This window comes from Clostridium sp. BJN0001, from assembly GCF_022869825.1.
GTDB lineage: Bacteria > Bacillota > Clostridia > Clostridiales > Clostridiaceae > Clostridium.
The window spans coordinates 1,339,818-1,397,488 of record NZ_CP094971.1; the positions used below are offsets into that span (position 1 = coordinate 1,339,818).

47 protein-coding genes and 1 other annotated feature (2 of these 48 cut by a window edge) are annotated in these 57,671 nt (G+C 27.4%); of the genes, 22 read left to right on the top strand and 25 right to left on the bottom strand.

What is annotated here, in order from left to right; genetic code table 11:
• Positions 1-1,459 carry the 5' portion of a biosynthetic-type acetolactate synthase large subunit gene (gene ilvB / locus MTX53_RS06425; RefSeq protein WP_244835429.1) on the bottom strand. It extends 224 nt beyond the left edge of the window, so 1,459 of the gene's 1,683 nt are visible here — the first part of the coding sequence; the start codon lies at positions 1,457-1,459; its stop codon lies off the left edge, out of view.
• A 41-nt stretch (positions 1,460-1,500) separates the two neighbouring features.
• Positions 1,501-1,731: a binding site (T-box leader), on the bottom strand.
• Between the two features lie 313 nt (positions 1,732-2,044).
• On the opposite strand from ilvB, the gene leuA reads away from it, so the two are divergent.
• From leuA to MTX53_RS06440, 3 genes are all read left to right on the top strand, one after another.
• Positions 2,045-3,712: a 2-isopropylmalate synthase gene (leuA, locus tag MTX53_RS06430; RefSeq protein ID WP_244835430.1), complete on the top strand. Its 1,668-nt coding sequence runs from the start codon at positions 2,045-2,047 to the stop codon at positions 3,710-3,712.
• Positions 3,713-3,849: 137 nt separating this feature from the next.
• Positions 3,850-4,908: a histidinol-phosphate transaminase gene (hisC, locus tag MTX53_RS06435; RefSeq protein ID WP_244835431.1), complete on the top strand. Its 1,059-nt coding sequence runs from the start codon at positions 3,850-3,852 to the stop codon at positions 4,906-4,908.
• 16 nt (positions 4,909-4,924) lie between these two features.
• Entirely contained in the window at positions 4,925-6,409 is a 1,485-nt protein-coding gene (locus MTX53_RS06440; protein ID WP_244832893.1) for a leucine-rich repeat domain-containing protein, read from the top strand.
• 75 nt (positions 6,410-6,484) lie between these two features.
• On the opposite strand, the gene MTX53_RS06445 is transcribed toward MTX53_RS06440, so the two are convergent.
• On the bottom strand, positions 6,485-7,624 hold the full coding sequence (locus tag MTX53_RS06445) for a DEAD/DEAH box helicase (protein WP_244832894.1): 1,140 nt from the start codon (positions 7,622-7,624) through the stop codon (positions 6,485-6,487).
• Between the two features lie 145 nt (positions 7,625-7,769).
• Between MTX53_RS06445 and MTX53_RS06450 the strand changes: the two genes are divergently transcribed.
• The 7 genes from MTX53_RS06450 to MTX53_RS06480 all read left to right on the top strand — a co-directional run bounded on the left by MTX53_RS06450 (position 7,770) and on the right by MTX53_RS06480 (position 15,844).
• Complete coding sequence (locus tag MTX53_RS06450; RefSeq protein ID WP_244832896.1) at positions 7,770-8,639, top strand: methionyl aminopeptidase; 870 nt, start codon at positions 7,770-7,772, stop codon at positions 8,637-8,639.
• Between the two features lie 123 nt (positions 8,640-8,762).
• Positions 8,763-9,254 (top strand): J domain-containing protein, encoded by a 492-nt coding sequence (locus MTX53_RS06455; protein WP_244832898.1) that lies wholly within the window; start codon positions 8,763-8,765, stop codon positions 9,252-9,254.
• A gap of 122 nt (positions 9,255-9,376) precedes the next feature.
• Entirely contained in the window at positions 9,377-10,042 is a 666-nt protein-coding gene (gene sigI, locus MTX53_RS06460; RefSeq protein ID WP_244832900.1) for an RNA polymerase sigma factor SigI, read from the top strand.
• 9 nt (positions 10,043-10,051) lie between these two features.
• Positions 10,052-11,170, top strand: a complete 1,119-nt coding sequence (locus MTX53_RS06465) for an anti-sigma factor domain-containing protein (RefSeq protein WP_244832901.1) — start codon at positions 10,052-10,054, stop codon at positions 11,168-11,170.
• Between the two features lie 145 nt (positions 11,171-11,315).
• Positions 11,316-13,103 carry a bifunctional homocysteine S-methyltransferase/methylenetetrahydrofolate reductase gene (locus MTX53_RS06470; protein ID WP_244832902.1) on the top strand — a complete coding sequence of 596 codons (1,788 nt, stop codon included), beginning with the start codon at positions 11,316-11,318 and terminating at the stop codon, positions 13,101-13,103.
• Between the two features lie 20 nt (positions 13,104-13,123).
• Positions 13,124-13,669: a histidine phosphatase family protein gene (locus MTX53_RS06475; protein ID WP_244832903.1), complete on the top strand. Its 546-nt coding sequence runs from the start codon at positions 13,124-13,126 to the stop codon at positions 13,667-13,669.
• 120 nt (positions 13,670-13,789) lie between these two features.
• On the top strand, positions 13,790-15,844 hold the full coding sequence (locus MTX53_RS06480; protein WP_244832904.1) for an amylo-alpha-1,6-glucosidase: 2,055 nt from the start codon (positions 13,790-13,792) through the stop codon (positions 15,842-15,844).
• A gap of 68 nt (positions 15,845-15,912) precedes the next feature.
• On the opposite strand, the gene MTX53_RS06485 is transcribed toward MTX53_RS06480, so the two are convergent.
• Positions 15,913-16,599, bottom strand: a complete 687-nt coding sequence (locus MTX53_RS06485) for a hypothetical protein (RefSeq protein ID WP_244832905.1) — start codon at positions 16,597-16,599, stop codon at positions 15,913-15,915.
• Positions 16,600-16,722: 123 nt separating this feature from the next.
• Between MTX53_RS06485 and MTX53_RS06490 the strand changes: the two genes are divergently transcribed.
• From MTX53_RS06490 to miaB, 7 genes are all read left to right on the top strand, one after another.
• On the top strand, positions 16,723-17,940 hold the full coding sequence (locus MTX53_RS06490) for an NAD(P)/FAD-dependent oxidoreductase (RefSeq protein WP_244832906.1): 1,218 nt from the start codon (positions 16,723-16,725) through the stop codon (positions 17,938-17,940).
• Positions 17,941-18,018: 78 nt separating this feature from the next.
• Positions 18,019-18,678: a (d)CMP kinase gene (cmk, locus tag MTX53_RS06495; protein ID WP_244832907.1), complete on the top strand. Its 660-nt coding sequence runs from the start codon at positions 18,019-18,021 to the stop codon at positions 18,676-18,678.
• Positions 18,679-18,712: 34 nt separating this feature from the next.
• Positions 18,713-20,650 carry a bifunctional 4-hydroxy-3-methylbut-2-enyl diphosphate reductase/30S ribosomal protein S1 gene (locus tag MTX53_RS06500; protein ID WP_244835473.1) on the top strand — a complete coding sequence of 646 codons (1,938 nt, stop codon included), beginning with the start codon at positions 18,713-18,715 and terminating at the stop codon, positions 20,648-20,650.
• A gap of 94 nt (positions 20,651-20,744) precedes the next feature.
• Positions 20,745-21,602 carry a GNAT family N-acetyltransferase gene (locus MTX53_RS06505; RefSeq protein WP_244832908.1) on the top strand — a complete coding sequence of 286 codons (858 nt, stop codon included), beginning with the start codon at positions 20,745-20,747 and terminating at the stop codon, positions 21,600-21,602.
• Positions 21,603-21,698: 96 nt separating this feature from the next.
• The gene (trpD, locus tag MTX53_RS06510; protein WP_244832909.1) at positions 21,699-22,706 is read left to right on the top strand and encodes an anthranilate phosphoribosyltransferase; all 1,008 of its coding nucleotides are present in this window, start codon (positions 21,699-21,701) and stop codon (positions 22,704-22,706) included.
• 90 nt (positions 22,707-22,796) lie between these two features.
• A complete protein-coding gene (locus MTX53_RS06515) occupies positions 22,797-23,369 on the top strand; it encodes a uracil-DNA glycosylase (RefSeq protein WP_244832910.1) in 573 nt (190 codons plus the stop codon).
• Positions 23,370-23,433: 64 nt separating this feature from the next.
• Positions 23,434-24,804 carry a tRNA (N6-isopentenyl adenosine(37)-C2)-methylthiotransferase MiaB gene (miaB, locus tag MTX53_RS06520; RefSeq protein WP_244832911.1) on the top strand — a complete coding sequence of 457 codons (1,371 nt, stop codon included), beginning with the start codon at positions 23,434-23,436 and terminating at the stop codon, positions 24,802-24,804.
• Between the two features lie 78 nt (positions 24,805-24,882).
• On the opposite strand, the gene ybaK is transcribed toward miaB, so the two are convergent.
• A complete protein-coding gene (ybaK, locus tag MTX53_RS06525) occupies positions 24,883-25,362 on the bottom strand; it encodes a Cys-tRNA(Pro) deacylase (RefSeq protein ID WP_244832912.1) in 480 nt (159 codons plus the stop codon).
• A 302-nt stretch (positions 25,363-25,664) separates the two neighbouring features.
• On the opposite strand from ybaK, the gene MTX53_RS06530 reads away from it, so the two are divergent.
• Positions 25,665-26,654: a tyrosine recombinase XerC gene (locus MTX53_RS06530; RefSeq protein ID WP_244832913.1), complete on the top strand. Its 990-nt coding sequence runs from the start codon at positions 25,665-25,667 to the stop codon at positions 26,652-26,654.
• Positions 26,655-26,697: 43 nt separating this feature from the next.
• Here the strand turns inward: MTX53_RS06530 and MTX53_RS06535 are convergent, their stop codons facing one another.
• Both MTX53_RS06535 and MTX53_RS06540 read right to left on the bottom strand, forming a co-directional pair.
• Positions 26,698-27,222, bottom strand: coding sequence for a YtxH domain-containing protein (locus MTX53_RS06535; protein WP_244832914.1), 525 nt, complete (start codon positions 27,220-27,222; stop codon positions 26,698-26,700).
• 96 nt (positions 27,223-27,318) lie between these two features.
• The gene (locus tag MTX53_RS06540) at positions 27,319-27,741 is read right to left on the bottom strand and encodes a hypothetical protein (RefSeq protein WP_244832915.1); all 423 of its coding nucleotides are present in this window, start codon (positions 27,739-27,741) and stop codon (positions 27,319-27,321) included.
• A gap of 138 nt (positions 27,742-27,879) precedes the next feature.
• Between MTX53_RS06540 and lexA the strand changes: the two genes are divergently transcribed.
• A complete protein-coding gene (gene lexA, locus MTX53_RS06545; protein WP_244832916.1) occupies positions 27,880-28,485 on the top strand; it encodes a transcriptional repressor LexA in 606 nt (201 codons plus the stop codon).
• Between the two features lie 65 nt (positions 28,486-28,550).
• On the opposite strand, the gene MTX53_RS06550 is transcribed toward lexA, so the two are convergent.
• The 6 genes from MTX53_RS06550 to MTX53_RS06575 all read right to left on the bottom strand — a co-directional run bounded on the left by MTX53_RS06550 (position 28,551) and on the right by MTX53_RS06575 (position 40,645).
• Positions 28,551-29,846: a methionine gamma-lyase family protein gene (locus tag MTX53_RS06550; RefSeq protein ID WP_244832917.1), complete on the bottom strand. Its 1,296-nt coding sequence runs from the start codon at positions 29,844-29,846 to the stop codon at positions 28,551-28,553.
• Positions 29,847-30,785 carry a tRNA (adenosine(37)-N6)-dimethylallyltransferase MiaA gene (miaA, locus tag MTX53_RS06555; RefSeq protein WP_244832918.1) on the bottom strand — a complete coding sequence of 313 codons (939 nt, stop codon included), beginning with the start codon at positions 30,783-30,785 and terminating at the stop codon, positions 29,847-29,849.
• 28 nt (positions 30,786-30,813) lie between these two features.
• Positions 30,814-32,670: a DNA mismatch repair endonuclease MutL gene (gene mutL, locus MTX53_RS06560; protein ID WP_244832919.1), complete on the bottom strand. Its 1,857-nt coding sequence runs from the start codon at positions 32,668-32,670 to the stop codon at positions 30,814-30,816.
• A gap of 22 nt (positions 32,671-32,692) precedes the next feature.
• Positions 32,693-35,311, bottom strand: a complete 2,619-nt coding sequence (gene mutS / locus MTX53_RS06565) for a DNA mismatch repair protein MutS (protein ID WP_244832920.1) — start codon at positions 35,309-35,311, stop codon at positions 32,693-32,695.
• Between the two features lie 152 nt (positions 35,312-35,463).
• Entirely contained in the window at positions 35,464-38,721 is a 3,258-nt protein-coding gene (locus MTX53_RS06570; RefSeq protein ID WP_244832921.1) for an SNF2 helicase associated domain-containing protein, read from the bottom strand.
• Entirely contained in the window at positions 38,714-40,645 is a 1,932-nt protein-coding gene (locus MTX53_RS06575; RefSeq protein ID WP_244832923.1) for an ABC-F family ATP-binding cassette domain-containing protein, read from the bottom strand. Before MTX53_RS06575 ends, MTX53_RS06570 begins: the two co-directional genes overlap by 8 nt.
• A gap of 126 nt (positions 40,646-40,771) precedes the next feature.
• On the opposite strand from MTX53_RS06575, the gene MTX53_RS06580 reads away from it, so the two are divergent.
• Positions 40,772-41,368, top strand: coding sequence for an HD domain-containing protein (locus MTX53_RS06580; protein WP_244832925.1), 597 nt, complete (start codon positions 40,772-40,774; stop codon positions 41,366-41,368).
• Here MTX53_RS06580 and MTX53_RS06585 read toward each other — a convergent pair.
• Positions 41,361-41,924: a GNAT family N-acetyltransferase gene (locus MTX53_RS06585; protein WP_244832927.1), complete on the bottom strand. Its 564-nt coding sequence runs from the start codon at positions 41,922-41,924 to the stop codon at positions 41,361-41,363. The genes MTX53_RS06580 and MTX53_RS06585 overlap by 8 nt on opposite strands.
• A 192-nt stretch (positions 41,925-42,116) precedes the next feature.
• Here MTX53_RS06585 and fba point away from each other — a divergent pair, with 192 nt between their 5' ends.
• Positions 42,117-42,983, top strand: coding sequence for a class II fructose-1,6-bisphosphate aldolase (fba, locus tag MTX53_RS06590; RefSeq protein WP_244832928.1), 867 nt, complete (start codon positions 42,117-42,119; stop codon positions 42,981-42,983).
• Positions 42,984-43,036: 53 nt separating this feature from the next.
• Here fba and MTX53_RS06595 read toward each other — a convergent pair whose 3' ends face one another.
• The 8 genes from MTX53_RS06595 to MTX53_RS06630 all read right to left on the bottom strand — a co-directional run bounded on the left by MTX53_RS06595 (position 43,037) and on the right by MTX53_RS06630 (position 51,669).
• A complete protein-coding gene (locus tag MTX53_RS06595) occupies positions 43,037-44,224 on the bottom strand; it encodes a class I SAM-dependent rRNA methyltransferase (RefSeq protein WP_244832929.1) in 1,188 nt (395 codons plus the stop codon).
• 68 nt (positions 44,225-44,292) lie between these two features.
• Positions 44,293-44,934: a phosphoribosylanthranilate isomerase gene (locus tag MTX53_RS06600; protein WP_244832930.1), complete on the bottom strand. Its 642-nt coding sequence runs from the start codon at positions 44,932-44,934 to the stop codon at positions 44,293-44,295.
• Positions 44,931-45,728, bottom strand: a complete 798-nt coding sequence (gene trpC, locus MTX53_RS06605; protein WP_244832931.1) for an indole-3-glycerol phosphate synthase TrpC — start codon at positions 45,726-45,728, stop codon at positions 44,931-44,933. Before trpC ends, MTX53_RS06600 begins: the two co-directional genes overlap by 4 nt.
• Positions 45,729-45,750: 22 nt before the next feature.
• Positions 45,751-46,332 carry an aminodeoxychorismate/anthranilate synthase component II gene (locus MTX53_RS06610; RefSeq protein WP_244832932.1) on the bottom strand — a complete coding sequence of 194 codons (582 nt, stop codon included), beginning with the start codon at positions 46,330-46,332 and terminating at the stop codon, positions 45,751-45,753.
• Positions 46,329-47,720: an anthranilate synthase component I gene (gene trpE / locus MTX53_RS06615; RefSeq protein ID WP_244832933.1), complete on the bottom strand. Its 1,392-nt coding sequence runs from the start codon at positions 47,718-47,720 to the stop codon at positions 46,329-46,331. The genes MTX53_RS06610 and trpE overlap by 4 nt, the downstream gene beginning before the upstream one ends.
• 392 nt (positions 47,721-48,112) lie before the next feature.
• Positions 48,113-48,439: an SCP2 sterol-binding domain-containing protein gene (locus MTX53_RS06620; protein WP_244832934.1), complete on the bottom strand. Its 327-nt coding sequence runs from the start codon at positions 48,437-48,439 to the stop codon at positions 48,113-48,115.
• A 36-nt stretch (positions 48,440-48,475) separates the two neighbouring features.
• On the bottom strand, positions 48,476-51,013 hold the full coding sequence (locus MTX53_RS06625) for an AAA family ATPase (protein ID WP_244832935.1): 2,538 nt from the start codon (positions 51,011-51,013) through the stop codon (positions 48,476-48,478).
• A 26-nt stretch (positions 51,014-51,039) separates the two neighbouring features.
• Entirely contained in the window at positions 51,040-51,669 is a 630-nt protein-coding gene (locus MTX53_RS06630) for a histidine phosphatase family protein (RefSeq protein ID WP_244832936.1), read from the bottom strand.
• A 165-nt stretch (positions 51,670-51,834) separates the two neighbouring features.
• Between MTX53_RS06630 and MTX53_RS06635 the strand changes: the two genes are divergently transcribed.
• Positions 51,835-53,004, top strand: a complete 1,170-nt coding sequence (locus MTX53_RS06635; RefSeq protein ID WP_244832937.1) for an aminotransferase class I/II-fold pyridoxal phosphate-dependent enzyme — start codon at positions 51,835-51,837, stop codon at positions 53,002-53,004.
• 84 nt (positions 53,005-53,088) lie between these two features.
• Here the strand turns inward: MTX53_RS06635 and MTX53_RS06640 are convergent, their stop codons facing one another.
• The 4 genes from MTX53_RS06640 to MTX53_RS06655 form a co-directional block, all read right to left on the bottom strand.
• On the bottom strand, positions 53,089-55,002 hold the full coding sequence (locus MTX53_RS06640; RefSeq protein WP_244832938.1) for a PTS fructose transporter subunit IIABC: 1,914 nt from the start codon (positions 55,000-55,002) through the stop codon (positions 53,089-53,091).
• 114 nt (positions 55,003-55,116) lie between these two features.
• Positions 55,117-56,022, bottom strand: a complete 906-nt coding sequence (pfkB, locus tag MTX53_RS06645) for a 1-phosphofructokinase (protein WP_244832939.1) — start codon at positions 56,020-56,022, stop codon at positions 55,117-55,119.
• 1 nt (position 56,023) lies between these two features.
• Positions 56,024-56,767, bottom strand: coding sequence for a DeoR/GlpR family DNA-binding transcription regulator (locus MTX53_RS06650; protein ID WP_244832940.1), 744 nt, complete (start codon positions 56,765-56,767; stop codon positions 56,024-56,026).
• Positions 56,768-57,276: 509 nt separating this feature from the next.
• Positions 57,277-57,671, bottom strand: partial view of a [FeFe] hydrogenase, group A gene (locus MTX53_RS06655; protein WP_244832941.1) — the final stretch only. Its footprint extends 1,195 nt past the window's final position; 395 of the gene's 1,590 nt are visible here — the last part of the coding sequence; the start codon falls outside the window, past its right edge; its stop codon occupies positions 57,277-57,279.

Sequence of the window (57,671 nt, forward strand, 5' to 3'; positions counted from 1 at the left end):
AAGAAGCAATAAAGTGTTTTTTAAAGAATAAATCCTGCTGCTGATGAACTAGACCTAGTCTGTGATTATTAAAAATTATTACTTTTACATCAAGATCTAATTCACTTAATGTTGCAAGTTCTTGAATATTCATTAAAATTGATCCATCTCCAGAAAAACAGATAACTTTTTTATTTTTATCTTCAATTGCAGCCCCAATTGCAGCTGGGAGACCAAATCCCATTGTTCCAAGACCTCCAGACGATAAAAAAGTATTAGGCTCTTTAAAAAGATATCTTTGAGCAACCCACATCTGATGTTGTCCTACGTCTGTTGTAATTACTGTATTTGAAGGCACATTTTCTGAAACATATGAAATTATATTTGATGGATGAAAAATACTTTCAAATTTTTTAAGAGGATAATTCTTTTTATAGCTGTTTATCCTTAAAATCCAGTCTTCTCGTTTCTGCTTTTTTATAAGAGGAAGAATATTATTTAAAAACTCATGTACATCACATGATATAGAAACATTACACTTTCTTACTTTGTCAATTTCTGCAGGATCTATGTCCACTTGAATAATCGAAGCTTTTGGACAGAATTTTTTTATATTTCCTGTTGCTCTGTCGTCAAATCTTACTCCAAGTGCAATAATAAGATCTGATTCAAAAAGAAGATAATTAGTATAAGGCGCACCATGCATTCCAAGCATACCTAAATATAAAGTATTATCAGCTGGGAAAGCTCCAAGTCCCATAAGACTCAATGATACAGGAATATTTCCTTTATTTGAAACTTCATAAAGCTTCTTAGAGGAATTAGATGATATAATACCGCCTCCTGCATATATAATTGGTCTTTTTGAATTGTTTATAAGATCCGCTATATAATTTAAAGTATAATTTTCTATTGCAGAAACTTGTTGTTCATTTTCTGATATATAGGTTTTAGAAAATTCTTTTATATCTATATCTATAATTTCAGTTTGAATATTTTTGGGAATATCAATAACTACAGGACCTTTTCTACCTTCCATTGCAATCTTAAAGGCATTATTCACTGCAGGAATTAATTCGCTTATATCTCTAATTAAAAAATTATGCTTTGTAATTGGAATTGTAAGCCCATACGTATCTACTTCTTGAAAAGCATCCGTTCCGATTGCAGATAAAGGAACTTGACCTGTTATTGCAATAAGTGGTATAGAATCAAGCTTTGCATCTGCTATTGCTGTAATAAGATTTGTTGCCCCAGGTCCTGATGTTGCAAAGCATACTCCTGGAATTTTAGAAGTTCTTGAAATACCTTGAGCTATAAATGCAGCTCCTTGTTCACTTCGTGCAAGAATATGAGTTATACTGCTTTTGTATAATGCATCATATAGTGGAAGATTAAATCCACCTGGTATTCCTGAAATAAATTTTATATTATGCATTTCTAGTAGTTTAATTACAATTTCTGCCCCACTAAATTTCAAAATAATCACCCCTTTAAATAATAAAAAAACGCCCTAAAACAAAATAGGACGAAAGCTCGCGGTACCACCTAAATTTATATCTTGCGATATACACTCATGTAATAAAAATTACTATCTCTTTAACGGAAGATGACCGTTTAATTCTACTCTCATAAAAGATTTCTTTTAAAAGCTCCTTGGCTAGATTCGAAATTTATATCATGAAAATTTGCAGCATACATTTTCTCTCTAAGCTTCAATAAATTTCTACTTCTCCACATCATTGCAAATTATTAAATTATTATTATTATATTTAAAAATTTAAAAAATATCAATACTTTATAATATTTTTTTTAAAATTAATTAAAAAACAAATATATAAATAATAGTTTACAAAATGAAGTTTGTGTGGTAAGATACATTTAAAATTTAAAAAATTTAGTTTTAGAGGTGGTTTTTGTGGGGTTAAGAAAATAATTGACAAAATAAAAATATTTATTATTAAAATTTATGGGGACTTAAGTATACTAAGATTATGTAACTCATAGTGTACTAATTAATAACAAATTTTAATTCTAATAAATATTTATTTTGGGGGCAGAAAAAATGTTAAATTATAAAAAATATAAAAGATTCAAAACTATTAATTTCAAGGAAAGAACTTGGCCAAATAATGAAATTACTAAAGCACCAATATGGTGTAGTGTCGATTTAAGAGATGGTAATCAAGCTTTGATAAATCCTATGACAGTTGACGAAAAAATGGAATTCTTTAATTTACTTGTAAAACTTGGTTTTAAAGAGATAGAAATTGGATTTCCATCAGCTTCACAGATTGAATATGATTTTCTAAGAAAACTTATAGATGAGAAGAGAGTTCCATCTGATGTTACTCTTCAGGTATTAACTCAAGCTAGACCTCATCTTATAAAGAAAACATTTGAATCTCTTAAAGGTCTTGATAAAGCTATTGTTCATATATACAATTCAACATCAGTTCTTCAAAGAGACGTTGTTTTTAATATGAGTAAAGATGAAATCAAAAATATGGCAGTAGAGGGAACAAAACTCGTAAAGGAATATTCTAAAGATTTTAAGGGCAAAATTTCACTTGAATATTCACCAGAGAGTTTTACAGGAACAGAAGTAGATTATGCTCTTGAAGTATGTGAAGCAGTTCTTGATACGTGGGAAGCATCTAAAAATAAAAAGGTTATTATAAACCTTCCTGCAACAGTAGAAATGGATACTCCAAATGTATTTGCAGACCAAATAGAGTGGATGAGTACTCATTTTAAAGACAGAGAAAGTGTTATTTTAAGTGTTCATCCTCATAATGATAGAGGTACAGGAGTTGCCGATTCAGAACTTGCGCTTTTAGCAGGTGCAGATAGAGTTGAAGGTACACTTTTTGGTAATGGTGAAAGAACTGGTAATGTTGATTTATTAACTATTGCATATAATATGTTCTCACATGGTGTAAATCCTATGCTTAATCTTGAAAATATTAATGAAATAATTAATGTTTATGAAAGATGTGTAAAAATTCCTGTTCATGTTCGTCATCCTTATGCTGGGAACCTTGTATTTACAGCATTTTCAGGTTCTCATCAAGATGCTATAAATAAAGGAATGAGAAAATATGAGGAAAGACATGGAAACTACTGGGAAGTACCTTATCTTCCCATAGATCCAAGAGATTTAGGCCGTGAGTATGAAGCTCTTGTAAGAATTAATTCTCAATCAGGAAAAGGTGGAATATCATTTGTTATGGATCATTGCTATGGATATAAACTTCCAAAAGTTATGCAAGGAGAATTTGCAAAAGTTATTCAACAAAAATCAGAAAAAGAAGGAGAAATATCTCCTGATGAAATTATGGATACATTTAAAGATGAATATTTAGATATAACTAAACCATTTAAACTTGTAAGTGTAAGTTTTGCTGATTTAGATACAAATTCTGATGAAGACAGTACATTAGTTAATGGAGTTATAGAAGCAAATGGAAATGAAGAAATAATTAAAGCTGTTGGAAATGGTCCTATAGATGCATTTAAGAAAGCTATAGGAAAAAGTGTAATGATTGATACAAAGATTATAGATTATACAGAGCATGCATTAAGTACAGGTTCAGAAGCAAAAGCTGCTTCATATGTTTATATGCAGAGAAATGATAATAATGAAAAAACATATGGTGTAGGAGTTGATAGTAATATTACAAAAGCTTCAATAAAAGCTATAATGAGTGCAATTAATAGATTATATAAATAGTAAATAAAAAAAAGTGTCCAGAAAGTTTATTTTGGGCGCTTTTTTAATTTTTTTGTAATATAATAAAGATTATAATTCTAAAAAAATTGTTGTATAATAAGTAATGCAATATAATTAATTTAGGGGGGCGATTTTAAATGAGTAAATTCTGGAATGAAGAAATTAATAGTATTAAGCCATATGTTGCAGGTGAACAGCCTAAAGACAAAAATTATGTTAAGCTAAATACAAATGAAAATCCTTATCCACCATCATGTAAAGTTCTTGAGGCTATGAAAAATGCATTAGATGCTGATCTTAGGCTTTATCCTGATCCAACATGCAGAAATCTTATTGGTGCTATATCAAAACAATATAACATAAATAAAGATGAAGTATTTGTCGGAAATGGATCTGATGAAATATTATCATTTGCTTTTAAGACATTTTTTTCAAAAAGTAAAAAACTTCTTTTTCCCGACATTAGCTATTCATTTTATCCTGTTTATGCAGAATTTTATAATTTAGATTATGAAAAGATAGAATTAGACGAAAATTTTGAACTTGATGTTAATAAGTTTAAAAGAAAAAATTCTAACGTTATTTTTCCAAATCCAAATGCACCAACAGGAAAATATGTAGAGCGAGAAAAAATCATAAGTCTTTTAGAAAATAATAAAGATGGTGTTGTAGTAGTTGACGAAGCATATATTGATTTTGGTGGTAAGTCTATGAGTGAATTCATACACAAATATAAGAATTTATTAGTTATAATGACTTTTTCAAAATCAAGATCTCTTGCAGGCTTAAGAGTTGGGTTTGCTCTTGGCGATAAAGAACTTATTGAGGGGTTAAACAGAGTTAAAAATTCAATAAATTCTTATACATTAGATAGAATTGCTTTAAAAGGTGCAGAAGAAGCAATAAATGATTCTAACTATTATAAAAATTTATCACTTAAAATTCAAAATACACGTAATAAGTATACTGAAAGTTTAAGAGAACTAGGATTTACTGTTATAGAGTCGAAATCAAACTTTATCTTTGCAAAATATAAAGAAATGGAAGGAGAGTATCTTTACAAAAAACTTAAAGAAAATGGTGTACTTGTAAGGCACTTTAACGATAAAAGAATAACAGATTATCTTAGAATAACAATTGGAACAGATGAAGAAATGGATATTCTTTTAGCAAAGTTAAAATTCATAATAAATTGAGAGAGGATCTAATTAAATGTTTATAAAAAATCATAAACTAGCGGTTATTATTTTTGCATTTACCATATTTTTATCTGTACCGCATATAGTTTATGCTTCAGCTAAAGTTGATGGACAAGCTGAAACAGAAGAAGAAAATTTCAAGGCAGAAGATAACTGGCTTACTGAAGAAGTTGGTAGACAGCTAAATAAAAGATATGATGAATTAACAAAAGATGATTTCTTAAAAATCACAAAAATCGATTTAAAAAATGAAAGATTAAAATCACATATTCCTGAAGATACAATAGGATTACTTCAAAATCTACAGTATCTTAATTTAAACTATACAAAACTCGATGGAGACATTCCAGACGAACTTGGTAAGCTTCCAAATTTGAAATATCTTGATCTTGGTGATAATAATTTCAGTGAAATTACTGAAAATATAGAAAAGAAAACTATTGATAATTTCTATACATATTGTGATATAGATGGAAATGGTTTTAGATTAAATGAAGGTTTTCATTATTTAAAAGGTAAGCTTTGTTATTATAATCATGCAGGAAACAGAGTAACTGGAGATTATAAAATAAATGGACAAACTTATCAATTTGATGAAGATGGTTTTGTAAAAAATGGCTGGGAAAAAGATGATAATGAATCATTTTTGTATTACGATAATGGCGAAATGGAAAAGAACAAATGGATGTTTATAAATGGAAAGTATTATTATTTTGACCAAGAAGGCAAAATGTTAAAAGGCATTCAAGAAATAAATGGTGATAAATACTATTTTTCTGAAGATGGATCTATGCTTTTAGGATGGCAGCAAATAGATAGTGAATGGTATTATTTTAATGATAGTGGAAAAATGTCATATGGATGGATATATTTAGGGAATAAGACTTTTTATTTTGACAAAACATCTGGTAAAATGGTAACAGGAACAGATGTTTTAATAGACGGACAAAATTATTCTTTTGATAATTATGGACATCTTATAAAAAATACATGGGTTAATGATTATACATATATAGAACCTGACGGAACAACTACATATGTAGGAGGAAATTATACTCATTCAGCTACAAATTTTAACTTATTTAAATATATGACAAGTGCAAACAATGAATGGAGTGTTCATTATGCAGCAATACGTCTTCATAGTGGAATAACATCTAATAATTGTGTTTATTTTTCATCTGAAGCATTAAGAAGAATTGGGATTAATATTCCATATTCAACTGCAAATACATATCAGCTTGAAAATATTCTTAAAAATCTTGGATTTTCATATAGCTATGATTTATATGGATTAAAACCAGGAGATATAGTATTTACTGCAGGATATACTCATGTATATATTTTTATGGGATGGGATGATATAAATACTGGAGTTGCGTATATTGTTGATAATCAAGAATATGAAAATGGTGGTAATATTCTTCATAGAAGAAACATCCTATATTCAACTTCAACAACTGATAGAGCAACACATTATTTTTATTATGCATACTAAGAATTTTTATCTAAAAATTTATAAAAAAATAAGAAAGTTTTCTTTAATTTGAAAACTTTCTTATTTTTTATTTTTTTAAGATATAATTCCTTTATAGATCTTCTTCTCCACAAATTTTATGTTAAAAGTTTTTTCATATTTCTTTATTATATTTAATTCTTTATTTGTAACTATTGAAATAGAGGTTCCTTTTTTATTGTTTCTTCCGCATCTTCCACATCTGTGAAGATAATCATCAGCATTAAGCGGAAGATCAAGATTAAATACACATGATATATTTTCAATATCAAGTCCTCTTGCTCCAATATCTGAAGAAACAAGCACATTGATTTTATCTGATAAAAACATATTAATTGCTTTTTCTCTTTCTTCTTTTGATATTGAAGACGATAAATCAAAAGCATTCTTTTTATGAAAGTTCAATTTTTCTTCTATAAGTTTCAAATCTTCTTTGTTGTTTACAAAAACAATAGATTTTTTAACGTTTATACTTGAAAGAACTTTTCTTAATACTTCGAATTTATCTCTTCTATCACATACAAAATAGATATGCTCAATATCAGGATTAACAGTTATATTATTATTAGTTTTTAATATTACTGGTTCCTTCATTATTTTTTTAAGATCTTCAATTATACTATTTGGAATTGAAGCTGAAAACGCCATAAGCTGTCTGTCTCTCATAGTAGATTTTATTATGTTTTTAGAAACTGCTGCTCTTTTAGGATTCAAAAGATTATCACATTCATCAAGTACTATTGTTTTTATAGTGTATGCAGATATCTTTTTCTTTTTAATTAAATCAAGTATCCTTCCAGTTGTTCCTATTATTATTTGAGGCTTTTGCTTTAGCTTTTTAATTTGGTTATTTATATTCACATCACCAATAATAGGTTCACATGATATATCATATGGAGAATTTTTTATTAATTCTCTTGTAATATTAGTTATCTGCATTGCAAGTTCATGGGTAGGAGTTAAAATTAAACACTGCATTTCTTTTTTTGTTTTATCGATCTTTTTTAAAATTGGAAGAAGATATGCAAATGTTTTTCCACTTCCAGTAACAGATTCAGCTACTATATCTTTATTTTCTAATGCTTTAGGAATTACTAAAGACTGTATTTTAGTTGGAACTTTAATATTATTATTTTTTAAAAAATCAATAATATATTCATCAAAATTAAAGTCTAAAAAATTATTTATTTCATCCATACTTAAATTCCTTTCTTTATATGTTAACTTAATAATTATATAATTTAACGATTAAAATTGCCAGTATAATATTCATTTGATTATTTTATATAAAATAAGATATAATTATGTGAATACAAAATTTAGATTTAGAGGTGTAATTTTAATGTCGTTAGATAGAAATGCAAAATGCTGGTGCAAAAGTGGATTAAAGTATAAAAGATGTCATCTTGAATTTGATCAAAAGATAGAAAAATATAAATCAGAAGGTCATATAGTACCATCAAGAGATATCATAAAAAATAAAAAAGATATTGAAGGAATAAGAAAAAGCGGAAAAGTAAATAATGGAGTATTAGATCTTATTGCATCCCAAATAAAAGAAGGAATGAGTACTCAAGATATTGATGATATGGTATATAAATATACAATAGAACATGGAGGGATACCTGCTCCTCTTAATTTTGAAGGCTTTCCTAAAAGTGTATGCACATCAATAAATAATCAAGTGTGTCATGGAATCCCTGATAAAGATGTTATTCTAGAAAATGGAGATATAATTAATGTAGATGTATCTACAATATTAAATGGATATTATTCAGATGCATCTAGAATGTTTATTATAGGTGAAACCTCTGAAAATGCTAAAAAGCTTGTTAGAGTTGCAAAAGAATGTATGCAACTTGGAATAGATGCTATTAAACCATGGGGATTTTTAGGAGATATTGGAGAAGCATGTAATAGACATGCAAAAGAAAATGGATATTCAGTAGTAGTGGCCCTTGGAGGTCATGGAGTTGGTAATGAATTTCATGAAGAACCTTTTGTACCTCATGTAGGTGAAAAAGGTACAGATATGCTTTTAGTTCCTGGGATGGTACTTACAGTTGAGCCTATGATAAATGAAGGAACTTCTGAAGTTTTTGTAGATGAAGATAATGATTGGACTATATATACAGATGATAATAAACTCTCTGCTCAGTGGGAACATACAATTCTTATAACAGAAGATGGAATAGAAATTCTAGCAGAATAATTAAATCTTTAATTAAGACTATTTACTAAAATAATACAGTAAATGGTCTTATTTTTTTATCATTTTTTCAATTTATTTAAATATAAATAGTATAGAATAAATTTGTTTAAAGAGAGTGATATTTTGAACCCTTATGAAATATTAAATTTAGAAAATGATGCAGATGAAGAGCAGATAAAAGAACGTTACAAAAATTTACTTGATGAATATAATGATAATAAAGAAAACTTTACTTTAGAATATCTTGAGAATTTAAATTTTGCATATGATGCTTTAATTACTAAGAATATTTACACAGAAATAAGAAAACTGATTGAAAACAAAAATTTTCCAATGGCTGAATCAAAATTAAATTTGGTTGATGATAAAGATAATGCCGAATGGAATTATTTAAAAGGATTTGTGTCTGTAAATAGAGGATGGTTTGAAACCGCTGTAAATTATTTAAACAAAGCAATAGAATTAGATCCAGAAAATGCGGAATATATAGAAAGTTTAAATACATTAAAATCTAGAATTATGCAGTATGCCCTAAATTATACAAAATTTAACACAAAACAGCAAAGTAACATGAATCCTTGCTCTGGAGGAAATAATAATCAAGGAATGTGTTAATTAGTTATTTACTATTTGTATTTTTTCATGTTAATATATAAATTATAGTGTACATGAAAAAAAGTACCTAAATAACAAATTCAAGTTGTAATATATAACAGTTGGAGGAAGGAGCAGAAAATATGCTTGATTGTGTTTTAGAAGATTTAAATATTGATAAAAACACAGATATCAATATATTAATTGATAAGCATATGCCTTTTATAATTAAAAGTATTTCTGATGTTACAGGAAGATATGTATCGTGCGAAAATGATGAGGAGTTAAGCATAGGACTTTTAGGATTTACAGAAGCAATTGATCGATATGATATGGAAAAGGGACATTTTTTACCTTTTGCAAAACTTGTAATTGGAAGTAGAATAAAAAATTATCTAAAAGGGGAAAATAGGCATACGCATTCATCTATCGAAGATTTAGCTGAAAAAGGAATCGAGATAAAAGATGAATATTTTGAAAAAGTTGAAGATTCTACTTTACTAACTGACGAAATTAATGAGCTCAAAAAGGAAATATCGCTATGTGGATTTACTCTTGAAGATCTTTTAAATGAAGCTCCTAAGCAAAAGAATACAAGAATAAACGCTATAAGCATAGCAGAGAAAATAAGTAAAGATACTGAATTTTTACCTTTTATGTATCAAAAACACAGGCTTCCAATAAAAAAAATGGTTTCGAAATACGGAATTACTGAAAAAGTAATTAAAAGAAGCAAAAAGTTCATTATATCAGTAGTAATAGTGCTTGATAAAAATCTAAAAGGAATAAGTAATTTTATAGGAAAGTAGGTGATAAAAATGAATAAAGGTGTCGTAATGGAACTCCACAAAAACTATGCTATTATATTAAACAGTGATGGACATCTTGAAAAAATAGCTTTGAAAAAAGATATGGGAGTTGGTCAGAAAATCTTTTATTTAGATGAAGATAAAATAAAATCGTCTAATATAATAAAACATGATTTTCATTCTAACAAATTTATGTTTATGAAAGCATTTGGATCTATAGCGGCAATATTTTTAATAGCATTTACTTTCTTATTCGGATTAGGCATAAATTCTAATAAAGTTTATGCAGTAGTTAGTCTTGACATAAATCCAAGCATTCAAATCGAAGCAGATAATAATCAAATTATTATAAAAGCTGAAGGTAAAAATGATGATGGTAAGAATTTGGATTTAGAAGATATTATAGGAGACAATATTAACGTAGGCATTGAAAAGATTAAAGATAAACTTTCAAAAAAAGATTATTTAGAAAAAAATAAAGAAGTATTAATTGCTTTTGCTCTTACTAAAGGTATTTCCGATGACTCTTATAAAGATGCAGTTGAAACTGCTGTAAAAGATGCTTTTAAAGATGAAAATATTACATTTGTAAAAGCTAATAAAGAAGATATAAAAGCAGCTAGTGATAAAGGTATAAGTCTTGGAAGATATAAAGCATTTGTAGTTGCAGATGATGATACAAAGGAAAATATAGATTCTGTATCAGTTACAAATATAACTGCAATAATAAAAGAGAAAGAAAACTGTATTTATTGGAAAGCTCAAGATATAGCACCAGAAGAAAATGAAGATATTGAAGACACTTCTTCTGTAGATCTCTCTCAATCTGCGAAAGACGATACTAAAGAATCAGCAAATAATAATGCAGTTACAAATAACAATAATTCAACTGATTCTAAAAATATAAATAGTGGTGTTACTAGTAATAATAACACTACTACTAATGAAGAAAAAACTAAATTTAATACTGAAAATACTGAAGATACTGAAAACAAACCAACAGATAAAAATAATCAGACAAGCAATTCAAATGATAATAATGATCAAACTCAAGATCAAAATATACCTAGTGAAGATATTAAGCCTCTAGTACCTTCAGATACTAATAGCTTAGATAAAAAAAATTAGTTTATGTTTTAGGGAAAGAATATTTAACAGTTAAAAGCTATTTAAGACATTTTAAAATGTCTTAAATAGCTTTTTTAGTTAAGAATTTAAAATTTAATTAAAAATATAGTATAATATAAAAAAGCAATTATTTATGGGGGAAAATATGATTAAAGAATATTTGAAAAACAACATTTTACTAACAGATGGGGCTATGGGAACTTATTATTCAGAACTAACATCTAATGATTCTACATATTGTGAATTTGCTAATCTGAATAATAAAAATATAGTAAGAAGAATTCATGAAGAATATATAAAAAGTGGTGCAAAGCTCATAAGGACAAATACTTTTTCTGCAAATACAATAAATCTTAATGTATCTCGTGAAAAATTAAAAGATATTATAGATAGCGGATGCACTATTGCAAAAGAATGTGCAGATAAAAACGATGTATTTATAGGCGCAAGTATTGGTCCTATAAGATATGAGGAGAATATAGAAACAGATAAAGACATCATTGATGAATTAAAATTTATATGTGACTGTTTTTTTGATAATAATATCAATATATTTATATTTGAAACACTTAGCAGTACAAAATATATAAGTGAAATATCAAGTTATATTAGAAAAAAAGATAATAAAAGTTTTATTTTAACTCAGTTTGCAATAAAACCTGATGGATATACACGTGATGGAATTTCATTTGATACAATTTTTAAAACAGTATCAGAGATAAAAAATATTGATGCATATGGATTAAATTGTGGCTCTGGTCCAACACATCTTCTATCAATTCTTAAGAAGTATGATTTTAAAGGAAAAATAGTATCACTTCTTCCGAATGCAGGATATCCAGAGATAATTCATGAAAGAACAGTATTTCCGAATACACCTGAGTATTTTGCAATGAAAATGGAATCAGCCAAAAAGCTTGGGATATCAATAGTTGGTGGATGCTGTGGAACAAATCCTTCATATATTGAACATTTAAATAAAAAAATAGGCGATTTTAAGAAAAATGACTTTACTCATTCTTCTTATACAGATATACAAAAAGCAAAAGTTATAAAAAAAGAAAACTCATTTTATAAAAAGCTTATGAATAATGAATTTCCTATAGCTATTGAACTTGGTTCTCCACTTAATCCAGATGTAGAAAAGCTTATGGGAAATGCGAAGAAATTAAAGCAAAGTAACCTTGTAGATCTTATAACAATTCCTGATTCTCCAATGGCAAAAATGAGAGCAAATTCTTGTATAATTGCATCAAAAATACAAAGAGAAATAGATATTGATGTTATGCCTCATATTTGCTGTAGAGATAAAAATATTAATGCAATAAGATCTGAACTTTTAGGTGGATATATTGAAAATATTAGAAACGTACTTTCAATTACAGGTGATCCAATTTCAGATGCCAGCAGAGTTGAAGTTAAAAAAGTTTTCAATTTAAATTCATTTAAACTTATTGAACTTATAAATAGTATGAATAATGAGATGTTTAAAGAAGATGCTATAAAAGTAGGAGGCGCTTTAAATCTAAATGTTAAAAACAAAGAAGCAGAATATGAGAGAATGCTTAAAAAAATAGATAAAGGATGTAATTTCTTTTTAACTCAACCAATATATGATGATGAAGCTATTGAATTTTTAAAACGAATAAAAGAAAAAACTAATGTTAAAATTTTATCCGGAGTTATGCCTCTTGTAACATATAAAAATGCAGTATTTTTAAATAATGAACTTCCTGGAATTAATATTCCAGAAAATTTCATTAAAAGATTTTCACCATCACAAAGTAAAGAGGAATCAGAATCAATTGGAATTGAAATAGCAACAGAACTTGGTAAAAAGCTTAAGAAAATATCTGATGGACTTTATCTAGTAATTCCATTTAACAGAGTAGATATGATTCTAAAAATTATAAAAAACATATTAGAGAACTAATCTAGAAAAAGGAGGACTTTATGAGAATCGGTATTGTCAGACATTTTAAAGTAAATTGTAATAAACGTTTTTTTATGACACCAGATGATTTAAAATTATGGGAGGATACGTATAATAAAAGTACAGTTACAAGAAATGATGTGAACCTTCAGAAAATAAAATGGGATAAATGTTATTGTTCTACTTTAAGCAGAGCTATTAAAACAGCACAAGACATATTTAAAGGAGAGATTATAAGAACACCTCTTATATGTGAAACAGTTATAGATCCTGTATATAAGCATAAGATAAGAATACCCTATCATTTTCACTCTGTATTATCTAGAGCATCATGGTATTTAAATGGAAAGTCTCAAACAGAAACAAAAGCTACAACGAAAAAAAAAGCAAATGAATTTATTGATATTTTACTTGAAAATAATAAAAAAGATCATTTAGATAATATTTTAGTTGTAACACATGGATTTTTTATGTTTACGCTTCAAAGAGAGTTAAAAAAAAGAGGCTTTAAAGGCAAAATAACAATAGCACCTAAGAATGGAACACTCTATCTTTATCAAAATTAATAATTTTATATTAAAAAAACAGGTATATAAAAGCCTGTTTTTTTAATATATTCTTGCTTAGGTAATAATAAATAATTATAATAAATATATAAATTATATTTTTTGAATAAGGAGTATATTATGGAAAATAAATATACATTCGGACGAGGATGTTGGAAAACAATAGAACAAGGTAATGAACTTTCATGGATGATTGGAAACGGTTTAGGTGGATATGCTGATGGTACAGCTATAGGTGGAAATGCTATGAGTTTTCATGGATATTTAATATCATCCTTTAATCCTCCAGTTATGAGATATTTAGTTCTTTCAAGAGTTCAGGAGGAAATTGAATTTGATGGAAAAACATATGATCTTACAAGTCAGCAATATATAAACGAAAGTAAAAATGGACAAAAGTATCTTGAAAAGTTTGTATTTGATGATATTCCAGAATTCTATTATAGAATTAATGATATTTCAATAAAAAAATCAATTACAATGGATTATGGACATAATACAACGTATGTATGTTATGAAATAGAAAACGGTTTAGAAGAATCAAACTTTAAAATGGTACCGTTATTCAATTTTAGACCTGCAGGTGATGTAACTGAAAGAGCAGATTTAAAATTTCATATTAATCTTAATGAAAAAGAAGGCAAAATAAAATTAGTACCAGATAAAAACAAGAATATATCTATTAATTTTCAAACATCATGTGGTGAATTTTACGATAGAAGCTTAAAAGAAGTTACAATGGCTACACCAAACTATGTAATTGAAGAAAATAATTTTTATATTCTAGATAATAGAACTGGTTTTTTAGGAGTTGATAATCACTATACTCCATATGAAATAAATGTTAAGCTTAAACAATTTGAAAAGAAAAGAATTGTTTTAAGATGTTCAACAGAAGACTTTATAGATTCCTCTTCTTTAGAGGATAGTGGATTTAAAGCTATTAAGTCATATAAAGATAGAGCAGAAAAGCTTGCACTCAATTCAGATCTTAAATATGATAATCTAGCAGCTAATCTTGTAAAGGCAGCAGATCACTTTATAGTAAAAAGAAAAAGCACAAATTTAAAAACAGTTCTCGCAGGTTTTCCTTGGTTTACAGATTGGGGAAGAGATACTATGATATCTTTTGAAGGACTTACACTTGTTACAAAAAGATTTAATGATGCAAAAGAAATATTAGAATCCTTTGCTAAATATATAAAAGATGGACTTGTTCCTAATGTATTTCCTGATAACAATGTAGAACCTGGTTATAATACAGCAGATGCATCATTATGGTACTTTGAAGCTGTATATAAATATTTATGTTATCAAAATAGTGATAACGATTATAAATTTATTAAAGATAAAATTTATAATAAGCTTAAGGAAATTATTCACGCATATAAAAATGGTACTGACTTTTCAATAAAGATGGATGATAAAGATTTCCTAATTTCTGCTGGTTCTGATCTTGATCAAATAACATGGATGGATGTAAGAGTTGGAGATCTTGTAGTAACACCAAGACATGGTAAACCAGTTGAAATAAATGCCCTATGGTATAACGCACTTAAAATTATGGAAATTTTATCATTAAAGTTTGAAAATAAAGAAGAAAGTGAAAAATATAAACTTCTTTCTGAAAAAGTTAAAGAATCATTTAATAAAAAATTCTGGAATGACGATTTAAAATGTCTATATGATGTTGTAGATAAAAATGATCCTAGCATAAGACCAAACCAGTTATTTGCAGTTTCACTTCCATTTACAATGCTTGATAAAGATAAAGAAAGATCTATTGTGTCTATATGTTATAAGCATTTATATTCTACATATGGATTAAAAAGTCTTTCATGCTTTGATAAAAGATTTAGAGATATGTATATAGGGAAGCTTATAAATAGAGATACAGCATATCATATGGGAACTACATGGGGATATCTTTTTGGACCATTTATAGATTCTTATTTAAAAGTAAATAATTATTCTAAAGATTCTGTAGATAAAGCATATGACATGTGTCATCTTTTTGAAGAACATATGAAAGATGGATGCATAAACGGAATTGCTGAAATATTCGATGGAAGCTTTTCATCAACAGGCAGAGGTTGCTATTCTCAGGCATGGAGCATAGCTGAAGTATTACGTGCATATGCTCTTGTATTAAAAAACAAAAAAGATTTATCTTAAAACTTTAAATAAAAATGAGACCAGTTTAATATAATTTAAGCTAGTCTCATTTTATCTTAATTATCTGTTTAATTTATAAATGGATTTGCATTAAACTTTTTAGTAAATATATCTTTATCCCTCTCCTTAATACCTTCCATATATTTTACCCACTCTAAGCATAGTTTTTTATAAGATGAGTCAATATCACGCTGCAAATTATCTAATTTATCTGCATCTCTTATTTCACCCTGTAAATGAAGAAAAGTTATAATCATTTCCAAAAAAGATTCATCTAAAATAACATTAGAGCTACTGCTTAAAATTAATAGAAGATATTTATTTTCATCGAGCATATCATAAAGTTTATTTATTAATTCACTTTTAAGAGTAATTTTAAACTCGCAGATTTCTATATATTGTTTTATACTTTTAAATTCATCATCTAAAGATAGGGAGCAGCTGGAACTTTTTATAGATTCTTTATTATATTTATTAAAAAGAGATATTAATGAATTACCGACTTCGGCAAAGAAAACCCCTATTAATTTAGTATTACTTTCTATAATATGCTTTTTTTCTCTCTTTTCTATAAGTTTATCTAAAATTATAGATGTAAAAAATACATCAAGAGGTATAAATGCAATATCTGAAGTTAAAAATATAAGTGTATGATGTGCATCTTTAAAAATTAAATAGTGCACATAATGTAGAAATAATGAAATTATTACAAGACTAATTCCAATAAGAAATATTTCATGATCTTTTTTTCTCAAAACATATCACTCCCTTTTTATTTTAAATTATATAACAATAAAAATATTACTATAAATATTATATCTTTGTCTATATTATGGTATACTTAACTTAAATCTATATTTTTAGGAGCTGATAAATTTTTGAGTAACGTAATTATTGTAGGAGCAGGTCCTGCAGGTATGATGGCAGCAATTGAAGCGTCAAAGAAACATAATGTTACAATTGTTGATGGAAATGAAAAAGTTGGAAAAAAACTTTATATAACAGGTAAAGGTAGATGTAATGTTACAAATGCTAAAGATATTTCCGAATTTTTTGATTACATACCACATAATAATGATTTTTTATATAGTGCACTATATACGTACACTAATCAAAATACAATAGATTTTTTTGAAAAAAGAGGTATTCATTTAAAGATTGAAAGAGGAGATAGAGTCTTTCCAAAATCAGATAAATCATCTGATATAATAAAAGGATTACAAAATGAATTAAAAGAAAAAAATGTAAAAATCCTTTTAAATTCAAAAGTAACGGATATAATACATGATAAGGAAACTATTTCTGCACTTAAAATAAATAGTAAAGATATACTTAAAGGCGATTATTTTATATTTGCAACTGGTGGATGTACATATCCTTCAACTGGTTCAGATGGAATGTGTCATAAACTTTTAAAAAATCTTGGTCATAATATAACAACATTAAGACCATCTCTTGTGCCTATAGAACTTAAAAACTATGACGGTTCTAAGCTTATGGGATTATCACTTAGAAATGTTGAGATAACTATAAAAGAAAGTGGTAAAAAATCAGTATATAAAGATTTCGGAGAGATGTTATTTACACACTTTGGAGTGTCAGGACCTCTTATTTTAAGTGGAAGCAGATTTATAGATAAAAATAAAGAATATGAACTTCATATAGATTTAAAACCAGCACTTGATGAAAAAGCGCTAGACTTAAGAATACAGAAGGATTTTAAAAAATATATAAATAAAGACTTTAAAAATTCACTTGATGATCTTTTACCTCAAAAAATAATAAAAGAAGTAATTGAACTATCAAAAATACCATATGATAAAAAAGTTAATGAGATAACTAGATCAGAAAGAAGAAATCTATGTAATGTAATTAAAGATTTTACTTTTAAAATAAGGGGATTAAGACCTATAGAAGAGGGAATAGTTACAGCAGGAGGAATAGACTGCATGGAAATTGATCCTTCAACTATGAAATCAAAAATTATAAATAATCTTTCCTTTGCAGGTGAACTTATTGATGTAGATGCTTTTACTGGAGGTTATAACGTTCAGATTGCATTTTCAACTGGTTTTATTGCTGGTAATAATATATAAAACTAAAATATTATCTTGTTTGAAAGTAAAAAAAAATATATAATTATATAAGGAAACATTAAGAAATGAGGATTAGTTTTGAAATTAAAAGTTGCAATAGATGGCCCTGCTGGTGCAGGTAAAAGTACAATTGCCAAAATGGTTGGCAAAAAATTTAATCTTATGTATATTAATACTGGTGCTATGTATAGAGCAGTAGCATTAAAAGCTAAAGAACATGATATAAAACCAGATATGGTAGATTCTTTAGTACATATGATTAAAGATTTAAAAATGCATTTTGAAAATGACGATATTATACTAAATGGCGTAAATGTTCAAAAAGAGATTACTATGCCAGAAATAAGTAAAATAGTTTCTTCATATGCTTCAATAAAAGAAGTACGTAAGATGTTAGTAAAAATGCAAAGAGATATAAGTGAAGATTATAATGTTATTATGGACGGAAGAGATATAGGAACTGTAGTTTTAAAAGATGCTGAATTTAAGTTTTTTCTTACTGCAACGCCAGAAGAAAGAGCAAAAAGAAGATATAATGAATTACAGAATAGAGATATAGAATGTTCATATGATAAAATCTTAAATGATATAAAAAAGAGAGATTTATTAGATACAACAAGAAAAGAAGATCCTTTAAAAAAAGCAGATGATGCAATTTTAATAGATAGTACAAATCTTGATATTAATGGTGTTGTGTCTAAAATATCAGAAATAATCAAAAATAAAATGAATAATTAATATTTTTGATTATATATTTAAATGAGGAGAAATAATTGTGAACATAATATTAGCTGAAAATGCAGGATTTTGTTTTGGAGTTTCTAGAGCTGTAGATGAAGCTGTTAAAATACAAAAAAAAGAAAATAGAAAAATCTATACTTTAGGACCTTTAATACATAATAATGATGTAGTTAAATATTTAGAGAAAAACAATATTTATGCACTAGAGCTTGAAGATGCTCTAAAACTTCCAGAATTAAATGTAATAATAATACGCTCACATGGCATTTCAGAAGATATTTTAAACTCTTTAAAAAATGCGAAATTGAAAATTTATAATTTAACATGTCCTTTTGTATCTAACATTCAAAAAAAAGTGAGAAAATATGCTGATGAAGGATATCAAATTATAATATTAGGTAATAAAAATCATCCTGAAGTTATAGGAATTAATGGATGGTGTTATAACAATGCAATAATCACAATAAATGGTGAATTTTCAGAAAATGAAAAAAGAGGAATTAAGCCTAAAGTATGTTTAGTTTCTCAGACAACACTTAAAATTGAAGATTATCAAAACGCAGTTAAAAATATTTCAATATTAACTAAAGAACTGATTGCATTTAATACTATATGTGCTTCTACAAAAGTAAGACAAAAAAGTGCTGATAAAGTTTCAAAAAAAGTTGATGCTATGATTGTAATTGGTGGGAAAAATAGTTCTAATACTACAAAATTGTATGAAATATCTAAAAGAAATTGTAAAAATACAATCCATATTGAAAATTCAAAAGAATTAACGATGGATTTTATTAATAAAAATTATAAAAATATAGGAATAACAGCTGGTGCATCTACACCAGATTGGATTATTAGGGAGGTACTAGATAAAATGAACACAGAAAATAATACACAGGAAAACGCAAATGCTTCAGAGGATCAGTTAGCATTAATGGAAAAAATCGATAAGAAGATTTCCATTGGTACAGTAATTGAAGACGAGGTGATTTCAAAGGATAATGATGGAGTAATCATAAAAATTAATGGTTATGGCATAGATGGAATTATTCCTTATAAGGAACTTACAATTAAATCTGATTCAAGAAAATATGCAGAAAGCTTAAATCCCGGAGATAAAATAAAAGCAAAAGTTATAAGATTACAAAATAATGATGGATATGTAGTTTTATCAAAAGTTGAATATGAAAAAGGATTTGCTTTAGATGAACTTAAGACTTTATTTGATGAAGAAAAAACTTTTGCAGTTAACGTTACAGAAGCTAGAGAAAAGGGCTTAGTTGCAGATTATAAGGGAGCAAGAGTATTTATTCCAGCTTCTCAGATAGATGCAAGATTTGTTAAAGATAAGACTCCATATGTTGGAAAAACTTTAGAAGTAAAATTAATCGATTTTTCTTTAAAGCACCCAACAAAAGTAGTTGCATCAAGAAGAGTTTTAGTTGAAGCTGAAGAAAATAAAAAAGCAGAAAAAGTTTGGGAATCATTTAATGTTGGCGATGTAGTAAAAGGTAAAGTTGTAAGATTTACAAACTTTGGTGCTTTCATTGAAGTTAATGGAGTTGATGGATTATTACATCTTTCTCAGATTTCATGGAATCACATAAACAGTGCTGAAGATATCTTAAAGAAAGATCAAGATATAGAAGTAAAGATTATTGGACTTGATAAAGATGCAAGAAAGTTATCTTTAAGTTTAAAAGAACTTATGCCAAAGCCTTGGGATAAGGTAAATGATAAATATCCTGTAGATTCAATTGTTCTTGGTAAAGTAGTAAGATTAAATGATTTTGGTGCTTTTGTTGAACTTGAACCAGGTGTAGATGGATTAGTTCATATATCAAAGATTTCTCATAACAGAATCGGTCATCCATCAGAAGTATTATCAGTTGGTCAAGAAGTTAAATGTAAGATCTTAAGCGTTGATGAAGAAAAGAAGAGAATCAGCTTAAGCATTAAGGATGTTGAATAATAACATTTATTATTATAGAAATTAATTTGCACAAAGTAGATTTTTAAAATTTACTTTGTGCTATATTTTTAATTTAATATAGGGGATTTATAATATGAATCTTGAAAAAGTAACACTATTTAATATTAGATTTCTAAGACGTATATTTAATGAAAATCAGAATTGCTATGATTTAGATGGAGATTTTTTTGATGTATATAATGAAGAATCATTTATATATAAATTTTTACTTAGAAAACAAGTAAAATTAATAAAATTAAGTAAAAGTTTTATAGGATATATATGGCTTTCATTTAGTTCAAAATCAGGATGTTACAACATTTATGGCATAGATATAAATGAAAATTATATTAATTTAATCAATTCAAAACTCCTTAGGTCTTTAAAATTTAATATATTAAATTATGAGTGCATCGATAGTAAAAAAAATGACCTTATTATGTCTCATTTAGAATTTTCAAAAATAAATTCTTCTATTCTTATGAGCATAAAAACAAATCCAAGAGAAACTAAAAATGATAAAATTGAGTTTGTTAAATTAATAAAAGGTCAAGATGAAGAAAAAAGATGCATTATACAGAATAAAATATTTGATAAAAAAGGTAGAGTTCCGATATCTGTAGATGATATATTAGAAGAAGAAAACTCTTCTTATTATATAGACGGACTTTCTTTTTTTATTGTTTCTAATCATAAGCATATTGGTTATGGACAGATTATATTATCGCATGGTGTTCATACTATTGTGAATTTTGGAATAATAAAAGAATATAGAAAATCTGGTTATGGGAAAAAATTTATAGATTTTTTAATAAACTACTGTTTTATAAATTCTATAGATAACTTAAATATCAGAGTAGAAGATAGTAATATTCCAGCTATTAAATTATATAAATGTGCAGGGTTTTCAAAAATTAATGGAATTTCAAAATGGTCTTATTCTAACTTATGATTAATATATAAATTATTGACTTTGATTTTTACATGCGTTAATATTTCTATATAGATAATTAATCTTATCTAAATATTTTTGGGGGGCTATAAAAATATGAAAGAGTTAATTAAGAAACTATCAAACGGTCAAGATTTGACTATGGATGAAGCTGAAGAAGCTATTGATATTATGTTATCCGGCAAAGCAACGGAAGGACAAATTGGTTCGTTTCTAACAGCATTAAAAATGAAAGGCGAAACTATTGATGAAATAGTTGGATGTTCTAAATCTATCAGAAACAAGGCATTACATATAAAACCTTCAGTAGAAAAATTTATTGATTTTGTTGGTACTGGTGGAGATGGAATTTCAACATTTAATATTTCAACAACTTCTGCAATAGTTGTTGCTGCATCAGGACTTGCAGTAGCAAAGCATGGTAATCGTTCAGTTTCAAGTAAAAGTGGAGCTGCAGATGTATTAGAGTCTCTTGGAGTAAATATAATGAATAATGTTCATGATGTAGAAGAGTCTGTAAATACAATAGATATCGGATTTATGTTTGCACCTATTTTTAATGAATCTATGAAATATGTAGGAAAAGTTAGAAAAGATATTGGAATTCGTTCGGTTTTTAATATTTTAGGACCTCTTTCAAATCCATCAGGTGCTAAATATCAGCTTATAGGTGTATATAATAAAAAACTTGTAGATATTTTTGCCAAGACTTTAAAAAAATTAAAAGTAGAATCTGCTTTAATCGTTAATGCAGATGATGGAATGGATGAGATATCATTATCTTCAGATACTAATATTGCAGATTTAAGAAATGGTGAAATAAAAACATATAAAATATCTCCTGAGGACTTTGGTTTTAAAAAGTGTGATATTTCAGAATTAAAAGGTGGAGATAGCAAAATTAATGCTGAAATAACTAAAAAAATATTAAGTGGCGAAAAAGGTCCTAAAAGAGATATAGTTTTATTAAATGCTGGTGCTGCTTTATATGCAGGTCAAAAAGTTGATTCAATAGAAGATGGTATTAAGATGGCAATAGATACTATTGACTCTGAAAAGGCTTTAAAAAAGCTTAATGAACTTATAGAATTTAGTAATAGATAAAGTTGATACTTTGGGGTTGAGCGTTACATAATAGTATGCTCAGCTTTTTTATTTAGAAATATATATTTAAATATAAGGTGATGATACAATATGAGTAAAGCTATAGAAGATATAGTAAATGAAATAAATAAATGTGAAAAATGTGAACTATGTAAAAGTCGTATAAACACTGTCCCAGGTGATGGAGGATTAAATTCAAGAATTATGTTTATAGGTGAAGCACCTGGTCAAACAGAAGATGAAACAGGTAAACCTTTTGTGGGGAGAAGTGGAAAGCTTTTAGATAAACTATTTGATTCTGTTGGAATAAATAGAGAAAAAGACATATACATAACAAATATATTAAAATGTCGTCCACCTAAAAATAGAGATCCAAAGCCTGACGAACAAGAAATATGCATAAATTATTTAAGAGAACAATACAAAATACTTCGTCCTAAAATAGTTGTATGCCTTGGAAGAATAGCTGCTCAAAAAATTATAAAGCCAAATTTTGCAATAACTAGAGAGCATGGAACATGGACCGTAAAATGCAACACATACTTTACCGCAACATTTCATCCCTCAGCACTTCTTAGAAATCCAAGCAATATGCAATTAGCTTTAGATGATTTTAAAGAAATTAGAAAGAAAGTTTTAGAGATCACAAATCACAAAATTTAACGCTCTTTATTTTATGTACTAAATTTGTTATAATACAATAGATAAAACTATTTGGAGGATTAGAATGAATTTTAGTATAGAAAATTTAGATAAATATAATTATAAAGATAATAATAAAAAGCTTTTCTTTATTTTAACATATGGCTGTCAGATGAATGAAGAAGATTCAGAAAAAATATCTGGTGTATTAAAAGAAATGGGATATACAAGAACTTTTGAAGAAGATAAAGCTTCAATTATAATTTTTAATACATGTTGTGTAAGAGAAAATGCAGAAAATAAAGTTTTTGGAAATCTTGGAATATTAAAAAAACGTAAAAAAGAAAATCCAGACTTAATAATTGCAGTATGTGGCTGTATGATGCAGCAAAAAGGGATGGCAGATAAAGTTTTAGATACTTTTCCTTTTGTAGATATAATATTTGGAACACATAATACATATAAATTCCCAGAATACCTTTATAGAGTACAGTCTGAAGGAATTCAAATAAAAGAAGTATTAGATAAAGAAGGGGACATAGTTGAAGGAGTTCCTATAGATCGAAAAAGTGATGTTAAAGCATTTGTAACAATAATGTATGGCTGTAATAATTTTTGTACATATTGTATAGTTCCTTATGTAAGAGGAAGAGAAAGAAGCAGAAAATCTGAAGATATAGTAAATGAAATTAAAGATCTTGTAAGTAAAGGATATAAAGAAATAACTCTTCTTGGTCAAAATGTAAATTCTTACGGTAAAGGTCTTGATGAAGATATTACATTTGCAAAACTTTTAAGAAAAATCAATGAAATTGACGGAATTGAAAGAATCAGATTTATGACATCACATCCTAAGGATTTAACTATAGATGTAATAGATGCTATAAAAGATTGCGATAAACTTTGCGAACAGGTACATCTTCCAGTACAAAGTGGAAGCAGCAGAATCTTAAAAGCTATGAATAGAATATATACAAAAGAGCAGTATTTAAAACTTGCTAAAACTATTAGAGAGAAAATACCTGATGTTACAATCTCTACAGATATAATAGTAGGATTTCCTGGAGAAACTGAGGAAGATTTTCAGGAAACATTAGATCTTGTAGATACAGTAAAATACGATGCTGCATTTACATTTATCTATTCAAGAAGAAATTATACTCCAGCAGATAAAATGGAGAATCAGATTCCTGAAGATATTAAGCATAAAAGATTTAATAGATTAGTTGAAACTGTAAATAAAAATATTATTGCAGCTAATAAAAAAACAGAAGGAAAAGTATACGAAGTTTTAGTTGAAGGCTTAAGTAAGCATGATGAAAATAAGCTTTCAGGAAGAACAAGAAATGGAAAACTTGTAAACTTTGCCGGATGTAAAGAAATGATAGGCAAGTTAGTAAATGTAAAAATAACAAAAGCTAAGTCATTTTCATTAGATGGAGAAGTAGTAGAATAAATAAATATAAAGTCTATTTTATAAATTCACCCTCAAATAAATAGGAGAGAGTGCTATTTATAAAATAGACTTTTTGTTTTATTTTATAATGTTTGTAAATGTACAGCTTATTAAATTTTCTAAATCTTTTGGATTCATTTCTATCTGTGATCCACATCTTCCGCCGCTAAAAATTATAGTATCAAAATTTAATGCAGTTTCATGAATAAAAGTTTTAAAAAGTTTCTTCATTCCAAGCGGTGAACATCCACCTCGAATATATCCAGTAATTTTATTGATATCTTTAACATGTATCATTTCTACAGATTTTTCATTTGCAGCTTTTGCGCATTTCTTTAAATCTAATTCTTCAGCAACTGGAACTACATAAACAAAATAGTTTTTAGAATGTCCTTCTGTAACAAGAGTTTTAAAAACTTTTTCTTTATCTTGATTGAGCTTTTCAGCAACTGCAAGTCCATCAATTTTTCCATCTGAACAATCATATGTATGAGTCGTATATGAAATTTTATTTCTATCTAAAAATCTCATTGCATTAGTTTTTGCTTCCTTTGACAAATTTAAAACCTCCTTTACGAACTTATTATAACAATTAGACTGCAAAAAGACAAATTCTATTTTAAGTAGAAAAATATTTTTAAATTGATCTAAATGTACAAATCTATGTTTTATATAATTCTAAATTTCAAATATTTCTAAAAAACGAGTTTTAAAAGACTTAAATTTAAACATAAATAAGCATAAATTTAAATAAAAAACGTAATAATAATTTCGCTAAATAATAATTTAGCGAAATTATTGCCCGTTTTTTTCAAAAGTGCTATAATTTTTATATAATATATACTTAAAGGTGGTTAAACATGAAATTTAATATAAAAATCATAAACGATGACAAGCTTCCAATGATTCTTGTTGATTTTCTAAATTATCTTCAAACAATTCGAAGTAAATCTTCAAATACAATTGATGGTTATAAAGATGATCTTGTTGTGTTCTTCAGATTTATGAAATTATATAAAGGATATGTAAAAGATGATTCAATTGAATTTGAAGAAATAAATATAAAAGATATTGATGAGCAATTTATAAAAAGAATCAGGCTTCAGGATTTTTATGCGTTTTTATCATTTGTTGAAAAATATAGAGATAACGGAACTTATGCCAGAGCTAGAAAAGTTGCTACTTTAAAATCCTTTTTTAATTATTTAAGCAAGAAAATTAAGGTAATTTCTGAAAATCCCGCAGATGAACTTGAAACGCCAAAAATTTCCAAAAGGCACCCTGTTTATCTAACTCTTGAAGAAAGCAAAAGACTTTTAGATTCTCTTGATAAAAAAGATAAGAATTATTTTAGAGATTACTGCATACTAACTCTATTTCTAAATTGTGGAATGAGAATTTCAGAGCTCTGTAGTATTAAACTTGATAAAATAAAAAATGATACACTAACTATTATAGGTAAAGGTGATAAAGAAAGAACTGTCTATTTAAATAACGCTTGCTTAAAAAGTATTGATAATTATTTAAAAGTTAGAGATGATACGAAAGCTCTTGCTGAAAATAAAAAATATTTATTTTTGTCTAACATGCACAGACCTATAAATAAAAGAACTGTTGAGATTTTAACAAAAAAACATTTAAATAACGCAGGAATAACTGGAGATAAATACACTCCCCATAAATTAAGACATACTGCTGCTACACTTATGTATAAATACGGGAAAGTTGACATCAGAAGCCTTCAAGCAATTTTGGGACATGCTAGTATTTCAACTACTCAGATTTATACGCATGTTGATGAAGATGAGTTAAGAGAAGCTGCAAATAAAAATCCCCTTTCAGATTTATAAATCTGAAAGGGAACTTTTAAAAACGTGCACTTCCCTGCTCTTTTTAGCTTGGCTGATAAGGAGTATATATTTTTTTCAATTCATTTACATAGTCGCTATCAGTTCCTTCATATATAATTAAAGTATTTTCTTTTGTATAATAATATGGTGCAGATTTAAAATCTGTTGTTGCATCTTTTATTGTCATGCCATCATCTGTAATATTTTTAAGTGCATTATTCATTTCTTCTTTACTATCAAATTCATATATAATGACTGGATCATCTTTATATGTATAATTAGTTTCATTTACAGAAAAATTAGGAAAATAATTATATTTATCAGGTGTTACAGCATCTTTAATTTCATACCCTGCTTTTATAATATCATCCTTAACATTTTTAGCTGTATATTGAATGTTATCTCCTATATTTTCTGCATTTTCTTTAATATCTTCTCCTGCTTTTTCTACTACATTTTCATCTGTAGTTGTATCAGAAGTATTAGTATTATTTTGGCATCCACCTAAAAGGCACATTACAGATAAAGCTGATGCAGTAAAAAAATATAACAATTTATTTTTTTTCATATAATAATCAATCCTTTCTTGTTTAGTCATACTTAGTATTCCAAAGATTGATACAATCTATTCAAGGATCGAATTATATAAACTTGATTAATCTTTCTACTTATTAATCTTTTTCTTTAGAAGTTTTACTCCAGGATAAACTTCATCTGTCATTTTATTAAATTCATCTTCAGGAATATTGCAAACATCTGTTTCATAATCAATATGATCAAAAGCATCCTCATATCCATCTAAATCAGAATTATCTAAATTGTTATTTTCCATAAATCTCTTGTAAATCTCACTATTACTTAGATTTTCTTCATTTATTTCATCAAGTTCTTCAGAAGTAAGATCAGCTTTTATATCCTCCATATACTCTTCTTCTAAGATTTTATTTTCATCTTTATTTTTAGCTATATCTTCTATTTTTATAGCTTTAGTATCTATTCCATTCATTTCAAGACATTTTCCACAATTATCACATATTTTATTTTCGTATATATCACAATAGTCATCATCAGAATATTTATATCCCATACTTACACCTCAATTAAAATTTTATCAATACATAGTATAACATATCATTTATATTGTTGCAAAGCACCTGGGAACAAAGGTTTGTATTAAAAAATCAAATATGATATAATTAATTTAAGATAGCGAGGTGAAAAGTACATGGATCAATTGAAAAACAAGCAGTCAGAAATCTATGAATTTTTAAAAGTATATACTGAAAATAAAGGATATCCGCCTTCTGTAAGAGAAATCTGTGAAGCTGTCAATCTAAGTTCTACATCTACAGTACATGGCCATCTTAAAAGACTTGAAAAAAAAGGACTTATAAAAAGAGATCCTTCAAAGCCAAGAGCTCTTGAAATATTAGAACTATCAAATCCTAAAAAAGAAATGGTCAACATCCCTATTATAGGAAAAATAACCGCAGGACGTCCAGTTCTTGCTGTTGAAAATTATGAAGATACTTTCCCACTTCCACTTGATTATATAAAGCATGACAAAGAGCTTTTTGCATTGCGTGTAAATGGAAATAGTATGATTAATGCAGGAATAAATAACAACGATCTTGCAATCGTTGAAGAATCAAATGTAGCATCTAATGGTGATATTGTTGTAGCTTTAATTGACGATTCAGCTACAATTAAAAGATTTTTTAAAGAAAATGGACACTATAGACTCCAGCCTGAAAATGATACTATGGATCCTATAATAATTGATAAATGTACAGTTTTAGGAAAACTTGTAGCAATTTATAGAGAATATTAAAAAATACTCTTTACATACTTATATTTTTATGTAAAGAGTATTTTTTTATTTATAAATATTTATTTTTAGTTCTTTTCAGTTTCTAAAACTTTACTAAGACCTATCATTATACCAATACGACCATGATCAAAATTAAGTCCTCCCTGCATATATGCAATATAAGGTTCTCTTAATGGACCATCACATGAAAGTTCTATAGTAGATCCTGATATAAACGATCCTGATGCCATTACTATATCACTATCATATCCTGGCATTGGAGATGGTATACAAACTGCAAATGAATCTATTGGTGATCCATGCTGAATACCACTACAGAAATTTACAAGCTTATCTGGATCAGAAAATTCTATAGCTTGTATTATATCTGTTCTCTTTTCATCAGATTGTGGGAAAACCTTAAATCCAGCAAGTTCCATTACCTTTGCTCCAAAGATTGATGTCTTAACAGCTTCTATTGCTACATGAGGGGCGCTGAAAAGTCCTTGATAAAAACTTCGCATAAGTCCGTATGTTGCTCCATACTCTCCTCCAACTCCTGGAACAGTCATTCTGTTTTCTGCATTCACAACATACTCTTTTTTACCAGCTACATATCCACCACCTGGAGCAATTCCGCCTCCTATGTTTTTCATAAGAGAACCTGCAATTATATCAGCTCCTACATCTGTTGGTTCTAATGTTTCAATAAATTCACCGTAGCAGTTATCTACAAAAATTATAACATCTTCTCTTACGCTTCTTATAACATCTATAACTTCTTTTATCTTAGAAATCGAAAATGATTTTCTAGCTGCATATCCTGTACTTCTTTGAATATGTATCATTCTAATTTTTTTATCTTCTTTTAATTTTTCTCTTATTTCATCAAACTTAAAATTTCCTTCTTTATCTAAAGGTATTATTTCTGTTTCAATACCATATTCATCTAAAGATCCTGGATTTTTTGTTTCAGAAAGTCCAAGTACGCTTAAAAGTGTATCGTATGGAAGTCCTGATACACAAAGTATTTTATCATTAGGACGAAGGTTTCCTGCCATTGCACATCCTATTGCATGTGTTCCACTTACAATATGTGGTCTTACAAGTGCAGCTTCTGTATGAAATACTCTGCTATATACTCTATCTAAAGCATCACGTCCCATATCATCTAGTCCATATCCTGTAGTATTTGTAAAATGTGCTTCACTTATATTTTCTTCTTGAAAAGCATTTAAAACTTTAAGAACATTATACTCTCTTATTTCATCATATTCTTTAAACTGCTCTTTTAAATCCTTATCTGCTATATCATAATACTCAAAACATTTATCATTTATCTTATACTTATCTTTCAAAAATTTTTTTGTTTCATTTAACATTTAAATATTCTCCTTATTGTTCAAATCATTTAATATCTTTTCAATCATTTTTTCTTCTGTTAATTTATCTTTATCTAAGAATATGCATCTTGGATCTCGTCTAAACCATGTAAGCTGCCTTTTTGCATAATTTCTAGAATTCTTTTTTATTAGTTCTACTGCATCTTTAAGAGTTATTTCATCATTAAAATAACTTAAAATTTCTTTATACCCTATTCCTTGCATTGATTGATTCTCTTTTGTAAGTCCTGAATCATGTAACTTTTTACATTCAGAAATAAGACCATTTTCAATCATTATGTCTACTCTTTTATCTATTCTTTCATAAAGCTTTTGTCTATCCATAGTAAGTACATAATAATATATATCATATTTTGAATCATAAAAAGAATCGCCTGCATTAAATGAACTAAATGGCTTTTTAGTTATTTTATAAACCTCAAGGGCTCTTATTACTCTTTTTACATTGTTCATATGTATAGCTTTATAGCTTATAGGATCAATATCTTTTAGCATTTCATGAAGATAGAAATTTCCTTTATCAGAAGCTATTTTTTCAAGTTCTTCTCTATATTCTTCATCCTTATATGCATTTGTAAAATCCATTTTACATGTAACTGAATTTATATAAAGACCTGTTCCTCCAGTAATTATAGGAAATTTATTTCTATTTATAATATCATCAAGACATTTTGTAGCATCTTTTTTATATTCAGCTACTGTATAGTTTTTATCTGGCTCTATAATGTCTATCATATAATGTTTTATATTTTTCATTTCTTCTTTAGTTATCTTTGCAGAACCTATATCCATATATTTATAAATCTGCATCGAATCTGCAGAAATTATTTCAGCATTCAGCTTTGAAGCAAGTTTTATTGAAATATCACTTTTTCCAACAGCTGTAGGTCCTCCTATAATAAGTAGTTTTTGTTTCATTTAAAAATTACCTTTCATTTAAATTTATTTATACTATTCTTCTAAACTTTTTATCAATATCAGTGCTTGTAAACTTTATAATTACAGGCCTTCCATGAGGACAATGGAATGGATCATCTAAATATCTTAAATCGTGAACAAGTTTTTCCATTTCAATTTTCTCAAGCTTGTCATTACCTTTTATTGCAGCTTTACATGCTTTTGTTGCTATAGCTAAATGCTTAACTTCAGTAGTTTTTCCTGATCCTAGATTTTTAATATTATCTAATATATCTAAGAAGAACTTTTTATCATAAAGCTTTCCCAAAAAGTAAGGTATTTCTTTAATAGAAATTGAATTGTTTCCAAATTCATCTATAATGAATCCTGCCTGTTTAAATACATTCTTATTTTCTTCAAAATAAGAATAATCATTTTGAGACAGTTCAATAACTATAGGAGTTAAAAGAGGCTGAATTATTATATCACCTGTTTTTATATCATTTAAATACTTTTCAAACATTATTTTTTCTGATGCTGCATGCTGATCTATTATATATAATTCACCATCATATTCGCCAAGTATATATGTTTTATTATACTGCCCTATTATATTTATTTCAGGAAATTTTGCTTCTTTTACTTTTTCTTCTTCTATAAAAGTTTTACTTTCAAAATCGTTTGAAACTGGTTCTTTTTTTTGATCCTCATTATCTTCATTTCTATTAGGTATATTAGGCGATATTAACGTATCACTTATATTATTATCTAAAATTTTATTTTTTTCATTATCCTTAGTTATTATATCACTAATATTTTTATTTATATTGTTTTCCTGCTCAGTAATCTTGAATTTTATCTCCTCAAAAGAAGGAGATGGTTTTTTATCTTCTCCTTCTATCTTAAATGTATCAAACACTTCATTTTTTAAAGCCTCATGAACTGAATCAAATACACATTTAAAAACTTCTCTCTCATTTAAGAATTTAACTTCAGCTTTAGATGGGTGTATATTTACATCTACAAATTCAGGATATATATCAATAAAAAGAATAAAAAATGGAAATTTATTTACTGTTGAAAAAGATTTAAAAGCCTGCTCTACAGCTACCTGTACTGAACGGTTTTTAACGTATCTTTTATTTACAAATATACTCTGATTATTTCTCGATCTTCTAGCTATTTCTTCTTTACCAATGTATCCGTAAATAGTCATAACATCAAGTGAATTTTCAAAATAAATAATATTTTTCACTATATTTTTTCCATAAAGCATTTGTATTGTATCTTTTAAATTGTCTGTCTTAAAAGTATGTATTACATTTTTTGAATTATTAATAAGTTTAAAGCTTATATCTTTATTTGAAAGTGCAATTCTTGTAATTATATCGTTTATTAACGATGATTCTTTTGATGTTGTTTTTAAAAACTTTTTTCTAGCAGGAACATTATAAAATAAATCTTTAATTTCTATACTGGTTCCATTATTTACAGCACACTGCGATTCATTAACTATGTTTCCTCCTTCAATACTTAATGAATTCCCATAAGTATCTTCTTTTGTCTTAGTTTTTAAAGTAAGTTTTGATATAGAAGCTATTGATGGAAGTGCCTCACCTCTGAAACCTAAAGTATTAATTTTAAAAATATCATCAGATTCTTTTATTTTACTTGTGGCATGAGGAAGAAAGGCCTTTTTTATATCATCTTTTTCAATTCCTAAACCATCATCAATTATCTTAATTAAAGATTCGCCGCCATCTTTTACCTCAATTAATATATTTTTAGCGTCTGCATCTATTGAATTTTCAACTAATTCTTTTACTACAGATACAGGTCTTTCAATAACTTCACCAGCAGCTATTTTATTCGATGTATCATCATCTAATATATTAATTTTCCCCAAAATATCTTCCTCCTTAAAATGTTTAATTTAACTTTTTAGCTTCTGTTACAATATCATATAAAGTATTCATGGCTTCCATAGGATTTAATGATAGCATATCTACATTTTTTAATTTCTTTAAAAGATTATCTTTTTCAAGAGAATTAAAGTCCATTTGAATATTTTCAGATTTTTTATTTTTACTATCTGTTTCTACTTCAGTTACTTTTATAATCTCTTTGTTTTCACTCTTTTTGCTATCTTTTTTCTTCTCTAAAGAAGCTAATATATCCCTCGCTTTATTTATTACATCTTTAGGAAGGCCTGCAAGTTTTGCAACTTCTATACCATAAGACTCATCTGCTCCGCCTTCTACAATCTTCCTTAAAAATACTATATTATTATCTTTCTTCTCTACTGCGATTGAATAATTTTTAACTCCTTTTACACTACCTTCTAATTTAATAAGTTCATGATAGTGTGTCGCAAAAAGCGTCTTGCATCTTAAATGTTTATTTTCTGTTATATATAAAATAACTGCCCATGCTATACTAAGTCCATCATATGTAGAAGTTCCACGTCCTACTTCATCTAAAAGGACAAGACTTTTTGATGTGGCATTTTTTAATATGTTAGATACTTCACTCATTTCAACCATAAATGTTGATTTTCCGCCTGCTAAATCATCTGAAGCACCTATTCTTGTAAATATCTTATCACATATTGATATATTAGCCTCTGATGCTGGAACAAATGATCCTATCTGTGCCATAAGTGTTATTAATGCAGTCTGCCTCATATATGTTGATTTACCAGCCATATTAGGACCTGTTATTATTAAGAATTCATTATCATCCTGATTTAAAAGACAATCATTTGATATGAATTCCCCACTTTGAATCATTTTTTCAACAACAGGATGCCTTCCATCTTTAATATTAATTATACCTTCTTCATTAATATTAGGCTTTACATAATTATTTGAAATTGCCACATAAGAAAGTGATGATAATGCATCAAGTTCAGATACTATTTTTGCACTCATCTGTAATCTTGGAATTTCTTTTTCAATTTTATCTCTTATTTCTACAAATAATGAATATTCAAGATTTACGATCTTTTCCTCTGCGCCTAAAATCTTATCTTCCATAGTTTTAAGTTCATCTGTTATAAATCTTTCAGCATTAGTTAATGTCTGCTTTCTTATATATCTATCATCATTAAGATATTGAAGATTTGCTTTAGATACTTCTATATAATATCCAAAAACTTTATTATATGAAACTTTTAAAGATTTAATTCCTGTTATTTCTCTTTCTTTATTTTCAAGAGAAGCTATCCACTCTTTTCCGTGGAATTTTGATTTTCTTAATGTATCAACTTCAGAATTATATCCGTCTTTTATAATTCCTCCATCTTTAATGCTTAAACTAGGTTCATCTTTAATAGCTTTCTCTAAAAGTTCTCTTATATCTGATAAATCATCAAGATTTTTATAATAATATAATAAAAGCTCTGACGATGAATCATTTAAAATATTTTTTATATCAGGAAGCATTGAAATAGATGTTTTTAAAGATATAAGATCTTTTGCATTAACATTTTTATTTGCAATTTTTCCAACTATTCTTTCAATATCATATATATCACTTAAAATAGTTCTTAAATCATTATTAAATGTTACATTATTATAAAGTTCCTCTACAGTATTTAATCTTTTTTCTATTCTATCCTTTGATATAAGAGGTTCTTCAATCCATTTTCTTATAGTTCTTGCTCCCATAGCTGTTGATGTTTTATCAAGAACCCATAAAAGCGAACCTTTTTTTGTCTTTTCACGAATATTTTCTGTAAGTTCAAGATTTAATCGTGAATTATTATCTATAGTCATATAATTTACAATATCATATCTCTCTAAAAGATTTATATTAGATAAGCACATCATCTGTGTACTTTCTATGTATTTTAGTAAAACTTCAGAGCATATTATACTTCCTTCATCTAAACACTCAACCTCAGGATCAGAGAACTGTTTTATAAGTTCTTCTTTTGAAACTTTATATTCATCAAAATTCTTAACAGTTATAAGTGCATTTGATACTTCATTTATTCTTTTTAAAATAGTGTCATCTATTTTATCTGATAAAAGTATTTCTTTAGGAGCTAATTTAGCTATCTCATCTAAAAGTGTTATTATCGTATTTTTAAAAGTAGTTGTTTTAAACTCTCCTGTACTTATATCAGATACTGAAAGTGAAATACTTTCTTCATTTATGTCTATTGTCATAAGATATGTATTATCGTCAGAATCACTATTTAAATCTACATATGTTCCAGGGGTAAGTACCTTAATTACTCCTCTTTTTACAATCCCCTTTGCAAGCTTTGGATCTTCAAGCTGCTCACATATAGCTACCTTATATCCCCTTTTTATAAGACGTGGTATATAAGAATATGCTGCATGGTGAGGTATCCCACACATTGGTGCTCTATTTTCAAGTCCACAGTTTTTCCCTGTAAGTACAAGTTCAAGTTCTCTTGACACAGTAACTGCATCATCAAAGAACATTTCATAAAAGTCACCTAATCTATAAAATAAAATACAGTCTTCATACTGTTTTTTTGTCTTTATGTATTCGCTCATCATAGGCGTTAAAGCCATAAAATTGCCTCCTTAAAATTTAAATCTCTACTAAAAATTATTTTACCACACTAAGAAAATGATATCAAAAAAATCAAGACCACAAATAATAAGATTTCACTCTATTTTGTGGTCTTAAGTATTCTTTTATATTATAAGTTTTATTTAATATCTTAATTAAATAAATTCATTATTTCATCTGGTTTAAGTTTTAAAATATTAGCTCCATAGTTAGAATCACTTCCGATAATTTCAGATGCCATTTCTTTTTTCGTATCTTGAAGACTTACTATCTTCTCTTCTATAGTACCTTTTGCTATTAATTTTATTACTTCAACAACATGTTTTTGGCCTATCCTATGTGCTCTATCAGAAGCTTGTTCTTCGATTGCAGGATTCCACCATGGATCAAAATGTATTACAATATCAGCGCTAGTTAAATTAAGTCCTGTTCCTCCTGCCTTTAGTGAAATTAAAAATACACTATATTCATTACTATTATTAAATTTATTTACAATGTCAAAACGCTTTTCAGACTGTACTGTCCCATCTAAATAAAGATATTTATATTCTCTACTGTCTAATATTTTAGCGATATTTTTTAATATTGTTGTAAATTGAGAAAAAACCAATATCTTATGATTTTCTAATATTGAGCTGTCTAATATTTCGCATAATGCATCAATTTTAGCTGAAGTTCCTGTATAATCATTAATTACTACAGATGGATCTAAACATATCTCTCTAAGCTTTGTTATATATGCTAAAATCTCAATACTTCCTTTTACATTATCCTCTTCTTTAAATTTTTTGCTTAATGCTTTTTTTACATAGTCTGTATATGCTTTATATACAGTTTTCTGTTTATTAGAAAGATCTACATAAACTCTCTTCTCTATTTTAGATGGAAGTTCTTTTATTACATCTTTTTTTAAACGTCTTAATATAAAAGGAGATACAAGCCTTTTTACTTCTGTAAGTATCTCTGGATCTTCGTTTAATCGTCTAAAGTACATAGTAGTAAACTTCTTTTTGCTATATAAATATCCTGGCATTATAAAATCAAATATTGACCACAGTTCCATTAAAGAATTTTCAATAGGTGTTCCACTTAATGCATATTTTAAGTCTGCTTTTATTTTTTTTACAGCCTTAGTCTGTTTAGATGATGGATTTTTTATATTCTGAGCTTCATCTAAAATGCAGTAATCAAAATTCATATCATACAAATCTATGTCTATTCTTAGAAGATTATACGATGTAATTAGTACATCAGATTCTTTATAGGATGTAATGATATCTCTTCTCTCACCCTTACTTCCATTTACAATAGATACTTTTATTCCATCTGCAAATTTATAAAATTCATTTTTCCAGTTAAATAAAAGAGAAGTTGGAACAATAATAAGAGTTTTAGCATTTTCTTTAGAAAGAAGAAAAGATATAATTTGTACAGTCTTTCCAAGTCCCATCTCATCTGCAAGAATTCCTCCAAATCCAAGGAAATCTAATGTTTTAAGATAATTGTACCCTTCTTTTTGATAAAACCTTAAGTCAGCTTTTAAATTCTTAGGAAGAGGGAAAACAGCATTTTTAACTTTTTTAAACTTTTCCTTTAATTTTTTAAGTTCATCACCAGTTTTTATATACCTTAACCCTTTATCCTGAAGATAATCCTCTGCATATAAAGCCTTACTTTTATCTAAAAGTATCTTACTGTTTTCAAGATTATTCTCATCAATTACATTATATAAAAGCATAAGCGAATCTTTTAAATCATTACTTGTTAAATCAAGAAATTCACCATTTGGTAATTTAAAATATTTAATATTATTTTTAAATGAATTTACTAGCTTATTTATAATTTCATCGCTCATATCTAATAAATTAAATTCAAATTCAAAATAATTAAATTTACCTTTTTTTATCTCACCTTTAAAATTGCTTTTATTAAATTGTTTTATTCCTTTAAAATTTTCTGAATAATATACCTCTCCCATTTTTTGAAACTTTTCAATATCTGTTTTAAAAAATTCAAATGCATCTGAATCGTCTTTCATATAATAAAAAGTTTTATTTACCTCACAAAATCCAAAAGATTTTATGAAATTTAACATATTATCTTCTTTTTTATTATCCCTAAGTATTATTTTTTCTTTATAATCATCAAAATAGTTAAATTCTACATCACTATAACAGACCTTAAAAACAAGTTTTATTTTTTTACCTCTATCAAAATAAAATTTAAAATGTACAGGAGACTTAATGAGTCTCTTATTTAATTTTTCAGAAAGATCTACACTTGCCCTTGCTTCAGTTATTTTAGGAACGAGCTCTTTTAATATTCTGTTTTCATAAGATTTGTCAAAATACAGTTTCTTATTATGCTTAAATACGTTAATATATAGCTTTAAAAATGCGCACTGCTTATATGATGGAATATATATATATTCTCTAAACAAAAATAAATCCATGCCCTCATTTAAAGGCTCTGGAAGATCATCAGCTAAATCCATAACAATATTATTTTTTTCTTCAAATATAGAAAATGATATATCCATATCACCTTCTATTACTTCCGTATCAACAATTCTTGTAAAAAATCCATCTCCTAGATAAACTCTGTTATATTTTATTAGCGAAAAAAACTCTTTTAAGAACATATCTGGTATCGTAAAATGTTTTCCATCAACTAAACGATCTTGATATCTTCTAAATGAATGAGTAGTATTATCTAAAGATACTAAGTTTGTAATAAATTCTATTATTTTTTTATCTTTATATTCAAAATAATATTTCTTTGAATCAAAAGTGAGATTTTTACCAAATCTTAAAATGTAATTATTATTTACAGATTCTAAAAATTCTCTAATATTTTTTACTACATACATTTTTTTATAAAGATCTACTAATCCAATCCTCAACTCTGCTTGAATACTAGATGACCAGTTATTTCTATCTATTATTATCTCTAATTTTAACTTTTCTCTTTTTTCCGTATCTAAAAGTATATCTAGATAATTAGTCTTTGAAATTTTAAAAAGCTTTTTATTATCATCATCTTTTTTAATATTCATAAAAAGGTTATTTCTAAGCACTTCATCTTTATCAATTTTTTCTGAAAAAGCATAGAAAGTAGCTGCTAGATGCTTACATAAGTAAATATCTTTTTTTGATATGTTTTTTTCAAATTCATCACATGTGCATTTAGTTTTAACAATGCTCATACTCTGAGTATCAACTACGAGTGTACAATTATATTCATTAAAAAGACTTTCTGAAACCACAATAGATTTAATAAAAATATAATTATCTTTAAAATTAACATCAAGATTATAAATAAGATCATTTTTAAGTATCCTATCTGCCGTAAACCTTATATCATCATTTGTAAGATTTATAAAACTTTCATGAAGCAGCTGCTTAATCATCAGAATTCCTCCAAGTTTTTATCTCTTCTGCTTTTTCATTTAAGTATTCCCATCTCTGCATTTTTAAATCAAGTTCTTCATTTAACTTATTTTTTTCTTCTACACATTTATTTAATTTTTCATAATCTGTTGGATTATTTTCTATTTCTTTATCAAGCTCTTCAATTTTACTTTCTATAGATGATATTATGCCATCTATCTCTTCAAACTCTTTTTGTTCTTTAAATGTAAATTTAGGTTTATTATCTTTAATCTTAACTTTCCCACATTTAGCATCTTTTTTCACTTCTGTTTCCTGTTTTTCAACTTTTTCAGGTTTTTCAATCTCTTTTTGAATTAAATAATCACTATAATTTCCATGATATATCTGTATCTTTCCATTTCCTTCATATGAGAAAATTTTATTTGTAACTCTATCTAAGAAATATCTATCATGTGATACTGTAAGAATTACCCCATTAAATTTATCAAGAAAATCTTCTAATATTCTTAATGTTTCAATATCTAAATCATTAGTAGGCTCATCTAAAATTAAAAAATTTGGTGATTCCATAAGCACTCTTAAAAGATAAAGCCTTCTTCTCTCTCCACCTGATAACTTTCCTATGAATGTATACTGCATATCACTTGTAAATAAAAATCTCTCACACATTGTAGAGGCAGATATTTTACTTCCATCTGAAACTTCTATAAATTCTCCACCATCTTTTACATAATCAATTACTCTTTCATTTTCATCCATATTTGTGCTGTCTTGAGAAAAACATCCTATCTTTACAGTATCTCCAATATCAATGTCTCCTGAATCTGAATTTATTTTTCCACATAAAATATTAACAAGAGTTGTTTTTCCTGCTCCATTAGGCCCTATAATTCCTATTCTATCTCCTTTTAAGAAAGTATAAGTAAAATCATTTATAATATTTTGTTTTTCATAAGTTTTACATATATTATGTATTTCAACTATCTTTTTACCAAGTCTTTTACCAACAAACTCCATGGTCACATTTTCTGGATTTCTTAAAGATTCCGTATTAACTAATTTTTCAAATCTTTGAAGTCTTGCTTTTTGCTTTGTACTTCTTGCCTTAGCCCCTCTTTTTACCCATTTAAGTTCATTTCTTATAAGAGATTTTCTCTTTTGATCTTGTGATTTTAAAGTTTCAAACCTTTCAATCTTTTTATTTAGAAAATCTGTATAATTTCCAGGATATGAGTAAAGTTTTCCATTATCTAGTTCTAATATCCTATTTGTAACTCTATCTAAGAAGTATCTATCATGAGTTATCATTAAAAGAGCACCTTTTCTTGAGTTTAAATAATCTTCAAGCCATTCAATTGATTCTGAATCAAGGTGGTTTGTAGGTTCATCAAGTACTAAAACATCGCATTTAGTTATAAGTGCAGCTGCAAGTGCAACTCTTTTTTTCTGGCCTCCAGATAAATTCTTCATCTTTTCAGAATAATTATTAATTCCAAGCTTAGTTAATACTGTTTTAGCCTGGCTTTCAAGTGTCCATAAATTTAAAGAATCTATTTTAGACTGAAGCTCTATTAATTCTTTATTAAGCTTTTCAAGATCCTCATTTTTATTATTATTTATCTTATAAACAATATTTTCATATCTTAAAAGTATTTTATTTTCCATAGTATCTGCTCTAAAAATCTGCTGTAAAACAGTAAGGTCTGGATCAAAATCTGGTGTTTGTTTTAAATATTCTATTCGTGCATTTTTTTTCTTTGTAATATCTCCATTAAAAAATTCATCTTTTCCACAGATTATTTTAAGAAATGTTGACTTTCCTGCACCATTTATTCCAATAAGTCCTATCTTATCTCCATCATTAATTCCTAGTGATACATTATCTAGAAGAGTTTTTTCGCTATAAGATTTTGATATGTCTGTCAATGTTATTATGTTCATCAATATGCTCCCTTTATAATATTCTTACCTTTTATTTTAACATACATTAACTTTATTTGCTAAGCGATTGATTAACATATATGTAAATGATATAATAATGTAAAATAATAATAAGGGTGGTATGATATGAACATTGAAGAGGTTATAGAATTTGTCCGTAAAAAAACGGAAGAAAATAAGAGACCTTCAAACTACAAGTTTAGAGATAGATTCAGTCATATTATGAGAGTATATAATTGGGCTCTTAAAATTAACGAGATAGAATGTGGAAATAAAGAAATTATATCTTTAGCTGCTCTTTTTCATGATTCAGGATGGGATGATAATATTCCACATGGAGATGTAAGCGCAAAAATAGCATATGATTTTCTAAAAGAACATAATTTTAATGAATCAGTAATAGATGAAGTTGTCTTTATCGTAAAAAACCACTCTTTAAAAAATAAGGAAATGTCTTTTCCTAAAAATTGCTCTATAGTTATGGATGCTGATTTATTAGATGAAGTAGGAGCACTCAGTATAATATGGGATTCAATGGCTACCGTTGTAAATGAAAAGGACTCTGCTACATATTACAAAGCATATAGGCGAATTACAGATTATTTTGAATCAAACAGTAAAAAAATTTACAGAGCCAAAACTAAATTTGGCAGAAATGAATTTAAAAGAAGAATTGAGTTTATACAAAATTTTATAAAAGAAATGGAAATGGAAATCAACTGATTTCCATTTCTGTCTTTAAAATCGAATAATATTTACAATCTGTATATTTCCCATCTGATAGTTTTATTATTTTTCTTAATGTTCCTTCATATTTAAAGCCAACATTTTCAAGAAGTTTTTCGCATCCTATATTTTTAGCAGCATGTCTTGCTGAAATTCTTACAAAACCAACCTCTGAAAATGCAAATCTTATTACTTCATTTAAAACCTCTGTCATAATTTTATGATTCCAATATTCTTTAGATAAACAAAACCCGACCTCACAATTTTCATTATAATTATCTATTGATGTAATATTAATACTTCCTATCGGTTCATCTGTATCATTTAAACAGATTGCCCAATTATAATATTCTATATTACTATATTCTTTAATCCATGAATGCAAAACTAAATCAGTAATTTTTAAATTTTTATGTGGTTTCCACGGTAAAAACTTAGTAACTTCATAAGAAGATGTAAAATTATTAAATAGTTTTATGTCATCATCATCTCTAAATCGCCTCAAAATAAATCGTTTTGTACGTAGAATTACAGTTCCAACATGATTTAACAATATAAATCCCTCCCATAAAGTTTTTCTATATATTACCATTATAACATATGTTTTGTTCTGATAAGTGATATATTTGCTATATTTTATCTGTTTTAGTATTTTAATATTTTTGTTTTTAGAGTATAATAAAGACTGATGAAAATAATTTTATTATTTTTCAAGTAGAATACAAAAGTATACGGAGGTTTTAGAATGTTAACATCATCTAAAGAAATGTTAAACAAAGCAAAACAAAACAAATACGCAGTAGGTCAGTTCAATATCAACAACCTAGAATGGACTAAGGCCATTTTATTAACTGCACAAGAAAATAATTCACCAGTTATTTTAGGAGTATCTGAAGGTGCTGGTAAATACATGACTGGATTTAAGACAGTTTCAGCTATGGTTAATGCTATGATGAAAGAATTAAAGATTACAGTTCCAGTATCTCTTCATTTAGACCACGGTTCTTATGAAGGTGCTAAAGAATGTATCGAATCTGGATTCTCATCAATCATGTTCGATGGTTCTCACTATCCAATAGCTGAAAACATTGAAAAGACAACAGAATTAGTTAAGATATGTAATGCAAAGGGAATTTCTCTTGAAGCAGAAGTTGGAGCTATCGGAGGAGAAGAAGACGGAGTTATAGGTTCTGGTGAAATAGCAGATCCTAAAGAATGCAAACAGATAGCTGATCTTGGAGTAACTATGCTTGCTGCAGGAATTGGTAACATCCACGGAAAATATCCAGCAAACTGGAAGGGCTTAGACTTTGATGCATTAGCTGAAATCGAAAAGACAGTTGGACAGGATATGCCTTTAGTTCTTCACGGTGGTACAGGAATTCCTGATGATATGATAAAGAAAGCAATCTCACTTGGAGTTGCTAAAATCAACGTTAACACTGAATGCCAATTAGTATTCCAGGAAGCTACAAGAGCTTATATAGAAGCTGGAAAAGACCTTCAGGGAAAAGGATTTGACCCAAGAAAGTTATTAGCTCCAGGAACTGAAGCAATCAAAGCTAAAGTTAAAGAAAAGATGATCTTATTCGGATCTGTAAACAGAGCTTAATTTTTAAACATAAAAAAGTGTCATGAAATTTTTCATGACGCTTTTTTTTATCTCTATATCAATTTTATAAAAACAACTTTTAAATAATTGCTTTCAGAATAATTAGTATTAATGCTAAAATCTTTAGGAAGCTGATGCTCTTCTAATATTTCATACTGCACATCTTTTTCTTTCATTGCATCATCAATAAATACTTTAAATTTGTTCATATTAAATGTAGAACAGTTAGTTGATGCTACTATAATTCCATCATTTTCTGTTATAGAAACAGCAAGTTTTAAAAGATCTTTATAATCTCTAGATGCACTAAATGTATTTTCTTTAGAATTTGAAAAGCTTGGAGGATCAAGTATTACCATATCATATTTAATGTTATTATTTTTAGCTTCTTTAAAGAAATTAAAAATATCTTCAACTACTATTTTTTGATTCTTTAAATCTATTTTGTTTAAATTGAAATTTTCAGTAGTTTTAGGAAGACTTCTTTTTGCCAAATCTACACTTGTTGTGTATGCTTCAGAAGTTGCTGCTGCAACAGAAAATGCTCCTGTATATGAGAATGTGTTGAGAATTTTTTTCCCTTTTGAATACTTTTCTTTTATAGATTTTCTTACATCTTTTTGGTCAAGAAAAATACCAGTCATAGCTCCATCATTTAAATAGATAGCAAATTTAACATCATTTTCTTTAATTACAATTAATTTATCATTTCTTTTTCCACATACAAAGCTATCTTCATCTACTACCATTCCATTATGTTCAAACCTCTTCTTCTGATAAATTCCATCAAATGGGACAAGAGATTTAATGCATTTAAGAACTATATCTCTATATTCATATATTCCCTCAGAATACCATGTTATAAGATAATACCCATTATAATAGTCAATTGTAAGACCGCCTATGCCATCTCCTTCTCCATTAAAGACACGAAATGCATTAGTATGTTTTGAATAATAGAATTTTTCTCTTTTTAATATCGAATTTCTTATCTTATCATAAAATAATTTATAATTGACAGATGCCTTTTTACTAGTTGTAAGCACCCAGCCTATGCATTTATTCTGAAGTCCATAATAGCCTTTAGCTATAAATCCACCTTTTTCATCTGTTAATCTTATTATCTGGCCTTCCTTGTCTAAAGTCCCCATAGATAATACTGAATCCTTTGTAATAATAGGATACCCATTTTTATATTTTGATACATATTGTTTCTTAATTTTTACGTTTATTTCATCCATGTAAAAGCAGCTCTCCTTTTATATTTATACAATATATTATATCTCAATATAATATAATTACAATTTTTTTAATTAAGTGCCCTTACATTATCAATTAATTTTTTCATTTTTTCATACGATTTAATATAATTTTCACCTTCAACGCCTGATGATATATCCACTCCGGATGGATACACTTTTTTAATTCTTGAAACTACATTTTCTGGATTAAGTCCTCCTGATAAAAAAAAGCTCGTTTTTTCCCTTATATCATTTACTAAATTTGAAAGTTTATTTATATTATAAGCTTTACCGCTGCCAGGTACTTGCCCATCTATTATAATTTTATCAATATTTATGAATAGACTATCATTTATAAATGTTTTTATATTATAAGATTCCTCTACAGAAAATGCTTTAAAGATTAATATATTCTTATCTATTTTTCTTTTAAGTGTATCTATAAAATTAAGATCTTCATCTCCATGAAGCTGCACCACATCAAGATCTACTTTATTTAAAACAGAAATTATATCTTCTAATGAGTTATTTCTAAAAACGCCTACTCTTTTTATTTTTTTATCTAATTTTAAAATAAGTTTTTCTGCATCATTTAAATCTATTTTTCTTTTACTTTCCGTAAATATAAAACCTGCATAATCTGGCTTTAAAATATTAAGACTTTCAATTTCTTCTAAGGCCTTTATTCCACATATTTTTATTTCAATCATAAGTTTTCATCTCTAAATGCATTAAAAGTTTTAGAAAAATCATCATTTTCTATATTTCTCATAAAGTATTCACCTACAAGACAGCCATCAGCACCTAACTTTTTCATGCTTAACATATCAGAATTGCTCATAATTCCACTTTCTGCAATTTTTATTCTATCTTTTGGAATAATATCTATAAGATCTTTTGTTATATCAAGTGATGTTTTAAAAGTCTTTAAATTTCTATTATTTATCCCTATTATATTTGCTCCTATATTTATAGCCATATCAAGTTCTTCTTTATTATGAACTTCAACTAAAGCTTCAAGATTAAATTTTTTAGCTTCTTCATAATATTTTGAAAGATTATCCTTTAATAATGATGCAATTAAAAGAACAGCGTCTGCGTTAAGAACTTTAGCTTCATATATCTGATACATATCTATTATAAAATCCTTTCGCAAAACTGCACAATCAGAATATTCCTTAACCTTTTTTAAATATTCATCGCTTCCTAAGAAGAAATCTTCTTCTGTTAAAACAGAGAAAGTATTTATATTAAGTTTTTTATAGAAAGAATGAATTTTCTCTATATCAAAAACTTCTGTAATAATGCCCTTAGATGGAGATGCTTTTTTAAATTCACCTATAATTGAAAATCCTTCACTTTTAAGATTTTTCATAAACGCATTTTCTCTATTTTTAGTTTCACATTTCTGATAAGCCCTATTTCTAATTTCCTCTATGGATATTTTTTCTTTTCTTTTATTAACTCTTATTATTTTTTTTGCTGCTATATCATCAAGTATCATAAAATTTAGCCCCCTTTTTTATCTATCTACTGTCATTACATATATTAACCACAAAATTAGCTATTATATTTTTTCCTTTTGGAGTGTATATTGATTCAGGATGAAACTGAAGTCCATAAACATCATATTTTTTATGTTTTATCCCCATTATTTCTCCAGTATTATAAACACTTGCTATAATTTCTAAAGAATCACTTAAAGAACTATTATCAACTATAAGTGAATGATATCTCATGGCTTCTATTTTTCTAGGTATACAGTTGAAAATGCCTTTTCCCTTAAGCTGAATAGTAGATGTCTTACCATGAAATATTTCATTAGCCCTTACAACTTTTGTTCCATACGCAGCAGCAATACATTCATGTCCTAGACATATTCCAAGTATAGGTATACTTTCTCCAAGCTTTTTTATTATTTCTATTGATAACGTAGCTTCTTCAGGTCTTCCAGGTCCTGGAGAAATTATAATTCCAGAAGGATTAAGTTTTTTAATCTCATCTATTGTTATTTCATTACATCTATAAACTTTAGCATCTGCAAATTCTGAAACGTATTGGTAAAGATTATAAGTAAAAGAATCAAAATTATCTATAATTAATATCATCTTAATGCCTCCTTTAAAGCCATAAGCTTATTTTGTACTTCATTAAATTCATTTTCAGCAATTGAATCATAAACAATTCCTGCACCAGCTTGTATATATGCTGTCTTATCTTTTAAAAGAAGCGTTCTTATTGCTATTGCCATATCTGTATTTCCACCATATGAAAAATATCCTACAGAACCAGCGTATAATCCCCTTTTGTAATCTTCAAGCTCCTCTATAATTTCCATTGCTCTTATTTTAGGTGCACCAGATAATGTACCTGCTGGAAGACATGCACTTAATGCATCAAATCCATCAATATTATCTAAAAGTTTTCCTTTTACAGTTGAAGTAATATGCATTACATGAGAAAATTTTTCAACTTTCATAAAGTCATTTACATGAACAGAACCCACTTTACTTATTCTTCCTATATCATTTCTACCAAGATCCACAAGCATAACATGTTCTGCAAGTTCCTTTTTATCTTTTAAAAGTTCATCACTTAACTTATTATCTTCCTCTGGTGTTTTTCCACGTTTTTTTGTACCAGCTATAGGCTTAGTTATAACCTCGTCTTTCCTTACAGTAACTACTGTTTCAGGAGATGAGCCTATTACCTGATACTCATCATAATCAATAAGATACATATATGGAGATGGATTAGTTTCTCTTAGTTTTCTATATATATCTATATATGATTTTTTAGTATCGCATTTCATTCTTAAAGATGGAACAACCTGAAATATATCTCCTCTTAAAATATGGTCTTTTGCTTTCTCTACATTTTCCATATATTTTTCTTTTGAAGTAAGAAGTTTAAAAGAAATATCCTCATCTTCTGCAATTTCTTCAATATCAGCCGGATAATTTATTAAATCTTTTATGTACTTCTTTTGATCTTTTACTATAAAATCATAATCACGAGTATCATCCTTTTTAATATTATCTATAATAAAAACTTTATGAGTAAAGTGATCATAACATATATATCTGTTATATATGTTAAATCTTATAAGAGGAATATTTAAATCGTCCTTATTTTTAAACTCAAGCTTTTTTTCAAAAAGAGCTACTGTATCATACCCCATATATCCTATAGCTCCGCCTTTATATGAAAAAGGATTAGATTCATTTGAAAATTGAACCCTTATTTCAGCTTTTAATTCTTCAATCTCTTTTAATGTATCACCTTTAATTTCTTTACATGGATTTTCACCAATATAAGAATATCGTCCAAAGTAATTTTCTTTTGAACCACTTTCAAAAATAAATTTTCTTTTTCCTTTAAAACCATTAAATATCCTTATCGGTGTAATTTCATCTCCTCGAAATTCACTTATAAGAGAGAAAACTTTTCCTTCTTCTTTTCTTTTTAAAAACTCATCTTTTTTAATATTAATCATTTTTAGCCCTCCTTTTTATAATAAAAAAAGCCACTTCGCCTTTTGGGACGAAGTGACTTTCGTTATGCCACCCAAAACTTTAGAAAGTATAAAAAAAAGTATTCATCCTATCTAGGACGAATACTATATATCGCTATACCACCTATACACTTTTCCTGGTACAAAATTATACCATGTCATCTTAACGGCAGACTCCCGTATATCCCTACTAAAATTCAGAATATCACTTCAAAGACCCATTCAAAAACCGCTTTAACGCCCGTTTCTCATCTATCACAGACTTTCTGTAAATAAAGTAATAGTTTTCTACTATTCTTCTCATAAGCTTTAATCTATAAATTAAATATATTATAAACATATATTATAGAATATTCAATAGTATTTATAAATTTTTATTTATTTTTTATTAATTTATAAAATCTAAATACTTTATTTATGTCTCCATCTATCTTAAGTGTATTTTTTACTAATGCATTTTCAATATCAAGCTTTTTTGAAATAAATCTCATTAAAATATTTGATTTAGCCTTAATTACAGCATCATTATCTTTATATTCATAAGGCTCAATATTTATCTTTTCCTTATCTAATTCAATATAAAATGTTCCTTCATCAGCACCATCTAATCTTACCTCAAGTGCTATATGTTCATCTAAATGATGAGTATCAAGATTTTTTAACCTTTCTTTTACATCGTCAACTGATTTTAAAAAACTCATAATTATCACTCCCCCTATATATTTTACCATATTTCCTTACCATAAATCTATATCTTTTGTCAATATTTTGATTATTTCTCTTTTTGAATAGATATTATTCTTTATTATTCTTTCAGCCTGGCGTAATTTTATCTTTTCAAAACACGATCTAACAAATCTAGCGTTTGAAGAATCAGTTTTACCAGATTCAAATGCACTTTTAAAGAAACTTTTTATTTTATTTTCAGAATCCTTAGTTAAAACAAACGATTCTTTTTTGCAAAATACTTTAAAAATATCAAAAAGTTCTTTATAATTATAATCATCAAATTTTATATCAAAATTAATTCTGCTTTTAAGTCCTGGATTTATTTTTAATAATTCTTCCATTTTATCTGTATAGCCTGCAAAAATAACGACAAGTTTATCTCTATTATCTTCCATCTCTTTTATAAGAGTTTCTATGGCTTCTTTTCCATAATCATTAGATGAACCCCCATTTAGACTATAAGCTTCATCTATAAAAAGGATACCACCATAGGCTTCTTTTATTTTATTTAAAGTCTTTATTGCAGTTTCACCAACATACTGTCCTACAAGATCAGATCTTGTAACCTCGACAAGGTGACCTTTTTTTAATATTCCTATCTCTTTTAAAATCTTAGATAAAATTCTTGCAACTGTTGTCTTGCCTGTTCCTGGATTGCCAGAAAAAAGCATATTAAGTGATACTGTATTAACTTTTATTCCAAGTTTTGATTTTCTTTCCATAACCTCAAGTGAATTTAAAAGGCTTATTATAACATCTTTAACATTTTTAAGTCCAATAAGATCATTAAGCTCTTTTTTTAGTTTCTTTTTTTTATCTTCGTAGCTTTCTTTTTTTGAAAATCTTCCAAAGTCCTCTCTAGTTATTATGGTAAAATCCTTTTTAGAAGCTTTTTTATCACCTATTCTATACGCTTTTTCTCTAAGACACGATTCATATATATTTCTTACCTCACGTGCATTTGCAAAATTCTCATCAATTTTAGCTTCTGATATTTTTTGAAAGAATATTTCATATGCATTTTTTGAAATCTTATATTTATCGTTTTTAGCCATATTCTTAAAAATTTCAAGCAGTTCAATATCTGTATAATCATCAAACATAATTTCAAAATTAATTCTGCTTTTAAGTCCAGGATTAAGCTTTATAAGATTTTTCATTTTATCTGTATATCCTGCTAAGATAACTATAATCCTGTCTCTATAGTCTTCCATAGCTTTAAGTAGCGTTTCTATAGCCTCTAAGCCATAATCATTGCTGCTTCCTTCTTTATATAATGAATATGCCTCATCTATAAATAGAACTCCATCTAAGGCTTTCTCAACAGCTTTTTTAGTAAGTTTTGCAGTCTCTCCTACATATTTTCCTACGATTACACTTCTATCAACCTCTACAAGATTATTAGTCTTTAAAATCCCAAGATTATAAAATATTTCAGCAATAAGCCTTGCAACTGTTGTTTTACCTGTCCCAGGGTTTCCGAGAAATGCAAAGTGATATGATAAATTATTTTTTTCACAAATGCCTACAATATTTTCTCTATTCTTTTCGTACTTTACAAATCTAACTATCTTATTTATTTCTGTTTTAACATTCTTGAGTCCTATAAGAGAATTAAGCTTTTTTAAACCATCAGTTTTTACTTTAAATTCTTTTTTCTCTTTGTTAGTATTAAGGTTTTCTTTTACATTATCTATAGAAGAGCTACTATTTTCTTCATTATCTTTTAAATTTGTATACGGCTGTGAAACATAAGACTCTTCAGATCTAGTAGACACATTAACATTTTTCTTAAGTTTTTTCTCTTTTATATTTTTTATTTTATCAACTATTTTATCATCTTTATTAAAAACTTTATCATAGATATTATATAAGTATTTATCAGCTTTAGAAAGTGCATAACTTCCAAGGTGATTTGATAAAATTTTTCCACAATAATCAACGCATTTTGAATAATCTTCACATTTATATAAATATTTTATTATATCAATATATAATTCTTCATCAAAACCATATTTTTCTGCATCATATAAAGATTCTAAAATAAATTTTGGTTCTTTATCTAAATTTATATAGCATCTGCTTAAAAGACGAAGGCATTTATAATTTGTTTTATCAATTGAAGAAGATAAAAGAGCAAATTTAAGTGCATCGTCAAAATTTCCATTTATAAGTTCAAGCTTTCCAAGAGTTACTAAACAGTCTGTATTATATTTATCTATGATAAATCCTTTTCTTGCATATGTATAAGCACTCTCATAATCGTTTACTTTGTAAAAACAACAACTTAAAAGACCATAATACTTACTGTTTGTAACATCAAATTTTATGGCTTTTTTAAGATTGCTGCATGCTTTTAAATATTCTTTTGAATTATAATAAGTAAGCGCCATTAAATAATAAAGTCCTGGGTGGTTTTTGAAACATGAAATTGCTGTCTTCAAAACTACTATGCATTCATAAAAATTATGCATATCATTGTATCTTTGAATTTCTTCTTTAAACTTATTAAATTGTTTATCTTCATGAAGATTTGTATATTCCATTTATTAACCCACCCATTTTATATTATTTAAACAATTGTAGCTTCTTCCTTTAAATGATTTGTATCATTTAGATAAACTAAATGCGCATCAAAATTATCATCAAAATATATTTTTGTTACGCACGTATTTCCAAGTCCTATTCTATGATACATATTCATATTCCATTCAAAAAGATTTATAAGTGCAGCTTTTATAACTCCACCATGAGCTACTATAACTACTGTCTTTCCTTTATTATCTTCAGCTATTTTTCTTACACATGCTGAAGCTCTTAATGAAGCATTCTTTATGCTTATTTCTCCTGAGCCAAATCTTGCTTCTTCTTTATCTTTTCTCCATATATTAAAGTCTTCGTTATATTCATTCTCTATTTCTTTTATACTAAGTCCTTCCCAATTACCAAAGTTTATTTCTTTTATATTTGGTTCAATTATTACTTCTTTTGATGTATCTTCTGCAAGTATCTGTGCAGTCTTATATGCTCTTTTAAGCGGACTTGCATAAACAGCGTCAAATTCACCATTTAATCGCTTTTTTAATAATTTTGCTTGTTCTATTCCCCTTTCGGATAATGCTATATCAGTACAACCTTGAAATTTGCCTGCAGCATTCCATAAAGTTTCTCCATGTCTTATTAATAAAATTGTTGTCTTCATTGTTCCCCCTAGATTTTATACTTTTGTTTAAATATAATATACCATAAAATGTTACAATATTATAGTCAAATTCAACTATGAGTAATACTTATACTATATTTTCTCGTTTTATATTATAATAATAGTAATATACTAATATAATGCAATTTTTAGGAGGAATTTATTATGAACTTGACCTTTTCAAAAAATCTTGATTATTTTCAAACAGGAATATTTAATATATTAAATGAAAAACAGCAGGAACTTATAAAAAATGGAATGAAAGTATATAATCTTTCAGTAGGAACACCAGATTTTAAGCCTGACAATCATGTAATCGATGCACTTGTAAAATCAGCTCAAAATCCTAACGACTGGAAATATTCATTAGGTGACAGTCCCGAATTAATTGATGCGATGAAAAATTTTTATAAAAAAAGATTTAACGTTCAATTAGATAGTGATGAAATTATGTCTATTTATGGTTCACAAGAGGGATTAACGCATATAGGATTTTCAATATTAAATAAAGGCGATACTGTTCTTGTTCCAAACCCTGGATATCCAATATTTGAAATAGGACCTTATCTTGCAGGTGCAGACATACATTATTACGATCTTTTAGAAGGAAATAATTTTCTTCCAGACCTTAATTCCATATCAAAAGACATATTAAGAAAAGCAAAGATGATGATTGTCTCTTACCCTATGAACCCTGTCTGCGAAACTGCCCCACCTGAATTTTATGATAAGCTTATATCTTTTGCAAAAGAAAACAATATAATAATCATACATGATAATGCATATTCAGATATAATCTATGACGGTAAAAAAGGAGGTTCATTTCTCTCTCATAAAGAAAGTAAAGAGGTCGGAGTAGAATTTTATTCTTTATCTAAATCATTTAACATGACAGGAGCAAGAATTTCTTTTGTTCTTGGTAATAAAGAAATTATAAAGCATTTTAAAATGCTTAGATCACAAATAGATTATGGTATCTTCACTCCAATTCAACAAGCTGCCATAGCTGCACTTAAGGGACCTTTAGACAGCGTTAAAGAGAACTGCAAAGAATATGAGAAAAGAAGAAATGCATTATGCAGAGGACTTACAAACATAGGCTTAAAAGTTAAAGATAGCAGAGGAAGTATGTTTGCATGGGCAAAAATACCATCTAAATATAAAACTTCAACTGATTTTTGTATGGATCTTATGGAAAAAACTGGCGTTATATGTACTCCAGGAAACGCATTTGGAAGTCTTGGAGAAGGATATGTGCGTTTTGCATTAGTTCTCCCCGTAGATGTTATAAACGAAGCTGTTGAAAAAATTGATGCAAGCGAAATATTGAAATAATAAATAAAAAAATACTGTATCATAGCAAGAAGAGTTGCTTCTGATACAGTATTGTATATAAATATTAAAATGAGAGTGATTATATTATTTTTTAATTGGTTTTTTTAATAATGATAATAATATCATTCCAACTACTGATCCTGCTATTACTGCTGCAATATACATTAATGAATTTCCTATAACAGGAACTACGAAGATTCCTCCATGAGGAGCTCTTAAAGTACAATTGAATAACATTGAAATTGCACCTGCAGTTGCTGAACCAATTACGCAAGATGGAATAACTCTTAATGGATCTGCTGCTGCAAAAGGTATTGCACCTTCTGTTATAAACGATAAACCCATTATATAATTAGTTAAACCTGATTTTCTTTCATTTTCAGTAAATCTATTTCCAAAGAATGTTGTAGCAAGTGCTATTGCAAGAGGCGGAACCATACCACCAGCCATTACAGCTGCCATTACTTCATAGTTTCCACTTGCAAGTGATGCTGTTCCAAATACATATGCTGCTTTATTAAATGGACCACCCATATCAATTGCCATCATTCCTGCAACAACAATTCCTAAAAGAACTCTGCTTGTTCCACCCATTGAATTAAGTAAGCCAGTAATTCCACTATTTATTGAACCAAAGAATGGATTTACTAATATCATTATTATTCCAATAATACCTATTCCAAAGAAAGGATATAACAATGTTGGCTTTAATCCTTCTAAGGCTTTTGGCAATGAATTAAATATTTTCTTTAAACCAAGAACTAAGTAACCTGCTGCAAAACCTGCAAATAATGCACCTAAAAATCCACCACTTATTGGTGATATACTTGAATCAAAAGCACTTGAGTAAGTAGTTCCAAGCTTTGCAAGAACTCCACCTACAAATCCAACTGCAAGACCTGGTCTATCAGCAATACTCATTGCTATAAATCCTGCAAGAACTGGAAGCATAAACCCAAACGCTTCTCCTCCAACTGTTTTTAGAAATGCTGCAATTGGTGTATTCATACCAAAGTTTTTTGGATCAATGCTATAGTCATCTAATAAGAATGCTAAAGCTATCAATATTCCTCCACCTATTACAAATGGAAGCATATGTGATACACCATTCATCAAATGCTTATAAATTTGACGTCTAATGCTTTCATCATTTCCAGAATTCAAATCTTCTTCACTTCCTCCTTCATGATGATAAACATGAGCATCTCCACTTATAGCTCTACTTATTAATTCTTCTGACTTATGAATTCCATCGGCTACCTTTGTCTTTATAACTCTTTTGCCATCAAATCTAGCCATTTCAACATCTTTATCAGCTGCAATTATAATACATTCAGCTTGTTTAATTTCTTCCTTAGTTAAAACATTTTTAGCGCCTACAGAACCATTAGTTTCAACTTTTATAGAAACGCCCATTTCCTTACCTTTGTTTTCTAAGCTTTCTGCTGCCATGTAAGTATGTGCTATTCCAGTTGGGCACGCAGTTACTGCTAATACTCTATAAGATTCAGCTGCTTTTTTAACATTTTCTTCTGGGAACTTTTCAGTTTCTTTTTCATCTATTAATTTTAAAAATTTATCTTTGTTATTACAATTTATTAATTTCTTTCTGAAGTCTTCATCCATTAATATAGTTGAAAGACGTGCTAATACTTCTAAGTGTAAATTATCACTATTATCTGGAACTGCTATCATAAAGAATAAATTTGCAGACCTTCCATCTAAAGAATCATAATCAACACCAGATTTACATACTGCTGCTGCAATACCTGGTTTTTTAACTGCATTTGTCTTTCCATGAGGAATAGCTATTCCATCACCTATACCAGTTGTACTTAAATTTTCTCTAGTAAGTATTGCTTTTTTATATTCATCTTTATTATTTAAGTTTCCTGTTTTGTCCATAAGGTCAACAAGCATATCTATACATTCTGCTTTAGAATGAGGTTTAATATCCATGTTCATTCCTTGTTTGTTTAATAAATCTACAATTCTCATTTTTTCTTCCTCCTTAAAATAAATTGCTAAATTAATATAAGTCAATAATAACGTTTACTATGATTGCATTTTTAGGTACCATACATCTAATGCATGATACTTAAAACTCTTAATTTATTTCATTTGTACTAATAAATTTTCTACTTCTTCTTTTGTTGCTAATTCTTCTGAAAAAGCGCTTGCACTTCCAGTTGCTATGCCCATTTTAAATGCTTCATTTAAATCTTTATTTTTTAAATATCCACATAAAAATCCTGCCACCATTGAATCTCCAGCACCTACTGAATTTTTTAAAGTTCCTTTTGGTACTTCTCTTTTTATTGGTTGTCCACTGTGGGGTAATAAAATTGCACCGTCTCCGGCCATTGATATTAGGACATTTTTGGCTCCCATTTCCTGAAGTTTTTTCCCATATGTTATTATATCTTGATTGCTTTTTAATTCAACATTAAACATTTCTGCTAATTCATGATGATTAGGTTTTATCAAAAAAGGTTTATATTTTAAAACTTTTAATAGTAGATCTTTTGTAGCATCTACAACAAACTCAACTTCTTTATCTAAAAGGCTCTTCATTATTTTTTCATAAATATCATCTGGAACACTGCTAGGAATACTCCCTGATAGTATTAAAAAATCACCTTTTTTAAGTTTATCTACCTTTTGATAAAGGAAGTTTAAATCCTTTTCTTTTATGTATGGACCTACACCATTTATCTCTGTTTCACCATCACTTTTGAGCTTAACATTGATTCTTGACATTCCGTCTTGAAGCTTAAAAAAATCACAATCAACATTATGTTTTTTTATTCGTCTTAAAATTTCATCACCTGTAAACCCTGCAATATATCCTAATGCAGTGTTATCAACTCCTAAGTTTTTTAAAACAATTGATACATTTATACCTTTTCCACCTACATATATTTGTTCATCGTTAATTCTATTTAAAGCATTTGATTTAAAATTATTAACTTTAACAACATAATCTAATGAAGGATTTAAGGTTATAGTATTAATCATATTATTCAACTCCTATCACTTTAGTATCGTAATTACTACTTCTATTTGTTTTACTTGTTATTAATATAGAATCACTTATATTTGCAAATGTTATAAAACTTACTTCATCAAGCTTTGATTCATCTGCCAGTATATAAGATTCTGTACATCTTTTTATTGCTTCTCTTTTAACCATTGCTTCACTAGCATCTGGAGTTGTATATCCGCTTTTATTACTAACACCATTTGTTCCAAAAAATCCCTTTGAAAAATTATATTTCTTAAGATCTTCTACAGCACTGCTTCCAACTATTGCTTCAGTTACTTCTTTAACTTCACCACCTAAGATGAAAGTTTTTATGCCTTTTTCTAAAAGCTTTTTTGCATTGTCTATACCATTAGTAACTACAAGAATCCTGTCATTTTCAATATAATCAATAATTAATTCAGTTGTAGTCCCTGCATCTAAATATATGATATCATCATTTTCTATGAGACTACCTGCATGTTTTGCAATCTTTTGTTTTTCTTCCATATTTAAAGTTTTTCTTACATTGACCTTGTAATCATGTTTGGAAGTATTATCACCAATTGAAATTGCTCCTCCATGAATTTTTTTAATCATTCCATTATCATCAAGAGAATTTAAATCTCTTCTTATAGTTGATTCTGACACATCAAGTAACTTAACAAGTTCGGTTACTGAAACAATTCCTTTTGTATCTAATTCTTGAAGAATGATATTATATCTTTCCTCAGTAAACATTTTTACCACTCCTCTACATAATAATAAATCATATTTTAAAATAAATCAATCATTTTCTTTCAAAAATAATCATTTTCTTTCAAATTAAATCATCTTTTTTTATATTTATAACAAAAAATCCAATTATAATTATTAAAATTAAAGTCTATACTTAGCTATTTTACTTGTCCTATGTACGTTTAAGACATTTTTAATAAAACTATCTGTTTACAAGGATAATTATATTGACTATTTATCTTCATAATTTCTTTCATAAACAATCATAAGTGCTCATAACTTTTCAATAAATTCATTTCATTTATCAAATTTTCTAATAAAATATAACTTTATTAGGTCTTTATGTTACATACTTTACTATATCACAACAAATATTTCTATACCATATAACTGTTCTAATTCATATTTAGAGTATAGTATTTCAAATATGCAGGGTGATAATACAAAAAAAAGAATGTAGTTGATTTGTTTGTACAAATTTTCTACATTCTCTATTCTCAAATATTTTCTTTTTACTTACTCTTTTTATTATTCTTTCTTTTTCTTCTTTTATTTTGAATTTCAGATGATCTATCTATATAATTTGTATGAAGTAAGGCATTTGCTTTTTCTCCATCTGGTTCTCCCATGTAGTTGTTATACATATTTTGAAGATTTTCATTTGCATCTGAAACTCTTATTGTTGATTCTTTATCAATATTTTTTAAAACATCACTTCTTAATTTCGTATAGCTTTCTTCTAAAATCTTGCCTGTAGCTTTATCATAATATTGCATTTTTATTGCTCTAGCTCTGCAAATATTACTACATAATTTACAGCCAACACATTTTTCTTTTTTAGCTTCTGCACGTCCTGATGCATTATATTCTATAGCTCCAACAGGACAATTTTCAATACAAGTACCAC

Coding starts and splice junctions, on each gene's coding strand:
- MTX53_RS06610 (WP_244832932.1), bottom strand. CDS start 46,332: ATGATATTAATTATAGATAATTTTGATTCTTTTACTTATAATCTTTAC.
- fba (WP_244832928.1), top strand. CDS start 42,117: ATGTTAACATCATCTAAAGAAATGTTAAACAAAGCAAAACAAAACAAA.
- MTX53_RS06625 (WP_244832935.1), bottom strand. CDS start 51,013: ATGGAATATACAAATCTTCATGAAGATAAACAATTTAATAAGTTTAAA.
- MTX53_RS06595 (WP_244832929.1), bottom strand. CDS start 44,224: ATGGATGAAATAAACGTAAAAATTAAGAAACAATATGTATCAAAATAT.
- pfkB (WP_244832939.1), bottom strand. CDS start 56,022: ATGATTAATACTATAACCTTAAATCCTTCATTAGATTATGTTGTTAAA.
- MTX53_RS06480 (WP_244832904.1), top strand. CDS start 13,790: ATGGAAAATAAATATACATTCGGACGAGGATGTTGGAAAACAATAGAA.
- MTX53_RS06465 (WP_244832901.1), top strand. CDS start 10,052: ATGAATAAAGGTGTCGTAATGGAACTCCACAAAAACTATGCTATTATA.
- trpE (WP_244832933.1), bottom strand. CDS start 47,720: ATGATTAATATTAAAAAAGATGAGTTTTTAAAAAGAAAAGAAGAAGGA.
- trpD (WP_244832909.1), top strand. CDS start 21,699: ATGAAAGAGTTAATTAAGAAACTATCAAACGGTCAAGATTTGACTATG.
- MTX53_RS06630 (WP_244832936.1), bottom strand. CDS start 51,669: ATGAAGACAACAATTTTATTAATAAGACATGGAGAAACTTTATGGAAT.
- lexA (WP_244832916.1), top strand. CDS start 27,880: ATGGATCAATTGAAAAACAAGCAGTCAGAAATCTATGAATTTTTAAAA.
- MTX53_RS06650 (WP_244832940.1), bottom strand. CDS start 56,767: ATGTTTACTGAGGAAAGATATAATATCATTCTTCAAGAATTAGATACA.
- sigI (WP_244832900.1), top strand. CDS start 9,377: ATGCTTGATTGTGTTTTAGAAGATTTAAATATTGATAAAAACACAGAT.
- MTX53_RS06445 (WP_244832894.1), bottom strand. CDS start 7,624: ATGGATGAAATAAATAATTTTTTAGACTTTAATTTTGATGAATATATT.
- MTX53_RS06620 (WP_244832934.1), bottom strand. CDS start 48,439: ATGAGTTTTTTAAAATCAGTTGACGATGTAAAAGAAAGGTTAAAAAAT.
- MTX53_RS06640 (WP_244832938.1), bottom strand. CDS start 55,002: ATGAGAATTGTAGATTTATTAAACAAACAAGGAATGAACATGGATATT.
- MTX53_RS06505 (WP_244832908.1), top strand. CDS start 20,745: ATGAATCTTGAAAAAGTAACACTATTTAATATTAGATTTCTAAGACGT.
- MTX53_RS06530 (WP_244832913.1), top strand. CDS start 25,665: ATGAAATTTAATATAAAAATCATAAACGATGACAAGCTTCCAATGATT.
- miaA (WP_244832918.1), bottom strand. CDS start 30,785: ATGAAACAAAAACTACTTATTATAGGAGGACCTACAGCTGTTGGAAAA.
- MTX53_RS06515 (WP_244832910.1), top strand. CDS start 22,797: ATGAGTAAAGCTATAGAAGATATAGTAAATGAAATAAATAAATGTGAA.
- MTX53_RS06535 (WP_244832914.1), bottom strand. CDS start 27,222: ATGAAAAAAAATAAATTGTTATATTTTTTTACTGCATCAGCTTTATCT.
- MTX53_RS06570 (WP_244832921.1), bottom strand. CDS start 38,721: ATGATTAAGCAGCTGCTTCATGAAAGTTTTATAAATCTTACAAATGAT.
- MTX53_RS06575 (WP_244832923.1), bottom strand. CDS start 40,645: ATGAACATAATAACATTGACAGACATATCAAAATCTTATAGCGAAAAA.
- MTX53_RS06440 (WP_244832893.1), top strand. CDS start 4,925: ATGTTTATAAAAAATCATAAACTAGCGGTTATTATTTTTGCATTTACC.
- hisC (WP_244835431.1), top strand. CDS start 3,850: ATGAGTAAATTCTGGAATGAAGAAATTAATAGTATTAAGCCATATGTT.
- MTX53_RS06635 (WP_244832937.1), top strand. CDS start 51,835: ATGAACTTGACCTTTTCAAAAAATCTTGATTATTTTCAAACAGGAATA.
- MTX53_RS06470 (WP_244832902.1), top strand. CDS start 11,316: ATGATTAAAGAATATTTGAAAAACAACATTTTACTAACAGATGGGGCT.
- MTX53_RS06450 (WP_244832896.1), top strand. CDS start 7,770: ATGTCGTTAGATAGAAATGCAAAATGCTGGTGCAAAAGTGGATTAAAG.
- trpC (WP_244832931.1), bottom strand. CDS start 45,728: ATGATACTTGATGATATAGCAGCAAAAAAAATAATAAGAGTTAATAAA.
- MTX53_RS06580 (WP_244832925.1), top strand. CDS start 40,772: ATGAACATTGAAGAGGTTATAGAATTTGTCCGTAAAAAAACGGAAGAA.
- MTX53_RS06475 (WP_244832903.1), top strand. CDS start 13,124: ATGAGAATCGGTATTGTCAGACATTTTAAAGTAAATTGTAATAAACGT.
- miaB (WP_244832911.1), top strand. CDS start 23,434: ATGAATTTTAGTATAGAAAATTTAGATAAATATAATTATAAAGATAAT.
- mutS (WP_244832920.1), bottom strand. CDS start 35,311: ATGGCTTTAACGCCTATGATGAGCGAATACATAAAGACAAAAAAACAG.
- MTX53_RS06550 (WP_244832917.1), bottom strand. CDS start 29,846: ATGTTAAATGAAACAAAAAAATTTTTGAAAGATAAGTATAAGATAAAT.
- leuA (WP_244835430.1), top strand. CDS start 2,045: ATGTTAAATTATAAAAAATATAAAAGATTCAAAACTATTAATTTCAAG.
- MTX53_RS06600 (WP_244832930.1), bottom strand. CDS start 44,934: ATGATTGAAATAAAAATATGTGGAATAAAGGCCTTAGAAGAAATTGAA.
- MTX53_RS06540 (WP_244832915.1), bottom strand. CDS start 27,741: ATGGGATATAAATATTCTGATGATGACTATTGTGATATATACGAAAAT.